Origin of the sequence: Acinetobacter bouvetii, from assembly GCF_902753875.1 — a bacterium.
Classification (GTDB): Bacteria; Pseudomonadota; Gammaproteobacteria; order Pseudomonadales; family Moraxellaceae; genus Acinetobacter; species Acinetobacter bouvetii_A.
In genome coordinates this window covers 115344-173014 of the sequence record NZ_CADDTS010000022.1, presented here as the reverse complement: position 1 = coordinate 173014, position 57671 = coordinate 115344, and the positions used below count along the sequence as shown (strand labels likewise).

Sequence of the window (57671 nt, the reverse complement as noted above, 5' to 3'; positions counted from 1 at the left end):
ACTCGCACAGCCTCTACTAAGGCTGTGTTGAAAAAACTAGGAGTTATTCAATATGTGGTATTTTGCTTGGATTCTCGGTATTTTAATGGCGTGCTTTGCAGGCGTATTAAGTGCCCTTTATATCGAACATCATCAAGATTTAGATGAGGAATAAACAATGACAGAAATCGCAATGACAACAGAAGGAAGCAAGCCAAATAAATTTGTAATGGCCATTTCATTTTTGATGGCATTGCCACTTGCTACGGTGTTACTCATTCACCCTAGCCTCATGCTAGATGCCAATGGTCACTATAACCATAGCGCATTGATGATGATCATGATTGGCATTTCAGGTGGATTTATTTACGGAGTAGGATTTCTGCCTAAGTTTTGGCTTTGGAAATGGCTGTTTAGCCCATTTGTCGCATGGCCTTTAATGCTCTGGGGTTACTATACCTGGTTCCTCGCTTGATCAGAATCATGTAAAAAAGCCCTCAATCGAGGGCTTTTTTTTGTCTGCTTTTTTGTATTTTTTACTTAACGATGGGTATGAATCGACATCACAATCCCCATACTGGCCAGTAGAGAAATCACCGCTGAGCCACCATAACTCATCAGCGGTAATGGATCACCGGTCACAGGTAATATGCCACTTGCCATCCCCGAGTTTAAAAACACAAAGAAAAAGAAAGTTAGTCCAATAGCACCGGCAAATAAACGTCCAAAATTATGAAAGCTATTCAAGCCAATCATTAAACAACGAATAATAATTGCCGCAAACAGACTGAAGATTAAAAATACTCCAATAAAGCCATATTCTTCAGCATAAGCCGACATAATAAAGTCTGTATGATGTTCCGGCAAATAGCCCAGATGTGACTGAGTTCCAGTTAAATACCCCTTACCGGTCAAACCGCCTGAACCAATCGCAATTTTGGACTGAATAATATTCCAGCCGGCCCCCAAAGCATCAGATTCGGGATCAAATAAAGTCAAAATCCGCTTTTTTTGATAGGTTTGCAGTACAAACATCCATAGCAGTGGTGCAGCCACCGCTAAAGCCGTCAGTGCGCCCAAAATTAAACGCCATGACATACCACACAGGAACAGCACAAAAACACCTGGAATAATCAGACCGATGTTCAAGTCCGGCTGTAACGCCACCAAAACAAAAGGCACCATCATTAACATCAGGCCCAATACAATCTGAACAAAGGTCGGTGGAAATGCACGACGTGAAAAAAACCAGGCCATCATCAATGGCATGGCAAATTTCATGATTTCACTGGGTTGCATACTGCCGATACCCGGAATGGTCAGCCAACGCTTAGCTCCCAGACGCGTATCACCAATCACCAAGACTAGCATCAAAAGCACCACACCGAAGATATAAAAATATGGACTTGCAGCCTGATAAACTTTTGGTGGAACTTGAGCGCACAAAAACAATAAAATAAAACCCACGCCAAAACTGGTCGCCTGACGAATCACCATAGTGCTATCTTGCATGGTCGCACTATATACCACCATTAAACCCAGTATTGAATTCAATACCAGAAAAGCCAGTAGCCATGGATCCAAATGTAATTTGGCCCATCTGGATGAGTCGTGCTTAATGCTTCTACCATCACGTAATGAGTGACGTAAAAAACGATACTGGGATGAAGGTATCATTTGAAATAATTAAAGGTGTCGATGAGGTGGGAAATTATAAAATTAAAGCTATGCAGATAACATAGCTACAGCAACTTTTATTTTATTTTTGCGACATTAAAATTAATTTGGCCAGTTCCAGATCATCGGCATAAGTAATTTTGATATTATCTGATCTGCCCTGAACCACTTTCACTGGTTCACCCATATATTCTAAAGCACTCGCTTCATCAGTAATGGTGATGCCATCTTGCAAAGCATTCTCTATCGCCTGCTTTAACACTGCCAATCTAGAAATTTGTGGTGTTTGTGCTTGCCATAAATGATCTCGACTAACCGTCTTATCAATCCGATGAGCACGCTCCACAAACTTGAGTGTATCACGCACAGGAATGGCTAAAATTGCACTGCAATTTTCATGAACAGCTGTATCAACCAAATGCTTCAGACATTCTAGGGTTACACAAGGACGCGCAGCATCATGTACAAAAACCAGATCTTCAGGTGCTGCAATTTGGCTTAAATATGTCAGGGCATTCAAGACAGAATGCACCCGTTCGGCACCACCTTCGCAAAAATGGGCTTTATCTGATTGGGTAAAATTCAAAGTTTTAGCAACGCTATCATCAGCACTGATAGCAAGCACATAACCTGATAGTGGTAGATCATTTACACGGGCGACTGTATGTTCTAATACAGTTTTTCCCTGAATGACTTGATATTGTTTTAGTTCAGTTTTCGAAAAACGACTTCCAGAACCCGCAGCAGGAATAACAGCCCAGATTTTATGGCTCATTGACTGATGAAGCTCCCGTGTCGTCTTCATTTGTTCTTAAATCAACTTTAGAATTTGGATCAATATAGATGGGTTTATAGTGAGTCCCGATGGTACTCATTTGAACAAACGTTTCATGCGGTTTGATGAGTCCCAAATCTAAACGAGCATGCTCTTCAATGGCTTCAATACCATTTTTCAGATCATAGACTTCGGCAGCAAGCACACGATTACGTTCTTTTAAATCGGTATTAATTTCTGTTTGCTGCTGAATTTTCTGGGCCAGTTTTTGGTGATCATGATAACCACCTTCACCAAACCAGAATAAGTACTGAAACCCTGCGATCAAAAAGATCGCAAGGCCCAATAATGCTTTACTCGCTTTGGAGTCAAATACATTTAACATAGATAGCATGTGCGCTTAGTTCAAACCTTTGAACTCAGCTTTACCGCGATATGCAGCTTTAGTCAATTCTTCAATACGAAGTAATTGGTTATATTTCGCTACACGGTCAGAACGACAAAGTGAACCAGTCTTGATTTGACCTGCTGCTGTACCCACTGCAAGATCCGCAATTGTTGAATCTTCAGTTTCACCAGAACGGTGTGAAATCACAGTAGTGTAACCATTTGCTTTCGCAAGATAGATCGCATCTAAAGTTTCAGTCAACGTACCAATCTGGTTGTATTTGATCAGAATCGAGTTACCCACTTTTTCGTTGATACCACGTTGAAGAATCTTCGGATTCGTAACGAATAGGTCATCACCAACCAATTGGATTTTGTCGCCTAGGATAGAAGTCAGATAAGACCAGCCTTCCCAGTCAGACTCATCCAAACCATCTTCAATCGAGATGATTGGGTATTGGTTTGCAAGGCCTGCAAGGTAGTCAGCAAACTGGTTGCTTGTGAATGCTTTGTTACCTTCACCTGCAAGGATGTATTGACCATCTTTGTAGAATTCTGAAGATGCGCAGTCAAGAGCCAACATGATGTCAGAACCAGCTTTGTAACCAGTTTGTTCAATTGCAGAAAGAATTACTGTAATTGCTTCTTCGTTTGAACGTAGGTTTGGAGCAAAACCACCTTCATCACCTACAGCAGTATTTAAACCTTGTTTCTTTAAAACTGATTTTAAAGAATGGAAGATTTCAGCACCCGCACGTAGTGCTTCAGCAAATGAAGTAAAACCTACTGGCTCAATCATGAATTCTTGAATATCAACAGTGTTGTCTGCGTGAGCACCACCGTTCAAGATGTTCATCATCGGAACAGGCATAGTTAAGATGCTGTTGTTGCGAAGGTCTGCGATGTATTGGAAAAGAGGAATTTTCTTTTCATCAGCAGCAGCACGTGCAGCAGCAAGAGAAACTGCAAGCGTTGCGTTAGCACCTAATTTTTCTTTGTTTTCAGTACCATCCAAAGCGATCATGGTGTTATCAATGTCTTTTTGTTCAAAGACTGATTTACCCAATAATGCATCACGAATGACTGTGTTAACGTTGTTAACTGCAGTTTTAACGCCTTTGCCTAAGTAACGTGATTTATCACCGTCACGAAGTTCTAAAGCTTCACGAGAACCAGTTGAAGCACCAGATGGTGCACATGCACGGCCAACTACGCCAGATGCCAAGATTACGTCTGCTTCGATGGTTGGGTTACCACGAGAGTCCAAAATTTCACGTGCACGAATGTCAACGATTTGACTCATGAACAATTCCTCAGTTGATTAATAACGAGATGCTTTAGAGGGCATCAATGTATCTATAATTTAGTGTGTATCTAACTTTGAAAAACCTTTGACCAAGGTATCCAATTCTTTCAGCTGCGCCAGGAACGGTTCTAATTGCGTCATACGCAGTGCGCAAGGACCATCACATTTGGCTTTTTCAGGATCTGGATGCGCTTCCAGGAATAAACCCGCCAAACCCGTTGCCATACCTGCACGTGCCAAAGTCGTGATTTGTGCACGACGACCGCCGGCAGAATCCGCACGACCGCCTGGAGTTTGTAGCGCATGCGTTACATCAAAGAATACAGGCACATTCATTTCTTTCATGATGTCGAAGCCCAACATGTCTACAACTAAGTTGTTGTAACCAAATGCCGAACCACGTTCACAAAGAATCAGTTTGTCATTGCCTGCTTCCAAACATTTATGCAGGATATGACGCATTTCATGCGGAGCAAGGAATTGTGCTTTTTTGATGTTGATGATGGCATCTGTTTTTGCCATCGCTTCAACCAGGTCAGTCTGACGACTTAAGAATGCTGGAAGCTGAATAATGTCAGCAACTTCCGCCACAGGAGCAGCCTGATACGGCTCATGCACATCGGTAATGATGGGTACATTAAAATGCTTTTTAATGTCCGCTAACCACTCGATCCCTTTTTCGAGGCCAGGGCCACGGAAAGAGTTCAAGCTTGAACGGTTGGCTTTATCAAAACTTGCCTTAAACACATAAGGAATATCCAGACGTTTGCAGATATCCACATAAGTTTCAGCAATTTCAAAAGCAAGGTCTTTTGATTCGAGTACGTTCATGCCGCCGAATAATACAAATGGCAAGTGATTTGCCATTTGTATATCGCCTAAACGTACAATTTCTTGTGGTTTTAATTGTGACATTTAAACTTCCTAGTTTATTCCTAGACCATCATTACTTGGTTTTTTGATACTGTTTTTTCGCAGCATCAATAAAGCTAGCAAATAATGGATGTCCATCACGTGGAGAACTTGTAAATTCCGGGTGGAATTGTACAGCAATAAACCAAGGATGTTGAGGGATTTCAACAGTTTCTACCAAACGTTGTACTGGTGAATAACCAGAAATCTTCATTCCTGCATCTTCAAGCGCCGGAATAAAACGGTTGTTCATTTCATAACGGTGACGATGACGTTCAATAATTTCTGCTGAACCATACACTTCACGTGTTTTAGTGCCTTCAACCAGTTCAGATTTTTGCGCACCTAAACGCATGGTACCGCCCAAGTCAGATTCAACACTACGTTGCTGAACTTCACCACGTTCATCTAGCCATTCAGTAATCAAACCAATCAAAGGTGATTTGGTTGAACGGTTAAACTCAGTTGAAGTCGCATCTGCAATACCCGCAACATTACGCGCATATTCGATCACAGCAAGCTGCATACCTAAACAGATACCCAAGAAAGGTACACCGTTTTCACGTGCGAAACGGATCGCTTTCATCTTGCCTTCTGTACCACGTTCACCGAAGCCACCAGGTACAAGAATCGCGTCAGCATCTTTCAATACTTCTGCTTCGTTTTGGCTTTCCAGTTCTTCAGCGTTTACGTAGTCGATTTGGACTTTGACACGGTTTTGAATACCGGCATGTAAAAGCGCTTCGTTTACAGATTTATAGGCATCTGGAAGTTCAACATATTTACCCACCATGGCTACACGTACAGTGTATTCAGGGTTAAGCAAAGCTTCTACAACATTATCCCAATCTGAAAGATCAGCTTCTGGAAGATCGTTATAACCAAAACGTTCACAGATGAGATCATCAACGTTTTGTTCATAGAAGGTACGTGGAATCTGATAAATAGAGCGTGCATCTTTACAGACCACAACTGCACGTGCTTCAACGTTGGTAAATAACGCAATTTTGCGAGTTGTGTCGGCATCAACATCATGCTCTGTACGGCAGATCAGGATGTCTGGCTGAATACCAATCGATAACAACTCTTTTACAGAGTGCTGAGTCGGTTTGGTTTTGAGTTCTGCTGCTGACTTAATATATGGGAGTAACGTTAAGTGCATAAGCATGGTGCGTTTATGACCAAGCTCTACCATTAACTGACGTACAGATTCCATGAATGGGAGAGATTCGATGTCACCTACTGTACCGCCAATTTCCACAATCGCCACGTCATAGCCTTCGCCAGCGCGAAGCACACGTTCTTTAATATTATCGGTAATATGTGGAATAACTTGAACTGTACCGCCAAGGTAATCACCGCGACGTTCTTTATTAAGTACGTCCTGATAAACACGACCTGAAGTAAAGTTATTCAGTTTGGTCATTTTCGCACGACGCAAGAAACGTTCGTAATAACCCAAATCTAGGTCAGTTTCAGCACCATCCTCTGTGACAAAAACTTCACCATGTTGGAAAGGACTCATTGTCCCTGGATCGACATTAATGTATGGATCCATTTTGACCATGGTTACTTTTAAACCACGGGCTTCTAAAAGTGCAGCAACTGAAGCAGCTGAAATACCTTTACCTAGTGATGAAACTACACCACCAGTCACGAAAATAAAATGGGTCATTGGGTTTCTCGTACAATCGAGCCTAAATCGGCCTGCAATGTTGCGCAATTTTACTTTACTCTGTACCAATAAAGCAAAGTCAATCCGCATCAATTCATAGAACAATAAACAATTGGTTATTCTATCAGCATTTCCGATAAAAAATTAGAGCAACTTGAGAGGATTTTTATATTCGTATTTGCTGTTATAATGGCGACATCCAATTAAAGCTTTATTTTGTGTAATTATGAATAAAAAACTTTTACTTTGTGGCGCTATTGCAACAGGTTTATTCTTAACAGCGTGTGTAAAAAAAGAAACACCGAAAGAAGACGAGCAGGAACAGATTGAAAAAACTGAACAATCAAATGCTCCTGTACAAGTAGAACCAGTTGAAACTGCTAATAGCAGCCAGACTGAATCCCCTGCTCAAGTAGAAATTGAACGTCAAGAAACAGCGAACACGACAACAGAGATTCGTCGTGAAGTACGTGAAGCGCCTCAACAGGCAACGACTGAAACACCAAAATCTGAAACAGAAAAGCCAGCAGCGCCTAAAGCAGAAGCGCCAAAGGCAGAAGATAAGCCAACTCAAGCATCAGTAAACAAATCAAATTCTGCAGCACAGTCTGAAGATGATGCCGTTGCTGCAGCAATTGCTGCTGCGACCCCTGCACTTGATAATTAATCTTAATTTTCTGATGCAAAAAACCCAGTGCAGTCACTGGGTTTTTATTTGCTTGAAATCTATGCTTTTAAATATTTAACTAACCAAATTGAGAGATGCTAATTTTATATATTTCACACTACCAATCAGACACTTACTTTCAAATTCTTAAACAGGATTAATGACATAGAAATAAACAACAATAAAAGCCAAAAGTAACAGAGAAATAATTAAATAAGTATTCACTGTATTAAAACTTTTAACGAATTTTACAATTTCCACTTCATCCAACCTAAAAAATACAACTTACACTGATCTATATTATTTTAACACCTGTTAAAAAACACAACAACAAAATACATTTAAACAACATGTTAACAACAACTATAAAACATTAAACGCCATTCACACAGAATCCATAACAATAATAATCACAAAAAACAATATCAATTAACTCAACATTCTGTAATGACACTGACAAAATCGAGTGAATTATCAAAGTTAAAATTCAGATGCTCTGTTTATTTTTTCATTACAATGTAGTGCAATTTCAGTTTAAATTATTTCAACAATGATAAAAAAATGCTGTGATTTGCTCGAAAGCAATCATTTAAAGATTGCCTTTATTGAAAGTGCCAGTTCAGGCTATCTTTCCAGTCAATTTTCTATTTGCAAGAACAGTGGAGCCGAAATTTTGCTGGGAGGACTGGTCAGTTATGATCCATCAATCAAAGTCGATATCTTGAATATTGATGCTGAGCTTATAGAAAAATATACTGCCGAATCTGCAGAAGTGACCGAGGCCATGGCAATTCATGGCAAAACCCTGTTTAGAGAAGCCAATCTGGTTGTGGCCTGCACCGGCTTACTTAAACCTGGCGGTAGCGCAACAGAAATTAAACCCGAAGGCACATTTTTCATCTCAATTTTATTTTTAAATACAACTCACAACTTTCATTATTTCATTGAAGGCAGCCCTTTAGAAAAACTCAACCAATTAACCCAACACATTGCAGAAGAAATGATCAGGCTTATACAAGGAGTTGACTAATGCTTAAACTCAAGACGTTCACATTCGGATTAATCCTGCTGCCCTGCACAAGTTTTGCAACCGTAGGTGGACCTCAAAATATAGAAGTACTGGGATATGAAAGCAAAGACCAAAAAGTCTATGTGTTAAAACACTATCAGGATGGACGTGGTCGCCTGCCGCAACTTTACTATTATCAGTTCAAGAATAATAAACAGCCTGAAAAACTGATTCAGGTTAATTCGCTGTATATTAACCCTAAAACCAAAACAATTGATTATGATCAAGACAATCGCCAGTTTGACAAAGAAGTGGCAAAAATTAAAAAACGACTGATACCATTAGTGGCAATACCAAAGCAATCAATTAAAATTCAGGTGTTAAAGAAAACCACCGCTAAAGAAAAGTCCTGGTATGACCCTAAAGTCTATATTCCTAAATATACTTACACATACCAACTTACAGCTAAAAGCCTGAAAAGTTCAGTCCAACAAGCTGTCGATTACCGTCAAGGCTTAAGTATTTCTCAGGCATATAGAGTCCCGAATCAGCAAAAAATCCTCGCCATGGTTAAATATCTGGGAATTCCTTTTGAAACCGGTTATAGCATTGAAGATCCGGTTTTACTGACTGCAAAAAAATAAAGCCTCATATGAGGCTTTATTTGTAATGTTTATTTAAGCAGCTGTACGCTCTGCAATTGGGACAACTTTACGCAGTTCAGGACCAGTATAATCCGCACTTGGACGAATAATACGGTTATCTGCACGTTGTTCCATCACATGCGCCGCCCAACCTGTCACACGTGACATCACAAAGATTGGTGTAAACAGTTTGGTTGCAATGCCCATAAAATGGTAAGCAGATGCATGGAAGAAGTCTGCATTACAGAACAATTTCTTCTCACGCCACATCACTTCTTCACAGCGTACCGACACTGGATAAAGTACGGTGTCACCGACATCTTTAGCCAAACGCTCAGACCAGATTTTGATGATGCCATTACGTGGGTCATTGTCTTTATAAATCGCATGACCAAAGCCCATGATTTTTTCTTTACGCTCCAATTTGCCTAGCATTTCACGCTCAGCTTCTTCTGGAGAGGTCCAGTTTTCAATCATTTCCATGGCCGCTTCATTGGCACCGCCATGCAATGGGCCACGTAGTGAACCAATCGCACCAGTAATACATGAATGCATATCCGACAAGGTTGATGCACATACACGCGCAGTAAACGTAGACGCGTTAAATTCATGCTCTGCATAAAGAATCAGTGATACGTTCATCACTTGCTCATGCAATTCATTCGGTTTTTCACCACGAAGTAAATGCAGGAATTGCGCACCGATTGAATCATCATCGGTATTTTCTTCAATACGAACGCCATCGTGGCTATAACGATACCAGTAGCAAATGATTGCAGGCAAAGTCGCCAAAATACGATCAGCAACATCTTGCTGTATATCGAAAGATTGTTCTGTTTCCAGATTACCCAACATGGAAACACCTGTACGCATCACATCCATTGGGTGTGAATCAGCAGGAATACGTTCCAGCACTTCTTTCAATGCCTGCGGCAAATGGCGAAGTGATTTCAATTTGGCTTTATACGCTGCAAGCTGTTCAGATGTCGGCAATTCACCAAAGAAAATCAGATAAGCCACTTCTTCAAATTGGCAGTTTTCCGCCAAATCTTGCACATCATAGCCACGATAAGTTAAGCCTGCACCACTCTTACCTACGGTTGATAGTGCTGTTTTACCGGCCACTTGTCCGCGCAAACCTGCGCCTGTCAGTACTTTTCCTTCAGCCATTTTCAATACTCCATTTTGAAAGTTTTATTTAAATAATTTATCCAGGGTGTTTTCAAAGGTATGATAATCAAGGAATTGGTAAAGCTCTTTACGCTGCTGCATTTTCTCGAGAACGTTGACTTGCGTACCATTTTCACGAATTGAGCGCATCACTTCCAAAGCTGCTTTTTGCATGGCGCGGGTTGCAGAGAGTGGATACAGCACCATACGGATACCCTGTTCCCCCAATTCATCGACCGTGTAATAAGGGGTATCACCAAATTCGGTAATGTTGGCTAAAACCGGCACACCAACTGCATCACATACAGTTTTATACATGGTGATGTCGGTCATTGCTTCAGCAAAGATGGCATCCGCACCCGCTTCCACGCAGGCACATGCACGATCAATCACCGCTTGCAAACCTTCTTTTTGCAAGGCATCAGTACGTGCCATCACCACAAAGTTTGAATCTGTTTTGGCATCTACCGCTGCTTTAATCCGGTCTACCATTTCCTGCTGAGTCACGATTTCTTTATTTGGACGGTGACCACAACGCTTTTGTGCGACCTGATCTTCAATATGTACTGCTGCTGCACCAGCTGCAATCATTTGTTTCACTGTACGGGCAATGTTAAATGCACCACCCCAGCCGGTATCGATATCGACCAATAAAGGAGTATCAACACGTTCGGTAATACGACGGACATCTTCAAGAACGTTATCTAAACTGGTCATACCCAAGTCAGGTAAGCCATAAGAATAATTGGCAACTCCTGCGCCTGATACATAAATAGCTTTATAACCGACTTCTTTCGCCATCATGGCTGCATAGGCATTCACTGTGCCGATAATTTGTAATGGCTTTTCCACTTCCAGTGCTTGTCTAAATCTTAAGCCTGCAGACATTTGTTCTGTCATCTTCCTTTCCACAGTTCACTTTACTTATCGAAGTTCGAGTATAGCTATAAACATCTGCATGGCTATGACTATTTAGAATCTTTACTCTATAACTTTAGTCAAATATTCACCAAACCTATAGTAATATTTCGATTCTGCATAATTGTTTCTAAATAAGACAATGCCTTTATTTCAAGAAATGTGTACATATTTTTGCTATCATTGCAAATGATTTCATTTCTTTGATTATTGATGTTATAGATCCTATGCAAGAACATGCTTCATTAGAACCATTAGCTCGTGATACCCCGCAAACCAAACGTGGTCATGAACGATGTCTGGCACTTTTACTCAGTGCCAATGAGCTATTTCTTGAACGTGGTTATGACGCAGTCTCGCTCGATGATATTGTGAATCATGCTGGCGGTTCAAAAGCTTCCATTTATAAATATTTTGGTAGTAAAGAAGGCCTGTTTAAAGCTATTTGTGATTATCGTCGCGATCAATTTTTTAAAGATATCTGCATGCCTTTTAATCCAGAGCTTTCAGATTTTAGAAATTATCTGATCCAGACTCTGATTAATTTCCAAACACATTTAAAGCAACCGGATAAAGCAGCTTTTATGCGTTTAGTGCTGGAGCAAAGCCAGCGCAACCCAGAATTGGCTCTCCACATTCATGAACAAGGTCCCAAGCACATACAGCTCGCGATTGCTTCCGCGCTTGAAAAAGGTCATCAAAAAGGTTTGCTGGTTTGCGATAATCCCATGTTTTCTGCACAGTTTTATTTTGGCATACTGCGCAATATAGAATGGAAAATTTTAATGGGAGTGCCCACAGAGGAATCTGATCAAGAAAGCATCAAATACATCAGTTATTGTGTAGATCGCTTTCTGGAAGGCCATCAACCGCGCTAGTTTCTTTTGCAATTCTGTCTGCTTATAGTATATTAATCGATTCCCTTTTTACTTAACCAACCAACAACTAATTGTTGTTTTGTTTTCTATTCAGCAATTATTGTGGAGTAACCATGGCTCTACGTCACTTTCTGACTTTACGCGATTTATCGACTTTAGAACTTAACCAAATTTTGCAGCGCGCGATTGAACTTAAGCGCAAACAGCATAGCAATGAAGTGTTCCAACCTTTCGTCGGTAAAGTTATGGGCATGATTTTTGAAAAATCGAGTACCCGCACACGTGTTTCGTTCGAAGCAGGCATGAGCCAATTTGGTGGTAGTGCAATTTTCTTATCCTCTCGTGACTCACAATTAGGTCGCGGTGAACCGGTTGAAGACTCTGCACGCGTGATTTCAAGCATGCTGGATATTGTGATGATCCGTACTTTTGGTCATGACATTGTGGAACGCTTTGCTTCTTATTCTAAAGTACCAGTGATCAATGCATTAACTGATGACCATCACCCTTGCCAGCTTTTGGCAGACATGCAAACTTTTATTGAACATCGTGGTTCAATTGAAGGTAAAACTGTTGCCTGGATTGGTGATGGCAATAACATGTGTAATTCTTATATTGAAGCGGCACATATGTGGGGCTTTAAATTAAAAATTGCAGCACCTAAAGGCTATGAGCCACAAGAAAAATTCTTGACTGAATTTGCTCACTGCGTAGAACTGGTTGACTCTGCTGAAGATGCTGCCGTAAATGCCGACCTGATTGTCACTGACGTTTGGGCAAGCATGGGCCAAGAAGAAGAACAAAAAATCCGTGAAAAAGCATTTGCAGATTACCAAGTCAATGAACGTTTGATGGATTTAGCTCATCCGGATTGCCTGTTCATGCACTGCCTACCCGCTCACCGTGGTGAAGAAATTTCTGAAAACATGCTGGATCACAAAAATGCCGTGGTTTGGGATGAAGCAGAGAATCGCCTTCATGCGCAAAAAGCGTTGGTTGAATTTTTAATTAATGAAAATTTAAAGAAAGACTAAGTATTGAGAGTGTTCAGACTAAAGTTTTCTAAAAAAGCACCTTCGGGTGCTTTTTTTATACTTATAAATTGTTTAATTTAAACCTTATACTTTATAAGTGATTATAACCATGCCTTTCAAAAAAACTTTACTCTGCTTAAGTAGCGTTATTATGTTTCAATCCGTTCAAGCTCAAGCCACTGAACTGGATCAATATTTTGTTAAAAAACAGATTCTGGATTCCTCTTATAAAATTAAAGACCGTAAAGCCCTAAATGAAATTTTAGATGTCATCAGTGATGAAGATTCGCGCACCCTGCCTTTTCAGATTGACCAAAACATGCTGATGGAAAAATACCAAATAAGTGCGACTGAAGTAAAAATTGAAGGCATTATCACCACCCCAGATTTTGCCCAGTTTACCCAAGACGTAGGTGATAAAGAAGTCAAAAAACTCCTGAGAAAAAATATTCTGCAAAGCTGCAGCCTATTATTCGAAAATGAATTTCAGCGGGTTAATCCCTATCATGTTGAATTAAAGCTATCATCTGAGAATAAAAATTATGACTTTAAAATTAAAAATAGAGAGTGTAAATTTCAACAAATAAAAAGCCCTACAAAATGAGGGCTCGGTATTTAATTAGAGAGCTTATCAATAATGGTATGCTTCTCTAACTGTTTAACATGTATCAGTAAAAGTTTGGCCTGAACAATAGCTTCCCAGTCAGTTTGTGCTGTCAAAAAAAGCCCAGCACAACTGCCACGATCATCATCACCAACTACTTCTGCAATATAACCATAATTAAGATCATTTAGGCCTTTTTGTTTGAGCTTGGAAACTACAATTGTTCTTTGTTGAAAGGCATTATTGTTGACGGACTTCACTGCTTTAACAAACTTGGAAATTTCTTCATTCTTTTTAATTAAATTGAAAATTTTCTCAACATAATCATTACCATGATGATCATTTCCATTATGTTTAGGTGCTGTATGATTTGATTTAATATTAAAGTTTGGATTTGCCAGTAAATAGCGTGCTATCCATTTTTTTAAGTCTTTTGTCATGAATGTATTTTGTGTCTGCTTTTCCTGATCAAGCTCATCCTGCACTACTTTTAATTTTTCCAGTAACTGTTTATTCTCGGTTTCCGTTGATTTCAATTTTTTATCAACTTCATCCATCAGTACTGTAGAAGCGTTTAAATCTTCCAGCAGTTTAGTGTTTCGTACTGCCAAGCTCTCTCTTGCATCTGTAAGATCTTGTAAATTATGCTCATAATTATCTATTTTAAGCTGACTATCTGCCTTCATTAAACTGATTTCATTTGCATAATACTGATTAATTTCAAGCATTTTTTCTTGCAAAATGTGGTTTACATCGTTGGCATATTTCCTCTCAGCATCATCTAGTGCTTTTATTTTTTCTGCTTTAATTTCTTGAATGTGTCCATTCAGTAGCTCTTTTTCTAGCTCAATTTTTGTATTGAGGTCTATGAGTTCCAAATCTAGCTGCTGTTTTTGCTGCGCAATTGCTAAATGCTGTTTTTCAAGCCCATTTACTACTACTTCCGCCTGATCCAGCTGTTTGTTCAAAGCCGTATTCTGTGATTTTAACTTTACTTTTTCATTGTGAAGCTGTTCGATTAGATCATTCTTAGCTACGATTGTCTGCTCTGAATTTTCCCACTTTCGCAGTAATGTTTTAAAGTATCCTTTAACCAAGAGCAGTAAAACAATAATCAGAAAGAAATAACATAATGCAGGGCTAGAGCGAGGGATTGCAATAAATTGCAAAAAGTTTGTTAAGTTAGCCCAATAACTTTCATTCTTTCCATTATGTGCAGCATAGTTCCATTCCATTATTGAAAAACTCATACTACGCAGTGTACTTTTCAATAACGATGGAGTAACCAGCTTTTCATAAGTTATTTCATAAACATGACCTTTATGAGGAATAGTTTGACTATACGAAGTCGCTTTACGGCTATCCTTATAGCCTTCCAAGTTCCTCAAATAATAAGGCTTAGAATCCAGTGTTAAAGAGACTTTACCCTTGATGCTGGAATTATTGATAAATGCTTTAATAAGACGATCGCATGCACCACCACCTAAATCACACTCTTGAATGAGTCCCTGAAGTTGCATTACTTCATATCTCATCTCTCGAATTGTAGACTTTTCTTCATTCTTATAGAAAAAATAGTTATTGATTGCCACCAAGACACAGACAATAAGTAAAATAATAAATGTATATACAGTCCTGATTAAGTATATGTTTTTCATAATTATTAACTCAATATAATTACTACAATTACATTTCATTACAAAACAAAAAACAAATACTTCTTAGAGATTTAAGTAGTTTAAAATTTATTAGCTCTGTTAAACAATGTGTTCACATTGCATGAAAATCAACATCCTTTTTATACTTTTCTGCATATATTCTATTAATCGTGATTAATAAATATATTTTATTAAGATAAAAAACTTATTATCGAATTAATCCTTGCGGTTGCAAAATAATAATCATTGCCCCAACAATCACCACCAGTCCACCCAATAGATCCCAACGGCTCAAGCTAACCTGATCAACAAAGCGCAACCACATCAGTGCCGTAAAAATATAAATTCCGCCATAGGCTGCATAAATTCGCCCAGATGCTGCAGGATGTAACGTGAGTAACCAGACAAATGCCGCCAGTGCCAAGACCGTTGGAACCCAGAACCACTGTGTCTTCCCATGATTTAAAATCAGATATGGAAAATAACAGCCCAGAATTTCCATGATTGCCGTGACAAAAAATAAAAAGAAGGTGGTTAACACTTTAGTTATCTGAATATCCATCAAGCGGGCTTCACCTCTGCTTTTTCTTTAGTCATTTTAAAACTTTACTAAAAAATAAAACATACAAAAGAAGTTAATATAAATCGTGATAAATAAAAAACCCGTGCTCACACGGGTTTTTTAACTTACTTGTTAATTAAGCTGGTTCTGCCGTTTGATCTTCAAACACTTCCAGTTTTAGACCAACAGCTTTACCGTCTTCTTTCTTCACAGACACTGCCACATTACCGCCATGTTCTGCCAATTCACCAAACAAAATCATTTCAGCCAATGGCTTCTTCAAGTGTTCCTGAATCAAACGCTGCATTGGACGCGCACCCATTAACCGGTCATAGCCATTTTCAGCCATCCATTCACGTGCACTCTGATCCACCTCAAGAATGACTTTTTTATCATCCAGCTGAGCTTGAAGTTCAGTCAGGAATTTATCTACTACATTTTCAATAATCGTCGTTGGTAATGCTTTGAATTGAATCACACCATCCAAACGGTTACGGAATTCAGGTGCGAAAGCTTTTTTCATTGCTTCCTGATTATCATTGCTATTGTCCTGTTCCCTAAAACCAATACTGACACGTGAAATACTTTCTGCGCCAATATTCGTGGTTAGAACCAGAATCACATTACGGAAATCTGACTTACGACCATTGTTATCAGTCAACGAGCCATGATCCATAATTTGCAATAAGAGATTAAATACATCTGGATGCGCTTTTTCAATTTCATCCAGAAGCAGCACGCAATGCGGGCTCTTATGAATCGCATCTGTAAGCAAACCACCTTGATCAAAGCCCACATAACCCGGAGGCGCACCAATCAGACGGGAAACTGCATGACGTTCCATGTACTCGGACATGTCAAAACGTACCAGTTCCACACCTAACAGTTTAGCCAGCTGCTTGGTGACTTCGGTTTTACCTACACCAGTCGGACCAGCAAAAACAAAGCTACCTACAGGTTTATCTGGCAGTTTCAAGCCTGCACGAGAAAGTTTAATGGCTGAACCCAGCGCCTCAATCGCTTCATCCTGACCAAAGACCACTCGCTTCAGATCACGCTCAAGATTAGCCAGTACAGTTTTATCATCTTTAGAAACTGTTTTCGGTGGAATACGGGCAATTTTTGAGATGATATCTTCAATATTTTCAACAGTAATTAAACTATCATCTTGCTCCGCTTTCAAACGGCGCTGAGCTCCAGCTTCATCAATTACATCAATGGCTTTGTCAGGCAAGTAACGGTCATTGATGAATTTTGCAGATAATTCCACAGCGGCCACCAAAGATTTATCGTCATATTGAACATGATGAAAATCTTCAAACTTCGATTTTAAACCACGTAAAATATCAATCGTTTCAGAAATAGACGGTTCATTGACATCAATTTTCTGGAAACGACGCGACAATGCATGATCTTTTTCAAAGACCTGACGATACTCCTGAAAAGTGGTTGAGCCGATGCAACGCAAGGTTCCATTCGACAGAGCCGGTTTGATCAGGTTCGATGCATCCATGGTGCTGCCCATGCTTGAACCCGCACCAATAATCATGTGAATTTCATCAATAAATAACACCGCTTCCGGTTTCTTTTTCAACGCATTCAACAACTGTTTCAAGCGTTTTTCAAAGTCACCACGGTATTTGGTTCCTGCTACCAAGGCACCGATGTCCAGACTGTAAATTTCAGCGTTGGCCAGCGGTTTAGGTGCTTTACCATTCACAATCAGCCAAGCCAGACCTTCGGCAATCGAGGTTTTACCTACGCCCGGATCACCCACCAGCAAAGGGTTATTTTTACGACGGCGACACAAGATTTGCGCTGCGCGTTCAATTTCTTTTTCACGACCAATCAGTGGATCGGTTTTACCCTTTTGCGCTTCCACATTTAAATTGGTGGTATATAAATCGAGTGGACCTGCATTTGAAGAACTTGATGTTTCACCATCCAATTCTTCAACTTCTTCTTCAGGCTGCACTTCTTCCTTGCGCGTACCGTGAGACAGATATTGAGTTAAAGTTAAACGGTTAATCTGATGACGTTTGAGCAAGTAAACCGCAAACGAATCGCGCTCTGAATACATTGCCACCAAAATGTCTGCACCTTCTACCGTACGATCACCACCGCTGGATTGCACATGGAAAATTGCACGTTGCAGAATACGGTCAAAGCTTTCAGTCGGATGTGGCGCCTGATCACTATGTTCGCCGAGTTTAGGGGTGTGTTGTTCAACGTATTCTTCGAGTTCTTTACGCAGAACGATAATATCTGCTCCACACGCCTTGAGCGCATTTACGGCAGAGTCATTATCAAGTAAAGCCAACAATAAATGTTCAACTGTGAGAAACTCATGTCTCTTTTGACGAGCCATGCTTACAGCCAAACGTAAGGATACTTCTAATTGACGACTGAGCATGTAATCCCCTTAATCTTTTGGCTCAATCTGACAAAGCAATGGATGACCTTGAGACCGAGCATAATTATTGACTTGGTTCGCTTTCGTTTCCGCAATGTCACGTGGATAAACGCCTGCAACACCTTTCCCTTCATAATGTACAGTTAGCATTACTTGCGTGGCTTGGTCAAGATTTAAAGCAAAGTATTGTTGTAAAATTTCAATTACAAAGTCCATTGGCGTGTAATCGTCATTCATGAGCACAACAGCGTATAGAGGAGGACGCTTTAATTCAGGCGGTGCAGTCTGAACTGCAACATCACCTTCAGATTCATCCTGTGAGTCATTACTTAAGCGTGGACTAACATGCCAATCGACATATCCCGATTGATGAAAAGAATTTTTGATGGCATTTAAACAATTTTGACGCTTATTCATTCTCATAGGATTTTAAATTCACATTTATTGGGCATTTGCTTCTGCTTGAGGAATTTCAGAAATAAATGCTGATTGACTCTCTATCGGTTTGCCACGTCCCCAACTGAACCGCTTGATGACTGGAGTACTTGTACCACCAGTTAAGCGAACTTCAATGAATTGTGGAGAAAAGCCTTTAGGCATGGTCCAACGTCCAGTTAAACGTTCATAATCTTGGAAATTAAAGTTCTTATCTTCCATAGGAACCACCAACACTTCTGTACCTTGAATTAAGCGTAATTCAACTGCACCGGAGATACTACGTCGGCCCGGGCTTACCTGCACCAGATCCAGCTGGTATTCATAAGCATTGTCAGGTAAAGCTTTAACACCAATATTTTGTACAGTCAGGCTTAAACCACCGCGCTGACGCAACACTTCACGATAGATCGCGCCCAAACCTTCGGACTGGACTTTATCTTCACGCGCCTGATTCAGTGCAGTATACAAATCATTAGAATTACTGACTGCAACATCACGCTCTTGCACAGCCAAATTCAGGTTTTTATTCAGGGTTTCCAAACTAGCCTTTTGCTTTTGCACAACTTCAACCAGTTGCTCTGCGTCGGCTTCAAAGCCAACCACAGTCAAACCTTGCCGATGCCCAACTGAATAGCCCAGTAAACCACTGCCCACAACCAGAATTGCAGCACCAATGGCCAGCGGTAAATTGCCCTTTAAAAAAGGCTTGTTACTTAGTAAAGACTGTTGTGACGGAGTATTTGAGTCAGTATTCTGCATCGGCATCTCGAGTTTGATTCATTCAAAACACACATTTAAATCCAAATCTAAATGTGTGTGAAGTCGTAAAACGTTTTTTATGGTAATAAACCAATCCCAGCAAGGCCAGCATTTTCAGCAAAGCCAAACATCAGGTTCATGTTTTGTACAGCTTGTCCTGCCGCGCCTTTCACCAAATTATCCTGTACTGATAATACAACCAGTTTTTTCGGCTGAGGTTTATACAGCGCAATACGAAGCTGGTTTGCACCACGTACAGAACGTGTTTCAGGTGAACTACCTGCTGGCATTACATCAACAAATTGTTCATTGGCATAGAAAGCTTCATATAAACTTTGCAAGTCAGCTTCAGCACCCGCATCAGTTAGATCAATATAAATCGTGCTGAGCATGCCACGAATCATTGGAACCAAATGCGGTACAAAAAGAATATGATTAAACACGCCTTTTTGACCCGAGATATTTTCCAAAGCTTCTACAATTTCAGGATGATGACGATGACCTGCAACGCCATATGCTTTGAAGTTGTCAGCATTTTCAGAATAGATCATGCCTAAACTTGCTTTACGGCCTGCACCTGACACACCTGATTTTGCATCAATAATAATACTTTCAGGTTTCACCAATGCTTCAGCTTGTTTAAATAACGGCGCAAGACCCAGTTGCACAGTCGTTGGATAGCAACCCGGATTACCAATCACATTGGCATTTTTAATTTTGTCACGGTTCAATTCTGACAGGCCGTAAACTGAATCTTTCAAGATATCTGGGCAGGCATGTTCAAGACCATACCATTTTTCAAACTGTTCCAGATCTTGTAAACGGAAGTCTGCTGCCAGATCAATCACTTTCGTATTGGCTGCAACCAGTTCTGCTGCATGTTTCATGGCCACACCATGAGGGGTTGCAAAAAACACGACATCGCATTTTTTGAGTTCATCGATGTTCAAATCTGAATATTGAAGATCGGTATGACCGCGTAAGCTTGGGAACATGTCATCTACACGGCGACCATTTTCGGTACGTGATGTCAGCACATTCACTTGCACATTTGGGTGTCGTAGTAAAAGACGCAACAATTCAACGCCTGTATAACCTGTACCACCGACAATACCAACAGTAATCACGATCACTACCTCAAATCAAAAGTTTCCATTTCGTAACTGCGTAGTATGACAGGAAGTTTGGGTTTTCTGAAATGTTTTGAATGGATTCCAAATAAATTGGTCAACAATCAAACCTAAATATTCAACTAATTTTGTCATGCAAAGGTTTTAAACACAGGACTTCATCAAAAAAGCACGCAAGATATTTCAAATATCTTATGGCCCATAGTTTCCTACTACCTACCCTTATTTTCTTTATTCTTCGATGAGGCTAAATATACAGATCTAGAATAATTATCTATAAATTTTAATTCTATCAACAATTAAACGTATCTTTTTACCATCCAAATAAGCAAAATCACTCAGTAAACATTCATCTTCAAAAGAAATATCACCTACAGTCAAAACTCCATTATCCAATCTTCCAATAATTTCATAAGCAAAAGACTGATCAATTTTTCTGAATTGGGGCAACGTTTCTGTTATATCAATTTGATATTCATCAAAAATTTCGTAGTCTAATTCAACTTGATACATACAACCGGTCTTAAAAATAAAATTATAATCACTACAAAACACATTTAAAATCAATCCATTGACTTCAATCCAAATTGATTCTTCCACGTGCTCATCTTGAGAAATTATTCTAATACTATAGTTCATTTATAAACCGCTATTTTTCTAGCCACCAATACGGCATCGGACTGCTTTTTAAAATTTTTCGATGCTGCTGATAATTGGCATCATGTTTTTGCACCTCTGCCCAAAACCTTGGACTATGATCAAAATGCCGGGTATGCGCCAGCTCATGTACACAGACATAACGTGCAATATGCCCCGGAAATAACACCAAGCCACTATTCAACATAATGTCATGTTTCGCTGAACAGCTGCCCCAGCGTGTTTTCGGCTGACGAATGGCACATTGACCAAAATCCAATTGGCATTGTTGACTCACCTGCTCTAAATAAAGCGGAAGATGATGCTTAGCATAAGCAATCACAAAAGCCTTTAAATAGCTTTCAGGATTGCGGTCACTAATCGACAGCACCACGGTATGTGCATCGTAAATAAAATTTTGTTTTTGTGTGGTACAGGTAATTTGTAAAGGATTTTCTAAATTAAACAGTTGTAATTCTTTGGGAAAAGAACGATCAATACTCTGTACTTTCTGCTGCTGGGCTTGCCACGTTTCAATCATCCATTTTTCTGATTGTTTTAGAAAATCCTGAACTTGGCGCTGTGAGCAAAACTGCGGCACAGTTAATTTAATTTGTGTAGGTTCGACACGCAGTCTTAATCGCGTTGCGCGTAATTTTCGGGTGATTTGAATTTCTGGAAGGTTTGGGGTCATTTTCTTCTTTTATAATTAATCTCCCCCAACCCCTCTTTTAAAAAGAGGGGCTTTTTCCCTCCTTTTGCAAAGGAGGGTCAGGGAGGATTTCTTAAACCGCAGTACGCTCTTCAATGCCATTATCAGTTGCAACCACAGCAATATCCGCTTTGTTTAAAGCAAAGATACCGTTACATACCACACCCGGAATGTTATTCAGGGTTTTTTCAAGTTCAAGGGCATTTAAAATATTTAAATTGTAAACATCTAAAATTACATTGCCGTTATCGGTTACTACACCTTCACGGTAAACAGGGTCACCACCTAAAGACACGATTTTACGGGCTACCGCAGAGCGTGCCATTGGAATGACTTCAACTGGAAGTGGGAATTCACGGCCCAACTGTTCAACCCATTTTGAATCATCCACGATACATACGAATTTTTTCGCAATAGACGCCACGATTTTTTCACGAGTCAGCGCAGCACCGCCACCTTTAATCATGTGCATATGACGGTCGATTTCATCTGCGCCATCTACATAGGCATCCAGGCCGCCTACAGAGTTCATATCTACCACTTCAATGCCTAATTTTTTTAGGCGTTCAGCAGTCGCTTCAGAACTGGCAACCGCAGCTTCCAATTGCAATTCTGGCAATAATTCAATGAGGAAGTTCACAGTACTTCCTGTACCTACACCCAAAATACCGCCTTTAGGCAAGTGTTTTAAAGCCGCTTTTGCAGCAGCTTGTTTCTTTTCATCTTGGGTAGCATACAGACTCATAACTTGGCTCAACTATTTTTGACATTTGTTGCTGATTATTCAGCCCAAATGTACAGGGGTTTGTTACAATAAAGGCTTATTTTAAACTGTTAGATGGAAAATTAACATGCTGTCTCGTTTGGTTCGACAAATATTACAGGCAACGGTCTATGACGTTGCAATCGAAACTCCACTCGAAGCAGCGCCACGAATTAGTGAAAAGCTAAATAATAACATTCGCTTTAAACGTGAAGATTTACAACCTGTCTTTTCCTTCAAGCTACGCGGTGCCTATAACCGTATTAGTCAATTACCGAAATCTCAGTTGGAACGTGGCGTTATTACGGCTTCAGCAGGTAACCATGCTCAAGGTGTGGCACTATCTGGTCAAAAACTGGGAATTCGCGCCATTATTGTGATGCCGAAAACCACACCGGATATTAAAGTTCAGGCCGTGAAACGCCTTGGCGGTGAAGTGGTCTTGCACGGTGACTCTTTTGATGTGGCCAATAAATATGCTATTCAACGTGCTATTGATGATGGCATGACCTTTATTCCACCCTATGACGATGAACTGGTCATGGCAGGTCAAGGCACGATTGCCAATGAAATTTTGCGTCAATGGCGTGATGTTGAATATGTCTTTGTTGCTGTTGGCGGTGGCGGTTTAATTGCAGGTGTAGCAGCTTACTTGGGCGATGTTGCCCCACATGTCAAAGTCATTCCTGTGGAATATGATGAATCGGCTTGTTTAAAAGCAGCCTTTGAGGCCAATGAACGTGTCATTTTGCCATCTGTGGGTTTGTTTGCTGACGGTACGGCAGTAGCGCAAATTGGTGAAAAACCATTTGATGTAATCCGCCTGCAAAAATCTGACAATTCAGGTCCGATTGTTGAACGTGATGTCGTTCTGGTAAATACCGATGAAATCTGTGCCGCGATTAAAGACACCTATGACGAATGCCGCAGTATTGTAGAGCCATCTGGTGCCATGGCTTTAGCGGGCATTAAAAAATATGTCGCTGAACATGGCATCGAAGGCAAAAATATGGTGTCGATTGTTTGCGGTGCCAACATGAACTTTGACCGCCTGCGTTATATTGCTGAACGTACAGAGCTGGGTGAACGTAAAGAAGCCATTTTTGCCGTGACCATTCCAGAAGAAAAGGGCTCATTCCTAAACTTCTGCCGCGCCCTGCAAGGTCGCAACATCACCGAATTTAACTACCGTGCCAGCAATGCCAGCGCTGCTCAGGTCTTTGTGGGTATTAGCTTGAAAGGCGGTGAAAAAGAACGTCACGACATTTATGAAACCTTAAAAGTTCAGTACGACGTGGATGACTTGTCTGATGATGAAGTGGCAAAACTGCATATTCGTTATCTGGTCGGTGGTCATGCAGACATTGAAAATGAACGTTTATTCCGTGTCGAGTTCCCGGAGCGTCCGGGTGCATTACTGACCTTCTTGGAACGACTTGGTCCTACACACAACATTACCCTATTCCACTACCGCAACCACGGCGCGGCTGAAGGTCGTGTACTGGTTGGTCTGGAAGCCACCGATGCCAAACAGAATCCGGATGGTTTAATTGAAACATTGGAAAATATCACTTATCCATATGCAGAGATTACCAACAACCTGGGTTATCAACGCTTCCTAAAATAAGCCTCATCCTTGAATAAAAAAGAGCCATTGATTGGCTCTTTTTTTATTGATTTTTATTCAAAGACTGATTAAGTCGATCTTAAGCAGTCCAGTTTGATATAGTGTTCTATACAAATCCCTTCTGCCTTAAATTGCTTGGCGAAGGCTTTACAGAATTTACGGATTTTGACTTCATCCTCCGGCACAGCCATCCAGTACGCGGTTTCTGCATAAATAATTAATAATTCAAAATGATGTGCTTTGAGCAGCTCATAAATTTCTTCAAAAACAATATCAAACACCTGAGCATCGACATTGTAGTACTTACCAATCACCTGTTTATGTTGCTCATAATGCTGATATAAAGGCATCGTTCTTTGACGAATGTCCTGCTGGGTCCGCGAAATATCAATCTGCGAATGCTGCAAAACTGCACATCTTTCCAAACCATTTTCATGAGGATTTTCAGCATCTACAGCCATTAAGTAAGCAGGCTCATGTTGAGTCACTTCTTCAGCGAAAAGCCATGCCTGAAATTGCTGAAATATGCAGCGCTGTTTTTTCTTCGGTATTTTTTTTAATTCAAGTGCCGGATACCATCGCTGCAACAGCTTAAATATTTTTTTATCATCCATTTCCATCACTAAAAACAGAAAATTTTATGACTCAATCATAAAACAAGTTTTTGACGCTTTTATGACCTGATTGCATTTAAAGAAAATCTTATATCACCAAATATCTCACCCAATAATAAATCAATAATTAATTGCCTCATGACTATCTATGTACCAGCAATAACATGCTGCTATTATTATAAATAAACCTTTGTTATATATAATTTTGTAAGCCTAATAGCTGAATAAAAAATAAAACGATAAAATCAGTCTATATTTGACATACATCTCATCAATCAAACCAGAGAAAAACGGATAAGGAATACTTTGCATGGCATTATTTGCAGTCATTGGTCTGGGTAGTTTTGGTGCCACCATTGCCACCCAACTGGTCAGTCTAAATCATGATGTGATTGGAATCGACAATAACAAAAGAAATGTGGAAAGCCTGTCAGATCAAATCACCCATGCTGTGATTGCAGATGCGACCGATGAACATGTACTCAAAGAACTGAATATTGAAAACTGTGAAGCGGTTGTAGTGGCCATTGGTGAAGACATTGAAGCCAGTATTTTATGTGTCTTGCATCTTAAAAATATGGGTATCAAAAAAATCTGGGCCAAAGCCAAATCCAAGGCCCACCACATGATTCTGACTCATCTGGGTGTAGATAAGATCATACATCCAGAAGAAGATATGGGCACGCGTGTTGCCCAGTCTTTGAGCTATCCAATGGTCAGTCGTTACATGGGCTTAGAGGACAATCACTTTATAGTTAAAATTGAGATCAAGGCCAAACAAAAAGGTGAACGTTTTAATCACTTAATGGACCATGGTTCAGAAATTAAAACCCTGCTGCATAAACGTGGCAAAGACATATTATTTAGTATAGACCCGAATTTAATTCTGCAAGAAGGTGATATTTTAGTGGTTGAAGGTGAACTTGAACCCTTACGCAAACTTTCTGCCCGGTTTAAATAAATGATGAAACCATTGCATAATAAAAAACACCAGACCATTAATCTCAGCCCACCCAGTCTGCTGGCGCTGGGATTTTTAAGTTTTATTGTCGCTGGTACTTTATTACTCAAGCTCCCAATTGCACATCATGGTGAATTAAGCTGGATTAATGCTCTATTTACCGCAACCTCTGCAGTGACCATTACCGGGCTTTCTGTGGTCAATGTCGGAGAAGCCTATACCACCTTTGGTCAAGTGATTATTATGCTGTTACTGCAATGCGGCGGCTTAGGTTTTATGACCTTTGCCATATTGGCGGCACTCAGCCTATCATCCAATATCCGGCTCAAACAGCAAATGATGGCACAGGAAACCATTGGGCAAACTAGCCTGACCAGAGTCTCATTCACCATTAAAGGCGTGCTGCTATATTCGCTGTTTTTTGAAGCTGTCGGTACAGTGATTCTGACCATTGCCTGGATGCAGGAATATAATTTTTCCCAAGCTTTTTTCTATGCTGCTTTTTATAGTGTTTCTGCCTTTAATAACGGCGGTTTTTCACTATTTCCTAAAAGCTTAATGAGCTTTGCGGATCATTATTTCATTACTTTTACCATTAGCATGCTCTACATTATTGGGGGTATTGGCTTCGTGGTGCTAATGGATATCAAACGTGCCCGACGCTGGAAAAAACTCAGCACCAATAGCAAATTAATCCTTTCGACTATTGCAGGCTTGAACCTGACAGCCTTTGTTGTGCTTTGGGCACTAGAAGCTAACAATCCTCTCACCCTGTCTAGTATGAGCCTAGGTGATCAAGCCCTGAATGCCTGGTTCCATGCCACCGTACCACGCTCATCTGGCTTTAACAGCCTGGATGTCGCCAGCATGACCGATGCTTCTACCCTCGTGACCATGGTCCTGATGTTTATTGGTGGCGGCTCTTTGAGTACTGCAGGCGGCATTAAAGTGGGTACTTTTATTATTGTGGTTTTAAGTGTCATCACCTTTTTACGCCGTTCTGAAGAATTACGTGTGTTTAACCACTCAGTTTCCAAGGCCACTTCCTTTAAGGCTTTGGCGGTACTTTCCATTACCTCAATTCTGATATTTTTAGGACTGTTCAGCCTGCTGATTTTAGAACCCAATAAAAACTTTCTGGATTTACTGTTTGAAGCGGTTTCTGCGGCGTGCACGGTCGGTTTATCACGCGGTGTCACCAGTGAACTGCAACCGGCAAGCTTGATGGCTTTAATCTTGCTGATGTTCGCCGGTCGTTTAGGACCGTTGACTTTGGCTTACCTCATTGCAACCCCGAAAAAGAGCCGTTTAAAACACCCTCCAGCAGATATTCAAATCGGTTAAGCTGGTTTCACTGGCTATAAAAAAACCACTCATTAAAAGTGGTTTTTTTATTGCATCAGTTTTTAGAACCAATTCATCAGGGACACACCTAAACCAACATAAGTCGCACGGTGGTTATAATCAATCAGGCTCTCACCATAGCCATCAAACAGCTGAAAATGACCACGTAATTTACCGCTAATTGGGAATGTCCAATCAAACTGCGCAGCACCATGGGCATCACTACCACCTTTCAGTGAGTGACGTAGCATGAGTGAAAAATCATTGTCATTCCAGCGATAGAAGGCCGTTAGATCGCCCCGACCGACATAGTCTTCAATATCCGGATTGTTATCATCTTTAGCATTTTCTTCTAAGCGATACCAAGGACGCAACATCAATGCAAAGTTATCACGCTCCAAGCCAATATTGAAAATAATCCGGTTCCAGCTACGTGATAAAGGATCTGCACGACCATTCGACTGATGATTAAAAGTCATACCGAGTAAACGTGCATTCAAGCCCAAAATTTCATAATTGGTACGAAATACCAAACTGGCTTCCGGTTCATAATTGGTTTCACGGAACGGACGCGATTCTTTTTCATTATATACTTGCCAACGTGATGACTGGGTATAGCCCAACCAAACATCGCCATTATCACCAAACAGGTTTTCCACAGCTTTGGTTTTTAATGACAGCTGGAACTTGGATTCCATCGATTTCAGGTTCTGGTCCTGAGCGACTGTATTATTCGGGTTCGGACTGTGCGGAAACTCATTTTTATCTGAAGTCCAAAATGCAGGAAGCAAATAAACCGGTTGATAGCTACGAATATTCCAAGTACCAAGTTTACTTTCCTGCGACAGCTCCCAACGACTATCCAGTAAAGATAGGTTTGGATTCAGCTTGGGTGCTTCAACTGCAAATAAACGATCTGTGAACGCATGGCCAACCTTTTCTTTAAATGTCTGCTTTTCTGTTTGCTCAGGTTGTATTTCCTGTGCAGCCTGACGCTCAGAGACCAAAGTAGGTTTAGCCACTTCAGGAATTTTGAACAATGCATCATAACAAGCCAAACGATCTGCATTTGAATCCAAGGCAACACAGGCTTCTGGGCTTGCTGGTGTAACCAAAGAGTCCGGAGTCTGCGCATTAATATTCGCCACATACAAAGAACTGAGCATGATCATGCTCAGTTGCAATGTTGTGCGTTCAATTGATTTGAACGCCATATAGTCATACCTCAAATGATGTATTAGTTCACTTGCTTAATATCAAAACCAAGTTCAAGCAGTGCCTCACGTTTAGCGACTGGAGCAACAACCGCTTTCACTGGTTTTTGCTGAACTAGATATTGTTCTGCTACCCGTTTTAGGTCATCCAGAGTGACAGCAAGCAAACGTGCTCGTAATTGCTTGCGTACTGCCGGTGTACGTGCGTGTAGTAATGCATAACAGGCACTGATGGCTTCACCAGCCGGAGAACCCGGTTTGTCCATGCTGGCAATCAAGCCCAAAATTGCTTCTTCAAGTTGATGCGGCTTGTGTTCTGAGTTCAGCAACCAGTCAATACTGGCCTCAAAATCTTTAAAAGTTTCTGCCAAACGCGGATCACGGTAGCTGTAGAAACGGAACGAGCAAGCATTGCCGTCATAGTTTGCACCACCACCGTAAGCACCACCTTTTTCACGAATTGCGCTGTGCAAGAAGCCATTACGCAAATATGCAGCCAAGACCATTAGTGGTGCAGCATCTGCATGCGACACTTCAACTGCAGCATAAGCTGCCGCACAGAATTGTACATTGGCCTGAATAAGCCAAGCTTCATCATTATTGCTATTTTCCGTGACAACTTGAGTTAATGCTACAGGGGTTGGGTCAATTGCCAGCTTATCCCAAACCTCTTGCACCTCTTCAATTAAACGTTCAGATTGGTGTTCTTCACACACCAGCAAGAATTGTTTCGGTGCTTGTAAAAGCAGACGATGAATCGCTTTTAATTCCGCAATTAAAGCATCATAAGCAGCTTCATCATTTTCAATTTTATTCACCAAGTCACCTAACCAGTTCAGTGCCCCCAAACCGGTATTTTGATAATCACGTTGTGCCAAAGCACTATGATTACGTCCGGCAATTTGCATGGCATAACTGTGGCCTGAACCTGAAATACGCGAATTCCAACGGGTTTTACGTTGTTGCAGTAACTCTATAATGCGATCTTTTTCATCAAAACGTAGCTGTTCAAAGGCCAGTTTCAACAAGCGAATGGCTTCAAAATTATTCACCAGCGACTTGGTGGTTAAAGTCAGCCATGCACTGATCTTGTTTTTATCATCGTATTTTGAACGCAGTGATGCACCCATCCCTACACCACCGCTCACCGCCGTTTGCAGCTGCTGTAGCGCAAGATAGTCATACTCGCCAGCACCCACTTCACCCAGCAAAATTGACAACAAGTTAAAGTATGGAGATTGCACCACCTGATCAGGAATCTTGATGGTTACTTGCTGATAATAAATACCGTTGGTACCGGCATGGTAGAGGTTCAAAGGTGTGTCGAGATTATTGCTGATAATTTCACGCAATTGACCTTGTACAATATGCAAATCTGCAGGAACATCCTCCAGACCTACTTTTGGCAACAAGTTCAAATCATCTGGCGTATCCTGACGTACTTTTAGGGCTTCAGTCTGTTTGATGATTTCCGATTTTTGTTCATCTGTCAGTTTGGCACCAATGTCCGCCAAACGGGCTTTTTCTGCTTCAGCTTCCTTGGCCGATTTGGTTGCATCCGGCACCAAGGTCATTTGTACACGATGCGGATTATCCAGCAAATATTCTTTAATCAGATTCGACAACCACATTGGGTCTTTCAGTTCTTCTTTCACTTGCTCAATGGCATTGTCCACGTCCCAAATATGCACTGGATCGCTATGATGAATCGCGCTGCTTAAACCGTTTAAAATCAGGCTTAAACCATAAGGCATGCCATCGCCATTGATTTCACGCTGATGCAATTCAATCTGATGCAGAATAGCATCCACCATCTGCTGATCTACTGGTTTAGATGCCACCTGTTCCAGAACCTTGAACACGCCGTTTTTAAATTCTTCAGCATGCTCAGGGTCTGAACCTTGTACACCACAGAAGAACGTCATTTCAAAGTTGGAGTCATCCACACCCATAATTGGACCGGTCGACTGCGCATAATCACAGGTTTCCAGGTAATGACGCAGCGGAGAAGCTGAATCTTCAAGCAGGATGCCTTCAACTAAACGCATCCCTAAACGCAATTTAATATCACTGGCTTCCGGCAATAGCCAAGCGATGACGTGATAAGTTTTATCACTTAAATCTTCAGCATCTACTGCATAAGTTTCAGTCACTTCAAGGGGTGCTGTCAGACGTGTTTCTGGGGTTGAATGAAGCGTTTGGCCTTTCACAAATTTAGCCAAGGCTAAAGTTTCAAATTGTTCTTGCAGATGATATGCCGACTCATTACCAAAAGTCATAAACACAGCATTACTTGGATGGTAATGTGATTTATAGAAATGAACCAACTCTGGGTAAGTCAAATCTGGAATATCTTTAGGATCACCACCTGAATTGTAATGATAGGTAGTATTCGGGAATAAATGATGTGCCAATTGATGATAGAGCTGGTCTGAAGGAGAACTCATCGCCCCTTTCATTTCATTGAAAACTACGCCTTTATAGACCGGCTGTCCATCTTCCAGCTCAATACGAATGCCTTCTTGCGCAAAATCAAGTTCATTTAAGTTGGCCGCAAAAGTGGCATCAAGATACACTTCAAGCAAGTTCTGAAAGTCTTTTTTATTTTGCGTTGCAAAAGGATAAGCTGTCCAGTCCGCAGAAGTAAACGCATTCATGAATGTGTTCAGTGAACGACGAATCATCAAGAAAAACGGGTCACGTACTGGAAATTTTTCAGAGCCACATAATGCCGTATGCTCAAGAATATGAGCCTCGCCCTTGGAATCCATCGGCTGGGTACGAAACGCCACGAGAAAGACATTTTCATCCAGATCACTGGCCAGATGATAATGAATTGCACCGGTGACTTTATGCTGATATTCAGACACTTGAATATCTAAGGCTTCTACATGGTGTTGACGTATCAGCTGAAACGCAGGATGAACAGTTTGAGAAATGGTTTCAGTGACATCTACAGTCATGTGATCTCCTCACGTATACATATTTATAAGATGGTTTAGATTATACCTGAATCTTAAAGTATTTGGATTTGTAGAATGAGGAATTTCCAAGCATTTTAGTCAAGTTTATGTTTGGTTCTTATTGAGCAAAATCAGCACGATATCCAAGGCAAAAAAAGATAGCAACGAATTGCTATCTTTTAAATTGAAGATAAAAAACACATTTAACTCTTTAATAGCTGTTTCTCAGGAATTTTATGGCTTAAATAAATACAGAATAAAATCACTATCAAAATCACTGCTGAAGCTGTGAAGCGGCTTAAATCCAGACCGCCAGAGGCAATCGGTTTGTCCAGAAAATCTCCCACAACTGCACCCAATGGACGGGTTAAGACAAATGCACTCCAGAACAACAAGGTTCGTGAAATATTAGTAAATAGATACAAAAGAAAAATCAATAAAATCAGCCCGACGAACAGTACAATTCCGCCACTATATCCCAGCCCCATGGTATCTGCTGACCAGTCACCTAAAGCCGTACCCAGGGTTTGAGAAAAAGTAATGGTGATCCAATAGAAAATTTCTGCACGTGGATAATTCACTGTATGTGGTGAAATACTGCCTTCAACTTTATACCAACTGAATAAAGACAAACACACCAAAGCCAGCAACAGACTACTTCCGCCTATGTAACCAATTCCCAATGAGCGATCGACAAAATCGGCCAGTGTGGTCCCTACGGTGGTACTGGCAATAATGGTAAACCAGTACAGATACGGATGATAAGCTTTAGCACGGATTTGAAAAAACAGCATCGCGATAAATAGGGCAGCAAAAATAAAGGTGCTGACTAAATATCCTAAATTCAGTGACATAGACAGCGCATCACCACCGGTTTCACCAAAGGTTGTGGCAAAAACTTTAGTAATCCAGAACAGTGCTGTGATTTGAGGCACTTTAGAAAGATGGTTTGTAATACTTAGTTGTTGATTCATCAGTCTGACTCAGAAGAGATCTAGACTGATATTTTCAAACGTATCTCTTAACGCAACATTAAAAATTCACTAAATTCAAATAAAATCAGCACCTAAAATCACACATACACATTGCAAAACTAAAAAAAGACTATAGCGCATGATGCTGATGAGCCTAAGCCATAGCATCATGAACGAAAAGAAATAAAAACTAGAGCAGATATTTGAAATAGCTATAATTTGGATGATTTTCAACAAATACATAATTTTGTTTTTGATAAAAACTTGCTGCAGATTTAGTGTCCGTATTCAAACAAAGGGCAGAAAAATTGGCACGGGCATTTTTTTCCAGATATTGTAACAACTGCTTACCTACACCATGCTTACGATATTTCGGTAATACATAAAAACGACGTACACGACCAATACGCACATCAATTTCATTTTCATTCCACTGCTGATTTAAACCGCCGCAAGCAATCAACTTCTCATCATCATAAACAAAAAGCAGAAATTCACCGGGTTGATCAAAGCAGTTTTTTCCACTCTCATACTCTTCAATCAATTGATCCACAATCTGAAAGCCTTCTTTACGAGCTTGTTTGGCCAATTCCTTGATTTGTTCAGGTAATTTTTCAGCTTTGGCAATCGTGATATTCATCTAACTTTCCTAATCCTTTTCTATAGTGCATTTTGAACGAATAAAATCAGCCACATCTTGAATTTTATTCATCAATCTACAGCAATCATGAGCATTGGTGTAAACTTAGCGCTTTAATTTAAAATGTGAACGAAAGACATGGCAACTGTTGATCTTTTTGCAATTGGTAATGCATTAATCGACCAAGAATTTAAAGTCTCTGACGATTTCCTAATTCAACAAAATTTGCAAAAAGGCACTATGCAGTTGACTGACGGTGAAACACAAGCAAATTTATATAATAACTTAAAAGAAACACAAGTATACAAAGGTCAAGCATCTGGTGGATCTGCTGCTAATACCACCGTTGCTTTCAGTGCACTGGGCAGCAAAGCCTTTTATGCATGCCGTGTAGGAAATGATGAGCTTGGTCGTATTTACTTAAGCGGTTTAAATGATGCCGGAATTCAAACCGCTGAACAATCTGTCAGTGAAGGTGTCACAGGTACCTGTATGGTACTGGTTAGCCCCGATTCTGAACGTACCATGCATACTTACCTTGGCATTACCGCTGAACTCAGTGAAACACAAATTAATTTTGAGCCCTTAAAAACAGCTAAATGGCTTTATATTGAAGGTTATTTATCTACCAGCGATTCTGCGCGACAAGCAGTAAAACAGGCACGTGAAATTGCCAAAGCACATGGCGTCAAAATTGCTTTAACCCTTTCTGATCCAGCTATGGTGCAATACGCACGTCAAGGTCTGGATGAGCTATTAGATGATGGCGTTGACCTATTGCTTTGTAATTATCATGAAGCTTTAATGTATACAGAAACTGATTCAATTGAAGCAGCATTGGCTAAATTGCAATTAAAAAGCAAATACACTGTCATTACATTATCAGCCGAAGGTGCATTAATTTCCGATTCTGAGCAAACCCTGAAAGTACCAGGTCGTAAAGTGACTGCGGTAGATGCCAATGGTGCCGGTGATGCCTTTGCCGGTGCGTTCTTATATGCACTAAATGCTGGTTTAAGCCTTAAATTGGCTGCTGAACTGTCAATCCTGATTTCAAGTGAAGTGGTTTCACAGTTTGGCCCTCGCTTGAGTGTAGAACATTACGCAGAATTATTTAATAACTTCCAAAAGGAATGTGCATAATGATCAAGATTGCCATGACGGAAGAGATTCCTGAACGTGAAGCACGTTCATATGAAACGCCGGATGGTGACACCATTTTCATTACCCAGCGCGATGGTTCATTCTATGCTTATCAAAATCTATGCCCGCATTTGCAGGTTGAGCTGGAATTTTTGGAAAACCAGTTTCTGGATCGTGATCAGGAATATATTGAATGCTCAACGCATGGCGCGCTGTTTCTAGTAGAAACTGGTGAATGTATATCTGGCCCCTGCCTAGGGCAATCACTTGAAAAAGTAGAAATTAATGTGCATTCTGATGGTGGAATTTACCTGAAAGAAGAATAAACCAAATGGAATTTACCATGCTTGAGTTTTTACAAGACTATAACTTAATCCCTTTTCATTTAAGTTTATTGGCTTTGGTTTTACTCAGCATGGTAGAAACCATTGGCTATTATTTTAATATACGCCCGACACAGTTTCTAAAAGGTCTTTCTCCAAAACGTCTAACTGAATCGCCTTTGCTGAATGTCAAATTTTCCAAAACACTGATTGTGGTGTTTTTACTGATGAACTTCAGTTTTTCAGGCTATTTTTTACAACTTTGTGTTTTTGCCAAACAACAACAATTTCTTCCTGCTTATTATTTAATTATCCCTGCATTGATCATTGCGATTTTTTTCACCGTGTTTATGATTCACTGTCTAGATCAGGTGATTAAACCGACGCAAACCAAACAACAAATCAATTTACTCGGACGTTTGGCCACAATTTCCAGCGGCAATGCCCGACCTGGATTTTCTGCGCAAGCACGTGTTCGGGACAGTTTTGGGCAATTACATTATGTGCAGGTCGAACCGGAATTTGGTGAACTTGAATTTCAATCACAGATTATTTTAATTCGGCTAAAAAAATCCCACTATATTGCTAAAAAAATTTCCAAATCTAATACTTTATTTAGTATGGAAAATCCGCAGTAATATGATCAGCCATATATATATAAATCAATATAGGCACAAAAAAACCAGTTAAGTCACAAACTCAACTGGCTTTCACATAAGAATATTAGCCTTAACGTTTCAAAAAACCTGAAACCAGATTCATCACTTGTTGGATATCAGCATTGGCTTCCTGTTTATTGGTTTGCTCACCTTGCGGGGTGAGTGAATCAATAATTTGTGGCAATACCGTAGAAATGGCACTGTATATATCCTGTTTCGGTACTTGAGCTTCTTGTGCCACCTGTTCGACGTCCTGATCATCAAACAAGCCTTGAACTTGTTGCTGATTAACACTGGCATTTTCACCTGGGCCTGTAGAGACCCAATCATCCACCTGGCTACTGAGTCCCGTGCCTTTTAATTTATCCAGTGCACCCTGAATCCCGCCTTGCTTTTGAATCCAGGCCAAGATCAAGGGCAATACTGCTATTAATAAAGTTTTGGTGCCACTGGCAGCTGCATTACTTTTGGGTTGGGATTGCTGAGTCTGCCCTGCACCACCCAACTGACTCAGTACCGATCCTAAAATTCCACCAAGTCCACCTTGTTGGGTTGGTGAATTTTGTTGCGACTGTTGAGGATTACTGCCACCCATTTGCCCAAGCACCGAACCTAAAATATCACCCAAACCGCCGGATTGTGATTGCTGTTGCTGTCCGCCTAAAGCTTGTTTCGCGAGTATTTCCACAATATTGCTCAAATTAGTCATTGTATTATCCTTTTATCGACCCAATAAAAGCATACGATGCTTTCTAAGCAATTCAGCCAAACAAATTGTTAAGATTTGCAAGACTTAAAATGGTGTTTTCCTTCTTACCAGCGAAATTTATCCCAGTTTTCAGGGTTAGCCCAAAACTTGGAATTGAACCAGTCCGGCACATGTTTGTAGGTTAAAATATTGAATTGCCACAAGGCAAAATCACTATCATGCAGGGTTTTATCAATGAGCTGGGTAAAACCCAATGCGCGCATTAATTTTTCATCCCGTAATTGACTCACCACTACAATCCGTTTTGCCATCAGGTCACGCAGTTTCACCAGCAGCTGAGACTTTTCAACATCTGAAAGCGAGCTAAGCTCTGCCGAGTCCAATAGCACAAAACCCAAATCATATCGCTGGGTAAAAGGCAGATTTAAAAACTCAGTTACGTTAAAATAGTGCCATTGAATTGATTGATTGTTATCGTATTGAGCAAGATTCTGGCCAATACATAATGCAGTTTGAATAGGCTGTTCTTTAGATAAATCGTCTAGCATTGAAGTGATGACATTTTGCTCAGCCATAACTGCATCCTTATTATTTAAGAGAGTATTTGTATGGAACTACAAGGCATTTGCCATAAAATGCATGCAGGTCTTAAGGACCTTAGTGTAACTGATCAACATACACACAAGGCAAATGTTGAATATAAATTTGTACTGGATCGTTCAGAAATTAGTCTTCCGTTCAGTTTAGGTCAAGAAATTGAAATTGAATGGACCGGCAATATTTATTGTGTGTCTTGTGGTAGCAAAACCAATAAATCTTTTTCCCAAGGTCATTGCTTTAAATGCTTTAAAACCAAGGCATCATGTGACATGTGTATTATGAAACCTGAGACCTGTCATTATCACCTCGGTACTTGCCGTGAAGACAGCTTTGCCCATGAAGTCTGCTTCCAGCCACATATTGTCTATCTGGCCAATTCCAGTGCCTTAAAAGTTGGCATTACTCGTCTTGGTCAGATGCCAACCCGCTGGCTCGACCAAGGCGCGACCCAAGCCCTACCAATTATGAAAGTCGGTTCCCGTCGCCTATCGGGTCAGCTTGAAATTATGTTTGGAACACAGGTGGCAGACAAAACCGATTGGCGCAAGCTACTGAAAGGTGAAGCTGAACCACTAGATTTAATTGAAGTACGCGAACAACTCATTGAAGAGTTTGCACCTAAAATTCAAACCATTCGTGACGAATTTAGTCAGAATCTTGAATTTAATGAAAGCATTGAAGTTCTGGAAGATGAACGTCCACGCGAATTTGTTTATCCGGTCGAGCAATATCCGGAGAAAATCAAGTCTCATAATCTGGACAAGACACCGATTATTCGCGGCAAATTATTCGGAATTAAAGGACAATATCTGATCTTGGATACCGGTGTAATTAATATTCGTAAATATTCAGGTTATGAATTAAAAATCCGTGCCGAATAAAACTTCATCCCGCTCATAAAAAAACCTGCATTAATGCAGGTTTTTTTATTTCAAAGGAACTTATTTAATTTTGGCATGTGCTTTGAGGTATTGAGTGTAATCATCCAATTCCTGCTGACCACGAAGCTGTTGATACAATTTGGACAATTCACCCAATTGCTCATTGGTCAAGGCACTTGAAGTGGTCTTATTCACATTCGATACAGCCACAACCACCAACTCATTTGGCAATGACGCAGTTGTTACTGACCACATTCCTGCTTTCGGTGCTGGCACACTGAATGCTGCTCGTTCAACTTCACGTTTTAAACCTTGTGAACGAGCGAAGACACCTGCTTGTTCAAAAGCGATTTTACTTTGGGCCACAACAGCTGCAGCAGGTTGTGATTTAAAGTTATTCAGTGCTGTTTGAATTTTAGCTTTCGCAGCATCAATAGCTTTCTGTTCAGTCAGTTTTACTTTCACACGAGGTGTCGCTTCAGCAAGAGTTTGCACACCAGCTGCATGATAGTTACGTACTTTTACCCAAACCGTATTGCCATTGGCCATTTGAATGCTGCTTGAAGCATTGCGGTCGCCATTTTTCACGTCATCATTAAACAGTTTAACTTTAACGTTTGCATCACTCAGTACAGGGTGCTGTGTAGACAATGTCATGCCTTTGACTGCCTGAACTGACACACCTTTCACTTCCTGAGAAACTACATCCAGTGCATCACTACCCACCACCAATTCATTCAGAGCATTAACTTTATCTGAAAAAGCATTAGAAGCTTTATTCTTTTGCAACTCTGCCATTAAACGTGGTTTTTCAGTTTCAAAAGAAGGTAATTTTACAGAAGCACCTTCAGTTTCAATTAAATGATAGCCATATTGGGTTTTAATTGGCGCTGAAACCTCAGTAGGTTTTAATGCCGCAACAGCTTGGTCAAATGAATCACCAAACACACCTTTGGCATAGGCATCAATCAAACCGCCTTTACTTTTCGACTCTGTATCATCTGAATATTGTGCTGCAGCCTGAGTAAAACTCAGTCCTGCTTTAATTTTTGCAGCAACATCATCGGCCAACTTTTTAGCTTCAGCATCAGAACGTGTATCTGCAGTAATCAGAATATGCTTGACTACAGGCTTGGCATTTTTCTTTTGAGCATCCACAAAGGTAGCATAAGCTTGCTGTAATTCAGCATCTGAAACTTGTGTATTTGTCGGTACAACATTGGCTGGCGTTAACACCACATAATCAACATCAACACTGGCCACTTGCTTAAATGAATTTGGATGCTTGTTGTAATAAGCAGCAATTTCTTGAGGTGTTACATTAATATTTTTCTTGTATTCGTCCAGCTTGATACTCGCCAAATGCAAAGTACGCTGTTCAGTTTGCAGATTGGCAATTTGCTCAATATCCAGCTTGCTGACCAATGCATAATCTATAAATGTTGAAGTTAACATTTTTAAAGCATGGTCTTTACGCAAATTGGCGATTAAAGCCTGACTGGTCATGCCCACTGAACGTAAATAATTTGAATACAGGTTTTCAGAAAATTTACCATTTTCCTGGAAGCTTGGCTGTTGAGCAATCATCTGCTCAATTTGAGAATCACTCAACGAAACACCCAATTTTTCCGCTTGCTGTAACAGCAAGGTCCGGGCAATCAGGCTCTCCATCGCTTTATTTTCAATAAAAGATTGATTTAATAAAGTTTCATCACCATTGGCATAAGCTAGGTATTGTTCTTTAAATGTTTTGGTCAGCGTTTCTAATTCTTTTTTAGAAATATCTTGGCCATTGACAACTTTTGCCGTGTCTTCTGACTTCCCACCACTAAAATATCCTTCAATACCTACAAGTGCTAAAGGGGTTAAAAACAAAATGAGCAATGCTTTGCCCAACCAACCCTTAATAACTTTACGAAAAGATTCCATAAGTATTCCAATATTTTATTTCTGGGGGATTTTACCCGAAAACCCACTACGAATGAATGTGTTCCAACTGTAAATCGGGATTTTTAATAAAAAAACGCGCCTTTAAGGGCGCGTTTATCGGATTTAAAAAAGATTAAGCTACAGAATCTTTTAAACCTTTACCTGCTTTGAAGCTTGGTACTTTGCTTGCTTTAATTTCTAAAGCTGCGCCAGTTTGTGGGTTACGACCTGTACGAGCCGCACGTTCTTTAACGTTGAATGTACCAAAACCAACAAGTGTAACAGTATCACCAGATTTAAGTGCTTCAGTAATTGAAGCAATTGTTGCATCTAAGGCTTTACCTGCATCAGTCTTAGACAATCCCCCTTTCTCTGCAATTGCATCGATTAATTCTGATTTATTCATGAAGATTACGTCCTCTTAATATCGTTTATTTAAGGTCTAAGGATTCCATAGCACCTTTATAGCAATGCTTTAGGGCAAAACGCAATACTCTGATTATGCTTTTCTGCAAAATAAATGCGAAAAAAATTGTTGAAAAATGCAGAAAAAGCAAAATTGTTTCATTTTTTTACAATTTGCGCTTTTAAAAGCTTATTTTCTTCAATTAAAAAATCAACCTTGCTATGTAGCTGTAATATGAGACTTTCTAAATGCTGGATATCCTTTACCGTGACCAGACCAATTCGATTTAAGGAATGGTTTACACTATGGTCTAACAATTTTTCAACTTTATCCTTGGTATCCGTTACCGACTCTTTGGCTTTTTCGGATACTTTCTCTACAGTCTGATCAGCGATCTCGGTGGTTTTAGATTCCAGCTCTTCACCAACTTTGACTAAAGAGTCAAACAATTTATTGCCTTCTTCCTCAGCACGTGAAAAAGCACCCAGGCCTGCCAGCCAGATTTGTTGGGTATATTTTCGAAAATCAAGCCCTGACTTACGTCCTGAGCGCAGCTTATTCTTGGTTTTATCAGTATTCTCGTTTTTTTGTTGATCTATCTCTTGATCTTTTACTTGCTTATCCATGTAACTTTTCTCCTGCCTATTTTACATACAACTTAATGCATTCACTCCAAAAATCTAGCTATAATAGCAAATTAAAGACTTGATCGATTTGCTAAACTGTTCTACAAAGCAAGATTAATATATTAGCTTAAAGTCCTTAAGCACATTTTGAGCATAGGATGCTCTATTTCAGGTAAGGATTAATTTTTATGAGTGAATCGCAACAAAGTCAAAAACAACCACATTTGTTGCTCACAATGACCATGATTGTTCTGGAAACAATTTTTACCTTCATCTTAAAACATGATCGGGTCGTTGGTTTGCAGGCTAAAAAATTTATCGACCAAAAAATTGCCATTAAAATTAATAGCTATTTACCTTATTTTGATTTTTACGTTCAATTTAGTGAACACGGTGTACTTTTTGATACCAAAGCACCAGAGCAAATGATCGCACTGGATGTACGCACTACTCTTATGGATTTAATTAAAGTCTTTGTTTTTGGTAACCGTCGCAGTATCAAAAAAATGCGCATTGATGGTGACATCACACTAAAAGATGAATTTCGTGATTTAGTCCTTTTGTTCAGCTTTCCAAAGGTTTTGTCTGACTGGAAACAGTGGCTCAGTGAACCTGTAGATGAACAAGATGTCATTGCATCAAAAAAACGTATTGCGCCGCTTTTAGAGAAAATTGATCAACAACGTTCAAAGATCAATACCTTACAGGTTGAAGTAAAACAATTTAAAAACCGCATTCGTCGCATGCAGCAAAAACAGAAAAAAATGAATATCGCTTTTAGTCTAACAATAGCACTATTGATTGCGTTATTAGTGTATAATTGGTGGTTCGCATAAATATATAATTTTCATATAAAACAAAATAATTTTCAGCTCAATAAAAAACTTGACTATTTTAGTCAGGATTCATAAAATCGACACATCTAGTCTTAACATGTGTATCGAATCATGCGTCTTACTACTCGCGGTCGCTACGCAGTGACTGCTCTACTTGATTTAGCTTTGCAGCCAACTGAACAAACGATCACGCTTGCTGAAATTGCAGCTCGTCAAACTATCTCTGTTGCTTATCTTGAGCAGTTATTTGCGAAATTAAAGCGTCACGGCTTAGTTTCTAGTGTTCGTGGTGCCAACGGTGGTTATCACCTAGCGCGTAACGCTGAAGAAATCACTGTGTTAGAAATTATTGAAGCTGTAAACGAAACAGTTGATGCGACTCGTTGTGACCATAAAGGTAACTGCCAAAATGGCGCGATGTGCTTGACTCATGATTTATGGCAAGAACTCTCCCACCACATTGCCGATTATCTCGCAAAAATCACTCTTGCTGACCTAGTAGCTCGCGACAACGTACAAACCGTTGCGATTCGCCAAAATACAGCAAATTTTGATTCAGCCCTTTTATCGGTTACAGGTATTTGACATGAAACGTCCGATTTATCTTGATTATGCAGCAACAACTCCTGTAGACCCTCAAGTTGCAGAACGTATGATGGAGTGCCTAACATTTGACGGTACTTTCGGTAATGCTGCATCTCGTTCACATGCTTACGGTTGGCAGGCTGAAGAAAAAGTAGAATATGCACGTGAACAGGTTGCTAATTTAGTTAAAGCAGATCCACGTGAGATCGTATGGACTTCAGGTGCAACAGAATCTGATAACCTTGCATTAAAAGGTGTTGCTCAATTCTATGCGTCTAAAGGCAAACACATCATTACAAGTAAAATTGAACATAAAGCAATTTTGGATACTTGCCGTGAACTAGAAGAAGAAGGCTTCGAAATTACTTATCTTGAACCACAACCACAAACAGGTTTAATTACCCCTGAGATGGTTCAAGCTGCGCTTCGTCCAGACACTATTCTTGTTTCCCTGATGATGGTAAACAATGAAATTGGTACCGTGACTGACGTTGCGGCAATTGGCGAATTAACTCGTGCCAACAAAACTTATTTCCACGTTGATGCTGCCCAGGCTGCGGGTAAAGTTGAAATTGATCTTTCAACTTTAAAAGTTGATTTGATGAGCTTCTCTGCCCACAAAATTTATGGCCCTAAAGGTATTGGTGCATTATTCGTTCGTCGTTCACCACGTGTCCGTCTTAAAGCTCAAATGCACGGTGGCGGTCATGAACGCGGTATGCGCTCAGGTACACTTGCAACTCACCAAATCGTTGGTATGGGTGAAGCATTTGAACTTGCAGGCAAAAACCTAGAATCTGAACAAAAGCGCATTCGTGTCCTGCGCGACAAATTATGGAATGGCCTACAAGGTTTGGAACAAGTGTTCCTAAACGGTCACCCAACTCAAAACGTTGCAAACTATCTCAATGTCAGCTTCAACTTTGTTGAAGGTGAATCTTTGATGATGGCATTGAAAGATGCTGCTGTATCTTCTGGTTCAGCATGTACTTCTGCAACACTTGAACCTTCTTACGTACTTCGTGCACTCGGTCTTTCTGACGAACTTGCACACAGTTCGATCCGTTTCAGCTTTGGTAAATACACCACTGAAGCAGATATCGATCACGTTCTTGAAGTGACTAAAGCTGCTGTTGAGAAGTTACGTGAACTTTCTCCGCTTTGGGATATGTATAAAGAAGGTATCGACCTTTCAACTGTTGAATGGGCTGAACACTAATTCAAGCTAGCGTGATGGCTTTAAATTAAAGCCATCTCGTTGATAAACGTAATTTCACCCCCATATTAATCTTAAGGCTGACCCCGAGGTTTGGAGAAGCATCATGGCTTATAGCGAAAAAGTAATTGATCATTACGAAAACCCTCGTAATGTTGGTGTTTTAGATAAAAATGCTGAAAATGTTGGTACAGGTATGGTCGGTGCACCAGCTTGTGGCGATGTAATGCGTCTTCAAATTCAAGTGAATGATGAAGGTGTGATTGAAGAAGCACGTTTTAAAACTTATGGTTGCGGCTCTGCAATTGCATCCAGTTCACTTGTTACTGAATGGTTAAAAGGTAAAACCCTAGACCAAGCTCAAGCGATCAAGAACATCGACATTGCAACTGAATTGGCTTTACCTCCAGTAAAAGTACACTGCTCTGTACTGGCTGAAGATGCAATTAAAGCAGCTGTTGAAGACTATCGCAGCAAGAAAACTAAAGCTTAATAGTTTTCAGGTTTTTAAAGAAAGATTAACGGAGTTTTCATGATCCATTTAACTGAAAATGCAGCAACTCATATCAGCAATTACCTGAAAAATCGCGGTAAGGGTGAAGGCATTCGCGTTGGTGTGAAAACTTCAGGCTGTTCTGGTTTGGCCTACGTGCTCGAATTCGTCGATGAAGTCGATACACACGACCAAGCATTTGAGCAGTTTGGTGTTAAAGTTTTCGTTGATCCCAAAAGTCTGGTTTATCTTGAAGGTATGGAGATGGACTACGTTAAAAATGGTCTAAACGAAGGCTTCGAATTTAACAACCCGAATAAAAAAGGCGAATGTGGCTGTGGTGAATCTTTCACCGTTTAAACACCCTATTCCCTCTCTTTTGGTGATTAAAACAGTGTAAAATGCACTGTTTTAATTGCATTTATAGCAGTCACTTTTTGCATATCTATCGCGGATCCAATCTCCCATGAATCATTTTGAGCTGTTCAACCTCCCTGTAGCACTCGATATTGATTTAGCAGCATTAAAAACTGAATTTTTGAAGTTGCAGCAACAATATCATCCAGATAAAGCCGAAGACAAAGATCAGGCCCTAATTAAATCCAGCGAGATTAATCAGGCATTCAAGGCTTTATCCAATGTTGATAGCCGCGCTGCTTATCTCTTGAGTCTTAAAAAACAAGACTATCATCTGGATCAATCCATTGGGGATTTCGAGTTTTTACAGTCTGCACTAGAAATTCGTGAACAGCTAGATGAAGCTGCATCGGCTGATGAACTCACTTCATTAAAGCATGAGGTTCAGCAATGGATTGACGGTTTAGTACGTGAATTCAAAATTGATTATGACGATGAAGACTGGGGCGAAGCACGCGATACCGTACGTAAATTACGTTTCTTTGTAAAAGTGATGGCTGATATCGACAAAGCTGAGGATCGTTTCCTGGATGACGACAGCTTTGATTTAGATGATGATTTTTAATTCGTTTTAATTTTATTTTTTAATTTTTAGTTCTAAGGATGTAACACAATGGCTCTCTTGCAAATTGCAGAACCCGGTCAATCAAGTGCACCGCATGAACACCGCATTGCAATTGGTATCGACTTGGGTACTACGCATTCATTGGTTGCCACGGTACTTTCAGGTAAAGCCAAAGTACTCAATGACGAACAAGGTCGTGTGTTACTTCCGTCTATTGTTCACTATAGCCATAATAATAGCCATTATGGTGATGAAGCCAAGCCTTTTATTACCACAGACCCGAAAAACACCATTGTTTCAGTAAAACGTTTTATGGGGCGCTCCAAAGCAGACATCAAATTTCAACACCCCTACACTTTAGTGGGTGAAGACAATCAGATGCCTGCTTTTGAAACTGCACAAGGCCGTAAAACGCCTGTCGAGATTTCAGCAGAAATTTTAAAACAACTCAAAGACCGTGCTGAAGAAAGTTTAAAAAATGAAGTGAATGGTGCAGTCATTACTGTTCCGGCTTATTTTGATGAAGCACAACGTCAGGCAACTCGTGATGCCGCGCAACTCGCGGGTTTAAATGTGCTTCGCTTGTTGAACGAACCGACTGCAGCCGCTGTGGCTTATGGTCTAGATCAGGAAACCAATCTGGCGCATGATCAAAACTATGTGATCTATGATCTGGGTGGCGGTACTTTTGACGTATCTATTCTACGTTTCTCACAAGGTGTATTCGAAGTTTTAGCGACCGGTGGCCACACTGCACTGGGTGGTGATGATCTGGATCGCCTGATCGTAAAATGGGCTAAAAAACAGCTCAATATTGAAACTTTAGATGATGCCGAATATGCACATTTCATTGTTTCTGCACGTAAAGCCAAAGAAGCTCTGTCAGATGCTGAATCGGTCGAACTGAAAGTTTTAGATCAGGTTTTAACTTTAGACCGTGCTACTTTTGAAGACATCATTAAAGTTGCTTTAGATAAAACCATCAGCGTATGCAAACGTGTGATGCGTGATGCCAAACTTGAACTGAATGACATTAAAAATGTCGTACTTGTCGGTGGTTCTACCCGTTCTTATGCAGTGCAAAAAGCTGTACGCGACGTCTTTAATCAAGAACCCCTATGCACGATTAACCCAGATGAAGTGGTTGCTATTGGCGCATCCATTACAGCGAATCAGTTAATTGGTAACTCTAAAGATGGCTCACTATTACTAGACGTAACTCCACTGTCTTTAGGTTTAGAAACCATGGGGGGGCTGGTTGAGCGTTTAATCTCGCGCAATACTGCCATTCCTGTGGCGCGTCGCCAAGAATTCACCACTTATCAAGATGGCCAAACCGCCATGCTGATTCATGTGGTGCAAGGTGAACGTGATCTGGTTGAACATTGCCGTAGTTTGGGTCGCTTTGTCTTGCATGGCATTCCGCCAATGACTGCCGGTCAGGCACGTATTGAAGTCACTTTTCAGGTTGATGCCGATGGCCTGTTAACTGTTGCTGCCAAGGAAACCACGTCTGGTGTACATGCTCAAATCGACATTAAACCTTCTTATGGTTTATCTGATGCCGATACCGAACGCTTACTGATTGATGGCTTCAAATATGCGGAAGAAGATAAACATCTTCGTCATTTGCAAGAAACCAAGGTTGAAGCAAAACGTGAGCTGGAAGCACTGGAACAAGCCCTAAAAGTGGATGCCCAGCTATTAACTGCTGAACAGTTAGTATCGTTAAATCAAGCCAAAGCTCAACTTGAGGCTCAACTCGAAACCACCGATATTAAAGCGATTGAACAAGCTGTAGAACAGCTTAAAATACACAGTGATGCTTTTGCTGCTGCACGCATGAACCAACATATTGATGCAGCTTTGAAAGGCACTAAACTTGATGACTGGTCAAACTCGGACCAATAAACAGGAAAAAATTATGCCACGTATTAAAGTTCTTCCACATGCGCAAATTTGCCCTAATGGTGCCGAGTTCGAAGTTGAACAGGATGCCAACCTGTGCGAAAGCCTGTTAAAAAATGGTATCAAGATTGAACATGCATGTGATATGTCTTGTGCTTGTACCACCTGTCATGTCGTAGTTCGCAAAGGTTTTGACAGCCTCGAAGAAATGACAGATGTAGAAGCAGATTTACTAGATCGTGCCTGGGGTCTGGAACCGGATTCACGCCTTTCATGCCAAGTGAAAATTGTCGATGAAGATTTGGAAGTCGAAATTCCCAAATATACCATCAATCACGCCTCAGAAAATCATTAAGATTTTCGCTCATAAAAAACCACGCAATCGCGTGGTTTTTTTATCTGTAAACATCATCTCAATCATGATTTTTAGTGGTATTGCTCGTCCTTCTCATCTTCAATCACATCTTCCAGATTCAGCCGAACAATCCCCTCTGAATTGGTCATTTTCTGTTGTTTCTGAATCCGCTTAATCATCTTTTCCAAAACTTGGATCAACTCTGGATATTCATAATTTTGAACCTCATCCAGATTCAGCAACAAATGGAAACCCTTGTACTCATAATCAAACCAGCGCTGATAATCCAATTTACGCGAGGTATATTTTTCCATAACTTGCCAGGTCTTTACCGGACCGTGAATCCCTTTAAGCGTAATAGGTTTTTTCGGCGCACATAAATAGTCATTTTTAATTAAATTATAGGTTTCATCTGAAATCAGGATTTCATCGACTGCTGCTGCACTTTGCAGCCGTGCTGCCAGATTGGCATCACGTCCAACAATGGTATATGCCATACGATGTGCTGCGCCATAGTTCCCTACGTGACAATAACCAGTACTAATCCCCATACGGATATGCAAAGCCGGATAGCCCATCTTGATCCAGCGTTCACGCAGCAGTTTCATTTGTTGACGCATATCAATTGCCATGTCTAGACAAGTTTTGGCATCTTGCTCCACCCCTTGCGAGATTGGATCACCAAAGAAAATCAGGATGGCATCCCCCATAAACTTGTCGACAGTCGCTTCATACTGCTTGGCAATTTCAGTCATATGACTTAAATAGTCATTGAGCAGGAATGCCAAATCATCTGGAATAAGCGTTTCTGAAAGTTCGGTAAAACCTTGAATATCTGAAAAGAAAATGGTCATTTTCTTACGTTTGTATTCAATTTTGGCTTCCGACTCACCTTTCATGATCGATTGCCACAACTGCACAGGTGCATATCGGCTCAGCTGATTTGCGAACTCCATATAACGATTCATTTGATCGTAATAATAGGTTCGACGATTACTGATATGTTGAATCTGGCTGCTTTGATAAAAACTACCCACACCAAAAAAAGTAATCAGACAGATGAAACCAAGAACGGTCAATTCACCAGTGGTTTGCTCAAAATACTCACCAAAACCGAAAACCAGAATATTACACAGATAAAAATTTGCGATACCAATTAAACTGGCTAACGACACCACTAAAAAGGAAATTTTATTACTGATGGCAGTATATAAAATGGCAAACAGTGCAATAAAGGTCAGCACCAGATTTAAGTGAATAGCAGATAAAATAGCTGAAATAACAACAACATCTGTAATAAACAAGACACTGCGTTTCATCTTGGCATTATAACGATACTGTAGCCAGTTCGATAATTTCGGTATGATCAGTAAAATGAAAAGCAGAAAGAATGGAATATAAATCTGGTAATGAGTGTCAGAAGCCGTGTAATGATAGACAATAATAAGTAAAGACAACATCATATATCCCATCAAGCGATGAAAATATTCAAATTGTCTGGGTTCTTTTCTAATCCAGTCGTCTAATGACACTCAATCACTCCTGATCCGAGTCTTTACGCCATACATTCCTACTATGGCTTTCAATGGCTAGGAATCAATCCATACGCCAGTCAAAAGGCATATCACCTTGACCACGTAGAGCTAGCATTAAAGTTTGACGCATGTGTGCAAGTACTTCATTAGTATAAGGGACTGCAGGTGTTCCCCAAACCGGTTTCGGCCAAGCAACATCATTTTGGTAACGCACCACATGATGAAAATGTAATTGTGGGACCATGTTTCCAAGTGCTGCCACGTTCATTTTGTCGGCACGAAAAACACGTGAAAGTTGGCTGGATAACCAGCTAGATTCACGAAGGAATTGTTCCTGATCAGCCTGACTTAATTCATATAATTCGCTCACGCCAGGTACGCGCGGAATCAATATGAGCCACGGAAATTGCATATCATTCATTAAACGACATGTTGACAGTGGAAAGTCGCCTACAAAAAAAGTATCTTGAGCAAGTTGGGGATGCAAACTAAACATATCTTTATAAATTATGCAAAATTAGAATGATGGCTAATACTATCACATCCAATGGGACGTGAATATTCTATGCAATGTGTTTCATTACAAATAAACCACTATTTGCAATGAACGCATGAACATTCACGAATTTAATAAATTTCTTTAAAAAATCAAGCGCTTCATCTCACGATTTTTTAAAATCTGCACAAATTGCAAAGCGAGTGCATAAATCTTATGCACTCCCTGTCAAATCAATGAATTTCTTTCAATAAACTGTCCAATAAATCGATAATAAATTGGATACGTTTTTGATAATCTTCCAGCATGACCATGACTTTCAGGCGTTGCCCGCCATCCATGCGGAAAAAGGTCGGATGTTTTTGCATCATTTGAATAATACTGATGGCCTGTACTGGTGTTTCTGGTGAAAATTCAATATGACCACCGTTAGCACTGATATCAATTTTGGTAATGCCCAACTGCTCTGCTTTTAAGCGGATTTGATGCACGGCAAATAACTGCTTCACTGGCTGAGGTGGTACACCAAAACGATCAATCAGTTCCATACGAATATTGTCGAGTTTTTCTTGCGTATCGGTATTACTGATCCGTTTATAGAACAATAAGCGCTGGTGTACATCACCCAGATATTCGTCCGGAATCAGCGCTGGCATATGCAGATTAATCTCTGCAATTAAAGACAATGGCGCATCAAAATTCGGGGTTTTGCCTTTTTGAATGGCTTTCGTGGCTTTTTCCAGCATTTCCATATATAGGCTATAACCAATCGCCTGCATGGAACCGCTTTGTTGTTCACCCAGCAATTCACCGGCACCACGAATTTCCAGATCTTCGGTTGCCAGCATGAAGCCAGCACCCAGATTGGAGGCACGCTGAATGGCATCCAGACGTTTTTCCGCATCCCCTTTGAGACCTTTAATGGACGGGACCAGTAAATAGGCATAGGCCTGATGGTGCGAACGACCAACACGACCGCGTAACTGATGTAACTGTGCCAAGCCTAGCTTGTCTGCCCGCTCGATCAGAATGGTATTGGCATTCGGCACGTCAATCCCGGTTTCAATAATGGTTGAACAGACCAGCACATTGTATTCTTTATGATAGAACTGCTGCATCACCTGCTCCAGTTCCCGTTCCCGCATTTGCCCATGTGCCACAGCCACGCGTGCCTCTGGTACCAATTCACGGATATTTTCAGCGGTACGTTCAATGGTATCCACTTCATTATGCAGGAAATATACCTGTCCACCACGCAGTAATTCACGCAAAATGGCTTCTTTGATAGATTCGCCAGTGTGTTCTTGCACAAAGGTTTTGACAGCCAAACGACGGGCTGGCGGTGTGGCAATAATCGATAAATCACGCATGCCGCTAAAGGCCATATTCAGGGTGCGCGGAATAGGAGTCGCCGTCAGGGTCAGCATGTCGACATCGGCCCGCATGGCTTTAATACGCTCTTTATCACGTACCCCAAAGCGGTGTTCTTCATCGACAATCATCAGCCCTAAATTTTTAAACTGAATACTTTCCTGCAGGATTTTATGCGTACCAATCACAATATCCACTTTACCTTCAGCAAGGTCTTCTATGGTTTTCGTATGGGACTTGCTTGAACCAAAACGGGAAAGTACTTCAATGCGAATCGGCCAATCCGCAAAACGGTCTTTAAACGATTCATAATGCTGCTGTGCCAATAAAGTAGTCGGCACCAGAACCGCGACTTGCTTGTTGTTCTGTACCGCTAAAAATGCAGCACGCATTGCCACTTCTGTCTTACCAAAACCAACATCACCACAGACCAGCCGATCCATCGGTTTCGCCAGTTGCATGTCGTGCAAAGTCGCTTCAATTGCATTGGCCTGATCCAGCGTTTCTTCATAAGCAAAGCCACTGGCAAACTGCATATAGGGACTTTGTTCCAGTTCAAAACTAAAGCCGGGTTTGGCATGACGACGGGCCTGAATATGCAGCAACTCGGCTGCCACATCATGGATTTGTTCCAAGGCTTTACGTTTGGCCTTGTTCCAGGCATCTGTACCGAGTTTATGTAAAGGCGCAAGATCCGGATCACCACCACTATAGCGGCTGATCAGATGCAAATTGGTGACGGGAACATAGACTTTGGCCGCGTCGGCATAATCCAGCTGTAAAAATTCATGCTCCTGATCATCAATATCCAGCGTGATTAAACCGGCATAACGCCCGACACCATAGTCAATATGTACCACTGGTGCACCAATACTGAGTTCGGTTAGGCTGCGAATCAGGAATTCTTCAGAAACCTCTTGCTGGCGTTTGCGACGGCGCTGGACCACACGATGTTCATAAAGTTGATTTTCTGAAATAACCGTCAAATGATCAGGAATAACCAGACCACGATCTAAGGGCGCGCTGGTAATGGCGATAGCATGTAATGATTTTCTAAAATCAGAAAAATTTTCAACATTAGGAATATCACCCAAAGTGGGGCGCAGCGCATCTTTTAAGGTTTCACGGCGACCGGCACTTTCTGCCACCAACAGCACCGGATGATTCACTGCATCAATATATTTTTTAACCGCAGAAAAAGGTTTTTCTTTTTTCGGATCTACCGGCAAGCGTGGTGGGATGTCGGTATTGAAATTGATCACCCCGGCTTTTTCAACAAACTCTTCCGCAGAAGCAATGATTCTGGCGAACTGATTCAGCTGTTCCAGCACCTGATTCGGCTGCAAGAAAATCTCTTCCGGTGGCAAAATCGGATGATCAACATTATGACGGCGATCTTCATAGCGACGCACCACATCTTTCCAGAAACTGCTTAAGCCTTCATCCAAATGCTTATCTGTAATGACAATGCCATTCTTCGGTAAGTATGCCATCAGTGTACTTTGGGTTTGCATGGCTGCTTGACTAAAGAATAAGGGGAAATAAAACTCCAATCCCGGAGAGGCAATACCTTCTAAAACATCCTGATAGATTGGGTTTTTCTTGGGATTGGCATTGGGGAAACTTTCTGCATAACGGTCACGGAAAGTCGCACGCCCTTCTTTGAGCGGAAATTCTTTGGCAGGCAAAACAGAAAACTGTTGTAGGGTTTGCGTGGTTCTTTGTGTTTCTGGATCAAAAAACTTCAAGCTTTCAATTTCATCATCGAACAGATCTATACGGATAGGTGCATTTTGCCCGGAAGCATAAATATCCATAATGCTGCCGCGTACCGCAAATTCACCGTGATCATAAACCGTATCGACCAGATGATAGCCTGCCTGAATCAGTCGCAGTTTCTGATGTTCTAATTCAAATTTTTGTCCTACTTTAATATCGAAATGTTCACCCAATACCCAAGAGGTCGGTGCAACACGCTGCACTAAAGTTGAAGCTGAAAGCAGCAATACGCCCTGCTTGGGCATATTGGATAAAATCGAAAGCCGTTCTGACACGATATCCTGATGAGGCGACAATCTGTCATAGGGTAAAATTTCCCAATCAGGGAAAATGGTCGGCTTGATCCCGTAAAATTCCAGCTCACTTTCCAACTGTCCCAAATGCTGGTTATTTCTGGCCACCACAATAAACAACTGCTTACTTTGTGCTGCAATTTCTTTGAACAATAAAGAAGCAGATGAGCCTTGTAAATTACCGACCCAGCGTTTTTCACCTGCCTTTAACTGTGGCAGATTTAATTGGGAAATTTCTTGTTGGAACATGTAGATAGCTTTTGGTCTAAATGACATGAGCAGTATATTAACATGGGTTTTTTCCCGGTTGAGTTATTTTTATATTCAGCCTCTCATGACCCTTAAATCCTTTTAAAAGTCATGTCCTCATAAAGGATGAGGTCACTATTTTTCGCGTTTAAAGTTGCGATAATAGTCATTCAGCTTTTTGACCACTTGCTTCAACTGCAACAGATTTTCTTCGGTATTACCTAAACGTGTGACAAAACGCTGATTGGCAATTTCCAGATCAATTTTTTCATTGATAATCATGGCGGTGAAATACAAGGCTTTTAAATCATCAAACGTGGTTAATTTGCGATTAGAGAAATAACTTAAACGCTCTGACCATTCATTGACCACGATGTCATCGACGATATACCCCTGCTCCGGATCGAACTGGATATTATTTTCTTGTAGAAACAGCTGTTCGGGAGAAGGTTTGGAACTTTTAAACAGCCCTGAGCCTGTAATTAGTCCAGAAAGTTTATTCAACATAAGCATTACAACTATCTAAGATTGCCTGCTATTTTAACCCTGTACAGCTTGATCCAGAGATTATTTTTTATAAAAAAGTTGCAGTTTAAACAGCTACTTTTTATGTGAGTCATATTTAAATTCTTGTAACAAGCAATTCCTCCAGCCAAAGGTTCATGCTGTAGGCTTACTTCTGAAACCAATTGTTAAACCAAGATGCCATCTAGCTGTGCTCAGGTCATTAATTACTGTTCCAAAACAACTTATTACAATGCTGCTCAACGTTATTCTGTCTTAAGTATTTTATGTGTACAAGAAGACAATGCTGATGAAGATGCACTATGTGAAAAATTTAAATAGCATGTCTAACATGCTAATCAATCAATTCAGAATTCCTTCCATTAAGATCATCTTCTCACTCCTGATCTCTCTTGATTTTCAGCACGAATAATCACAATTAATTTAGTCTTATGAAGTGATTTTTGCTAACATGACTTTTTTTAATATGTTTGCGATTTTTTACTGCATATGACTTCAACTTATCAGCAACAACTTGATGCCAAAGTTGCGCGTATTACGGCTCAATTTTCAGAATACAATCCTCCCTCTTTAGAAGTTTTCCCTTCTGCTGAACAGAACTTTCGTATGCGGGCTGAATTCCGTATTTGGCATACAGAAAATGATATGTTCTATGCAATGTTTGAACGTAATGCAGAAAATCAAAAAACTGTCGTTGAAATTAAAGATTTTCCAATTGCAGATCAAAGCATTAATGTTCTAATGCCTGTATTACTAAATGAACTTAAGGCACAGGACATTTTATCAAAACGCTTATTTGAAGTTCATTTCTTAGCAACACTTAAAGGTGAAATGCTGGTTTCACTGGTTTACCGTTGCCCGCTCAACACAGAATGGGAAGTTGCGGCAAAAGCACTTTCTGATAAGCTGAATATTAAAATTTATGGCCGTAGCCGTGGTCAGCGCGTCATTTTGACAGATGATTATGTTGTGGAAGAACTACAAGTCTTTGATCGTACATATCAATACAAACAAATTGAAAGCAGTTTTACCCAACCAAATGCACATGTTTGCCAAAAAATGCTGGAATGGGCATGCAATGCAGCTGACCATTCAGACAAAGACTTGTTAGAACTGTATTGCGGTAATGGTAATTTCACACTTCCACTCTCTACGCGCTTTAATCGTGTACTTGCAACTGAACTGGCTAAATCATCAGTCTATGCTGCACAGTGGAATATTGAAAAAAATAACATCAATAATATTCAAGTGGCACGTTTATCTGCGGAAGAGTTTACCCAAGCCTATAATGGCGAGCGTGAATTCCGTCGTTTAGAAGAAGCAGAAATTAATATTGCCAGCTACGACTTCGACACGGTATTTGTCGATCCGCCTCGTGCAGGTATTGATGATGAAACACTCAAACTGTTACAACGGTTTGAACGTATTATCTATATTTCATGCAATCCAGACACTTTACACGACAACCTCAAACAATTGTCTCAAACGCATAAAGTGACTCAATTCGCTCTCTTCGATCAGTTCCCCTATACCCATCATGTCGAATCTGGTGTGTTACTGGAAAAATTTTAAACAATTTATTTCTGTTGATGCTGTTCAGGTATTGTGACCAAAATGAGGCTCCATTGAGCTTCATTTTTTTATGATCTTAAAAATGAATTACTTATCATTGTTCTATAAATGTCACTTGTCATAATACCGTTAAATTATTCTGCTACTATCGGAAAATTCGTGATTATTTGTGACCAAGTGCTGCTTTTATCACTACCGTAGACTTGTATTCCTCAAAAATTTGGATATATTTCGATCTATGTTAGGTTGCATATGAAGGCTCTATGAGTTTTTGGCAAAAGCTGTTTTCTGCAAATCAACAGCAAAACGAACACAAGAATCAAATCTCCTGTGTCGAAAATGATTGCTCTTGTAAATCAAATGAAGAACTGATCCATGCTTTGGCAAAAGCTACAGATGAGGATGTCATCATTGGTATTAAAAAGGTTCTAGCTTCAAGAGGTTATAGCCGTAAAGAGTTAAATGCATTACAGCATCTACCACTTCAACAGTAGAGTCTGAATCCTCTACACAAAGGCATTTAGTTAACTAAATGCCTTTTTATTTGCCTGTCAAAATTATAGATAGTCTAATTTTAATACTTCGATACACACTTCTGCGCATTCATGCTGAAATAACTATGTTCTGCGATTCAAAAGTGCTCTACTGATTAAATGCAATATGAATTATCAGCATTATAAAAATATCAAAAATAAATAGAACATGAGCCAATAAGAAAAATTAAAGAAAAAACAAAAAATAGAAAATAAGTCTATAAAAGGAAAATATATGAAAGCGTATTATCCTAGACTGGCAATATTATGCAGCCTTATTTCGAGTCATAGCATGGCGGCGGCAATGGATCAATCAGGACAGTCCGTGCTGCCATTTCTGGAACCTGGGCATTATTTTGAAGCCACCATTACAGCAGCAGATCCTGAAATTTCCGGTCATACCTTAGACTCTCGCCCAGATTTGGCCACCCCCAATAGTGATGATCATTCAACAGACAATATTGCCAAGAATTTTCAATACTATAGCGCAGCGCTCAAGCTTCAACTCTCACCTCAATTGTCTTTCGGTCTGCTCTATGATCAACCTTTTGGATCAGATTTACAGTATCCAGTGAAGTCGAATGCCAGTTTTTCCGATCCGCTACTAAGCCAACAAGGCACCCACGTTGAAGTAGACACCCAAAACCTGAGCGTTATTTTTGGTTATCAACCTATCAAAAATTTTAACTTGTATGCCGGACCTGCTTATCAAACTGTTAAGGGGGACGTTTCACTTCGTGGACTGGTATATGCAGAATTTGATGGTTATAACGGCAAGTTTGCAGAAGATGGTGCTTTGGGCTGGATCGCTGGTTTTGCTTATCAAATTCCTCATTTGGCACTCAAAACCGCATTGACCTATCATTCTCAAATTGATCATAAAATTCAGGTTTCAGAAGATATTTTGGGTACTTCACTTTCACTGGTGGAAAACGCTAAAACCAAGATTTCAACACCACAATCGGTCAATTTCGATTTTCAGGCCGGTGTTACCACGAGTACTTTACTATACTCTACGATTCGCTGGGTCAACTGGAAAGATTTCGTGATCCGTCCTACCCAATTCGGAGCATTATCCGAACTCGCTACGACCACTCTCAGCAGTGGCAGTTATACTGCCGGCTTTAACCTGGATGACTATCATAAGGATCAATGGAGTGCGACTTTAGGTGTGGCTAGACAATGGACAACACAATGGTCAAGCGCTTTTGATATCGGTTGGGATTCAGGCACAGGTAATCCAGCATCCATTTTAAATCCCACCAAAGGCTATTGGAATTTAGGCCTAAGCTTACAATTCCATCCAGCTCCCAACTATTTTATTACTGGCGGGATTAAATATTACTGGTTAGGTGATGCAACAGCCCAAGATGGAACCTATTACTTACCTCTGCCGGGTGCTTCTTCAACAGCAACTGTTGGTGAATTCAATGATAATGATGCCATCGGTTATGGTTTAAAAATTGGCTATACTTTTTAAGCAATATGATCTTTTTTTCAGTTCGAAGGACAGTATTGCTGATCAATATAGGCAATCATCGGTCCCAAATTGAAGTGTGAATCTGCGCGCTTCAATTGAGGGATATAGGCACTTGAGATAGTGCCATCCAAGTACAAAGCATTTTGTACTTGGAGTTTTTTTTGGAAAAATAGTGCAAACTGATAAAAACTCACCGCCGTATTACTAATCACAAAATAAAGGGTTTGATCTTTAATCCCCACCCCATTTCGTCTCTTTAACGAATCGGAATCCTTTAAAAAATTCGGATTAATCTGCTTATTAATGACCAGCATTGGGCCAGATTGGGTAGCATATTCTGCATCAAACTTACGTTTTTGATAATCTTCTGTAGTGGCAATCATCATTTCCTGTTGATTCCAGGCCAGCACCCCATTTGGCTGCATGTGAAAATTGCCATAGCCTTGTTTAACGGTACTTAATTTTTGCTTTTGCTGGGCTGCTTCCACATATAATCCAACGGGTGAATAATCTGCGTGAAACATGCCTGCATTCATGGCAAAGCTGAGCTTTTCACAAGACTTCAGTTGCTGCTGAATAGCACTGAATTTACGCAAAGGCTGGTGAGTTTGGCTATGCATTAAAAATAGGCGTAAGTTCTGTGGCTGATCAACCTTGATCACATCTACATCCAGCACCTCACCTTGCCAGTGCTGAGGATAAACAGCTGCATGGACTATACCGCTAAAACCGAGCAAAGCCACAACTGCACATTTAATCAACAATTTTCTCTTCATAAAGCACTTACTCATGGTTTATGCTTAGGTATTCCATCTTAAACTGTGATGTAGTTTCTCTATAAAAAGCCCTTCAACTCAGTGAAATAGTCGATTCTTTTATTAAGAAGCAGTAAACTACATCAATAAAATACATTTGTAACTTTATTGGCTAAACGTCATCATGCAACAGCAGAAAATACGGTTTCCTCTAGGGGCACATCTTATCGTTAAACACCTTGGATACTCCCACCACGGCATTTATGCAGGTCGTGGGCGGGTGATTCATTATTCAGGTTTTGCTCATTTATTCAAGAAACGTCCCATTGAAATTACCTCACTGGAAAAATTCAGTTTTGGTAAAAGCATTATTATCCAGCAATATCACA

The 57671-nt window shown here is 40.4% G+C and carries 61 protein-coding genes (2 of these 61 cut by a window edge); 28 read left to right on the top strand and 33 right to left on the bottom strand.

What is annotated here, in order from left to right:
- The 3 genes in view from cydB to FB6_RS05920 are tightly spaced (at most 32 nt apart) and all read left to right on the top strand, a layout consistent with a single transcriptional unit that may run on beyond the window.
- A protein-coding gene (gene cydB / locus FB6_RS05930) for a cytochrome d ubiquinol oxidase subunit II (protein ID WP_174559111.1) crosses the window boundary here: on the top strand, window positions 1-20 show its 3' end. Its footprint begins 1126 nt before the window's first position; 20 of the gene's 1146 nt are visible here — the last part of the coding sequence; its start codon lies beyond the left edge, outside the window; the stop codon is at window positions 18-20.
- 32 nt (window positions 21-52) lie between these two features.
- Window positions 53-154, top strand: a complete 102-nt coding sequence (gene cydX, locus FB6_RS05925; protein ID WP_002120988.1) for a cytochrome bd-I oxidase subunit CydX — start codon at window positions 53-55, stop codon at window positions 152-154.
- 3 nt (window positions 155-157) lie between these two features.
- On the top strand, window positions 158-454 hold the full coding sequence (locus FB6_RS05920; protein WP_174559110.1) for a cyd operon YbgE family protein: 297 nt from the start codon (window positions 158-160) through the stop codon (window positions 452-454).
- A 65-nt stretch (window positions 455-519) separates the two neighbouring features.
- Here the strand turns inward: FB6_RS05920 and rodA are convergent, their stop codons facing one another.
- From rodA to FB6_RS05890, 6 genes are all read right to left on the bottom strand, one after another.
- Window positions 520-1656 (bottom strand): rod shape-determining protein RodA, encoded by a 1137-nt coding sequence (rodA, locus tag FB6_RS05915; protein WP_174559109.1) that lies wholly within the window; start codon window positions 1654-1656, stop codon window positions 520-522.
- 82 nt (window positions 1657-1738) lie between these two features.
- Window positions 1739-2461: a 2-C-methyl-D-erythritol 4-phosphate cytidylyltransferase gene (gene ispD, locus FB6_RS05910; RefSeq protein ID WP_174559108.1), complete on the bottom strand. Its 723-nt coding sequence runs from the start codon at window positions 2459-2461 to the stop codon at window positions 1739-1741.
- Window positions 2421-2816: a septum formation initiator family protein gene (locus tag FB6_RS05905; RefSeq protein ID WP_174559140.1), complete on the bottom strand. Its 396-nt coding sequence runs from the start codon at window positions 2814-2816 to the stop codon at window positions 2421-2423. The genes ispD and FB6_RS05905 overlap by 41 nt, the downstream gene beginning before the upstream one ends.
- A 15-nt stretch (window positions 2817-2831) precedes the next feature.
- Window positions 2832-4121 carry a phosphopyruvate hydratase gene (gene eno, locus FB6_RS05900; RefSeq protein ID WP_174559107.1) on the bottom strand — a complete coding sequence of 430 codons (1290 nt, stop codon included), beginning with the start codon at window positions 4119-4121 and terminating at the stop codon, window positions 2832-2834.
- Window positions 4122-4181: 60 nt separating this feature from the next.
- Complete coding sequence (kdsA, locus tag FB6_RS05895; RefSeq protein WP_174559106.1) at window positions 4182-5039, bottom strand: 3-deoxy-8-phosphooctulonate synthase; 858 nt, start codon at window positions 5037-5039, stop codon at window positions 4182-4184.
- 31 nt (window positions 5040-5070) lie between these two features.
- On the bottom strand, window positions 5071-6711 hold the full coding sequence (locus FB6_RS05890) for a CTP synthase (protein ID WP_174559105.1): 1641 nt from the start codon (window positions 6709-6711) through the stop codon (window positions 5071-5073).
- Between the two features lie 226 nt (window positions 6712-6937).
- Between FB6_RS05890 and FB6_RS05885 the strand changes: the two genes are divergently transcribed.
- Window positions 6938-7378, top strand: coding sequence for an internalin (locus tag FB6_RS05885; protein WP_174559104.1), 441 nt, complete (start codon window positions 6938-6940; stop codon window positions 7376-7378).
- Between the two features lie 147 nt (window positions 7379-7525).
- Here the strand turns inward: FB6_RS05885 and FB6_RS16720 are convergent, their stop codons facing one another.
- Window positions 7526-7639 (bottom strand): hypothetical protein, encoded by a 114-nt coding sequence (locus FB6_RS16720; RefSeq protein ID WP_438819956.1) that lies wholly within the window; start codon window positions 7637-7639, stop codon window positions 7526-7528.
- Between the two features lie 289 nt (window positions 7640-7928).
- Between FB6_RS16720 and FB6_RS05880 the strand changes: the two genes are divergently transcribed.
- Together FB6_RS05880 and FB6_RS05875 are read left to right on the top strand one after the other, a co-directional pair.
- Entirely contained in the window at window positions 7929-8408 is a 480-nt protein-coding gene (locus FB6_RS05880; protein ID WP_174559103.1) for a CinA family protein, read from the top strand.
- Entirely contained in the window at window positions 8408-9031 is a 624-nt protein-coding gene (locus tag FB6_RS05875; protein ID WP_174559102.1) for an aminotransferase, read from the top strand. The genes FB6_RS05880 and FB6_RS05875 overlap by 1 nt, the downstream gene beginning before the upstream one ends.
- Before the next feature lie 33 nt (window positions 9032-9064).
- Here the strand turns inward: FB6_RS05875 and prpC are convergent, their stop codons facing one another.
- On the bottom strand, window positions 9065-10201 hold the full coding sequence (gene prpC, locus FB6_RS05870; RefSeq protein ID WP_174559101.1) for a bifunctional 2-methylcitrate synthase/citrate synthase: 1137 nt from the start codon (window positions 10199-10201) through the stop codon (window positions 9065-9067).
- 24 nt (window positions 10202-10225) lie between these two features.
- Window positions 10226-11101, bottom strand: coding sequence for a methylisocitrate lyase (gene prpB, locus FB6_RS05865; protein WP_174559100.1), 876 nt, complete (start codon window positions 11099-11101; stop codon window positions 10226-10228).
- A gap of 245 nt (window positions 11102-11346) precedes the next feature.
- On the opposite strand from prpB, the gene FB6_RS05860 reads away from it, so the two are divergent.
- The 3 genes from FB6_RS05860 to FB6_RS05850 all read left to right on the top strand — a co-directional run bounded on the left by FB6_RS05860 (window position 11347) and on the right by FB6_RS05850 (window position 13635).
- Entirely contained in the window at window positions 11347-11997 is a 651-nt protein-coding gene (locus tag FB6_RS05860; RefSeq protein WP_174559099.1) for a TetR/AcrR family transcriptional regulator, read from the top strand.
- Between the two features lie 113 nt (window positions 11998-12110).
- Window positions 12111-13031, top strand: coding sequence for an ornithine carbamoyltransferase (gene argF / locus FB6_RS05855; RefSeq protein ID WP_174559098.1), 921 nt, complete (start codon window positions 12111-12113; stop codon window positions 13029-13031).
- 151 nt (window positions 13032-13182) lie between these two features.
- Window positions 13183-13635: a hypothetical protein gene (locus FB6_RS05850; protein WP_254592199.1), complete on the top strand. Its 453-nt coding sequence runs from the start codon at window positions 13183-13185 to the stop codon at window positions 13633-13635.
- Window positions 13636-13646: 11 nt separating this feature from the next.
- On the opposite strand, the gene FB6_RS05845 is transcribed toward FB6_RS05850, so the two are convergent.
- The 9 genes from FB6_RS05845 to rpiA form a co-directional block, all read right to left on the bottom strand.
- Window positions 13647-15155 (bottom strand): hypothetical protein, encoded by a 1509-nt coding sequence (locus FB6_RS05845; protein ID WP_174559096.1) that lies wholly within the window; start codon window positions 15153-15155, stop codon window positions 13647-13649.
- 346 nt (window positions 15156-15501) lie between these two features.
- Window positions 15502-15855: a YnfA family protein gene (locus tag FB6_RS05840; RefSeq protein ID WP_174559095.1), complete on the bottom strand. Its 354-nt coding sequence runs from the start codon at window positions 15853-15855 to the stop codon at window positions 15502-15504.
- A 136-nt stretch (window positions 15856-15991) separates the two neighbouring features.
- Complete coding sequence (gene clpA, locus FB6_RS05835) at window positions 15992-18268, bottom strand: ATP-dependent Clp protease ATP-binding subunit ClpA (protein WP_174559094.1); 2277 nt, start codon at window positions 18266-18268, stop codon at window positions 15992-15994.
- A gap of 9 nt (window positions 18269-18277) precedes the next feature.
- Complete coding sequence (gene clpS, locus FB6_RS05830) at window positions 18278-18691, bottom strand: ATP-dependent Clp protease adapter ClpS (protein ID WP_174559093.1); 414 nt, start codon at window positions 18689-18691, stop codon at window positions 18278-18280.
- Window positions 18692-18709: 18 nt separating this feature from the next.
- Entirely contained in the window at window positions 18710-19465 is a 756-nt protein-coding gene (locus tag FB6_RS05825; protein WP_174559092.1) for a DUF6776 family protein, read from the bottom strand.
- Between the two features lie 77 nt (window positions 19466-19542).
- Window positions 19543-20598 (bottom strand): N-acetyl-gamma-glutamyl-phosphate reductase, encoded by a 1056-nt coding sequence (gene argC / locus FB6_RS05820; RefSeq protein ID WP_174559091.1) that lies wholly within the window; start codon window positions 20596-20598, stop codon window positions 19543-19545.
- Between the two features lie 267 nt (window positions 20599-20865).
- Entirely contained in the window at window positions 20866-21234 is a 369-nt protein-coding gene (locus FB6_RS05815; protein ID WP_174559090.1) for a hypothetical protein, read from the bottom strand.
- A gap of 10 nt (window positions 21235-21244) precedes the next feature.
- Window positions 21245-21925, bottom strand: coding sequence for a M48 family metallopeptidase (locus FB6_RS05810; RefSeq protein ID WP_174559089.1), 681 nt, complete (start codon window positions 21923-21925; stop codon window positions 21245-21247).
- Between the two features lie 91 nt (window positions 21926-22016).
- Window positions 22017-22688, bottom strand: a complete 672-nt coding sequence (gene rpiA / locus FB6_RS05805; protein ID WP_174559088.1) for a ribose-5-phosphate isomerase RpiA — start codon at window positions 22686-22688, stop codon at window positions 22017-22019.
- 106 nt (window positions 22689-22794) lie between these two features.
- Between rpiA and ilvA the strand changes: the two genes are divergently transcribed.
- The gene (gene ilvA, locus FB6_RS05800; RefSeq protein WP_174559087.1) at window positions 22795-24333 is read left to right on the top strand and encodes a threonine ammonia-lyase, biosynthetic; all 1539 of its coding nucleotides are present in this window, start codon (window positions 22795-22797) and stop codon (window positions 24331-24333) included.
- Between the two features lie 68 nt (window positions 24334-24401).
- Here the strand turns inward: ilvA and FB6_RS05795 are convergent, their stop codons facing one another.
- Window positions 24402-24947 (bottom strand): hypothetical protein, encoded by a 546-nt coding sequence (locus tag FB6_RS05795; protein ID WP_174559086.1) that lies wholly within the window; start codon window positions 24945-24947, stop codon window positions 24402-24404.
- Between the two features lie 310 nt (window positions 24948-25257).
- Between FB6_RS05795 and FB6_RS05790 the strand changes: the two genes are divergently transcribed.
- A complete protein-coding gene (locus FB6_RS05790; RefSeq protein WP_174559085.1) occupies window positions 25258-25908 on the top strand; it encodes a potassium channel family protein in 651 nt (216 codons plus the stop codon).
- A gap of 3 nt (window positions 25909-25911) precedes the next feature.
- Window positions 25912-27252 (top strand): TrkH family potassium uptake protein, encoded by a 1341-nt coding sequence (locus tag FB6_RS05785; protein ID WP_174559139.1) that lies wholly within the window; start codon window positions 25912-25914, stop codon window positions 27250-27252.
- 62 nt (window positions 27253-27314) lie between these two features.
- On the opposite strand, the gene FB6_RS05780 is transcribed toward FB6_RS05785, so the two are convergent.
- From FB6_RS05780 to FB6_RS05765, 4 genes are all read right to left on the bottom strand, one after another.
- A complete protein-coding gene (locus tag FB6_RS05780) occupies window positions 27315-28466 on the bottom strand; it encodes a phospholipase A (protein WP_174559084.1) in 1152 nt (383 codons plus the stop codon).
- 23 nt (window positions 28467-28489) lie between these two features.
- The gene (locus tag FB6_RS05775) at window positions 28490-31429 is read right to left on the bottom strand and encodes an insulinase family protein (RefSeq protein WP_174559083.1); all 2940 of its coding nucleotides are present in this window, start codon (window positions 31427-31429) and stop codon (window positions 28490-28492) included.
- A 203-nt stretch (window positions 31430-31632) separates the two neighbouring features.
- Window positions 31633-32403, bottom strand: a complete 771-nt coding sequence (locus tag FB6_RS05770; RefSeq protein ID WP_174559082.1) for a COG4705 family protein — start codon at window positions 32401-32403, stop codon at window positions 31633-31635.
- Window positions 32404-32593: 190 nt separating this feature from the next.
- Window positions 32594-33043, bottom strand: coding sequence for a GNAT family N-acetyltransferase (locus FB6_RS05765; protein WP_174559081.1), 450 nt, complete (start codon window positions 33041-33043; stop codon window positions 32594-32596).
- A gap of 138 nt (window positions 33044-33181) precedes the next feature.
- Between FB6_RS05765 and FB6_RS05760 the strand changes: the two genes are divergently transcribed.
- Genes FB6_RS05760 through FB6_RS05750 form a run of 3 tightly spaced genes read left to right on the top strand, consistent with a single transcriptional unit; the run spans window position 33182 to window position 35147 of the window.
- Window positions 33182-34186, top strand: coding sequence for an adenosine kinase (locus FB6_RS05760; RefSeq protein ID WP_174559080.1), 1005 nt, complete (start codon window positions 33182-33184; stop codon window positions 34184-34186).
- Window positions 34187-34200: 14 nt separating this feature from the next.
- The gene (locus tag FB6_RS05755; protein WP_174559138.1) at window positions 34201-34512 is read left to right on the top strand and encodes a Rieske (2Fe-2S) protein; all 312 of its coding nucleotides are present in this window, start codon (window positions 34201-34203) and stop codon (window positions 34510-34512) included.
- A 17-nt stretch (window positions 34513-34529) separates the two neighbouring features.
- The gene (locus tag FB6_RS05750) at window positions 34530-35147 is read left to right on the top strand and encodes an OB-fold-containig protein (protein ID WP_174559079.1); all 618 of its coding nucleotides are present in this window, start codon (window positions 34530-34532) and stop codon (window positions 35145-35147) included.
- A gap of 91 nt (window positions 35148-35238) precedes the next feature.
- Here the strand turns inward: FB6_RS05750 and FB6_RS05745 are convergent, their stop codons facing one another.
- Window positions 35239-35877, bottom strand: a complete 639-nt coding sequence (locus FB6_RS05745; protein WP_174559078.1) for a YidB family protein — start codon at window positions 35875-35877, stop codon at window positions 35239-35241.
- 104 nt (window positions 35878-35981) lie between these two features.
- Window positions 35982-36452: a DUF6231 family protein gene (locus FB6_RS05740; RefSeq protein ID WP_174559077.1), complete on the bottom strand. Its 471-nt coding sequence runs from the start codon at window positions 36450-36452 to the stop codon at window positions 35982-35984.
- 33 nt (window positions 36453-36485) lie between these two features.
- On the opposite strand from FB6_RS05740, the gene FB6_RS05735 reads away from it, so the two are divergent.
- Entirely contained in the window at window positions 36486-37358 is an 873-nt protein-coding gene (locus FB6_RS05735; protein ID WP_174559076.1) for a DUF2797 domain-containing protein, read from the top strand.
- Between the two features lie 60 nt (window positions 37359-37418).
- Here FB6_RS05735 and FB6_RS05730 read toward each other — a convergent pair whose 3' ends face one another.
- The 3 genes from FB6_RS05730 to FB6_RS05720 form a co-directional block, all read right to left on the bottom strand.
- Window positions 37419-39287 carry a SurA N-terminal domain-containing protein gene (locus FB6_RS05730; protein WP_174559075.1) on the bottom strand — a complete coding sequence of 623 codons (1869 nt, stop codon included), beginning with the start codon at window positions 39285-39287 and terminating at the stop codon, window positions 37419-37421.
- Between the two features lie 133 nt (window positions 39288-39420).
- Window positions 39421-39693, bottom strand: coding sequence for an HU family DNA-binding protein (locus FB6_RS05725; protein WP_004651791.1), 273 nt, complete (start codon window positions 39691-39693; stop codon window positions 39421-39423).
- Between the two features lie 158 nt (window positions 39694-39851).
- Window positions 39852-40319 carry a phasin family protein gene (locus tag FB6_RS05720; RefSeq protein ID WP_174559074.1) on the bottom strand — a complete coding sequence of 156 codons (468 nt, stop codon included), beginning with the start codon at window positions 40317-40319 and terminating at the stop codon, window positions 39852-39854.
- Window positions 40320-40507: 188 nt separating this feature from the next.
- On the opposite strand from FB6_RS05720, the gene FB6_RS05715 reads away from it, so the two are divergent.
- The 8 genes from FB6_RS05715 to fdx all read left to right on the top strand — a co-directional run bounded on the left by FB6_RS05715 (window position 40508) and on the right by fdx (window position 46694).
- Window positions 40508-41155, top strand: coding sequence for a hypothetical protein (locus tag FB6_RS05715; protein ID WP_174559073.1), 648 nt, complete (start codon window positions 40508-40510; stop codon window positions 41153-41155).
- A gap of 111 nt (window positions 41156-41266) precedes the next feature.
- The gene (locus tag FB6_RS05710; protein WP_174559072.1) at window positions 41267-41740 is read left to right on the top strand and encodes an Rrf2 family transcriptional regulator; all 474 of its coding nucleotides are present in this window, start codon (window positions 41267-41269) and stop codon (window positions 41738-41740) included.
- 1 nt (window position 41741) lies between these two features.
- Window positions 41742-42959 (top strand): IscS subfamily cysteine desulfurase, encoded by a 1218-nt coding sequence (locus FB6_RS05705; protein ID WP_174559071.1) that lies wholly within the window; start codon window positions 41742-41744, stop codon window positions 42957-42959.
- 103 nt (window positions 42960-43062) lie between these two features.
- Complete coding sequence (gene iscU / locus FB6_RS05700) at window positions 43063-43449, top strand: Fe-S cluster assembly scaffold IscU (RefSeq protein ID WP_086197845.1); 387 nt, start codon at window positions 43063-43065, stop codon at window positions 43447-43449.
- 39 nt (window positions 43450-43488) lie between these two features.
- The gene (iscA, locus tag FB6_RS05695) at window positions 43489-43809 is read left to right on the top strand and encodes an iron-sulfur cluster assembly protein IscA (protein ID WP_004279817.1); all 321 of its coding nucleotides are present in this window, start codon (window positions 43489-43491) and stop codon (window positions 43807-43809) included.
- Between the two features lie 106 nt (window positions 43810-43915).
- On the top strand, window positions 43916-44431 hold the full coding sequence (hscB, locus tag FB6_RS05690; RefSeq protein ID WP_174559070.1) for a Fe-S protein assembly co-chaperone HscB: 516 nt from the start codon (window positions 43916-43918) through the stop codon (window positions 44429-44431).
- A 48-nt stretch (window positions 44432-44479) separates the two neighbouring features.
- Window positions 44480-46342 (top strand): Fe-S protein assembly chaperone HscA, encoded by a 1863-nt coding sequence (gene hscA, locus FB6_RS05685; protein WP_174559069.1) that lies wholly within the window; start codon window positions 44480-44482, stop codon window positions 46340-46342.
- 13 nt (window positions 46343-46355) lie between these two features.
- Complete coding sequence (fdx, locus tag FB6_RS05680) at window positions 46356-46694, top strand: ISC system 2Fe-2S type ferredoxin (protein ID WP_086174266.1); 339 nt, start codon at window positions 46356-46358, stop codon at window positions 46692-46694.
- 71 nt (window positions 46695-46765) lie between these two features.
- Here the strand turns inward: fdx and FB6_RS05675 are convergent, their stop codons facing one another.
- The 4 genes from FB6_RS05675 to FB6_RS05660 all read right to left on the bottom strand — a co-directional run bounded on the left by FB6_RS05675 (window position 46766) and on the right by FB6_RS05660 (window position 52924).
- Window positions 46766-48226, bottom strand: a complete 1461-nt coding sequence (locus tag FB6_RS05675) for an adenylate/guanylate cyclase domain-containing protein (RefSeq protein ID WP_174559068.1) — start codon at window positions 48224-48226, stop codon at window positions 46766-46768.
- Between the two features lie 64 nt (window positions 48227-48290).
- Window positions 48291-48725 carry an HIT domain-containing protein gene (locus FB6_RS05670; RefSeq protein WP_092819429.1) on the bottom strand — a complete coding sequence of 145 codons (435 nt, stop codon included), beginning with the start codon at window positions 48723-48725 and terminating at the stop codon, window positions 48291-48293.
- A gap of 233 nt (window positions 48726-48958) precedes the next feature.
- Window positions 48959-52417 (bottom strand): transcription-repair coupling factor, encoded by a 3459-nt coding sequence (gene mfd / locus FB6_RS05665; protein ID WP_174559067.1) that lies wholly within the window; start codon window positions 52415-52417, stop codon window positions 48959-48961.
- Window positions 52418-52552: 135 nt separating this feature from the next.
- On the bottom strand, window positions 52553-52924 hold the full coding sequence (locus FB6_RS05660) for a hypothetical protein (RefSeq protein ID WP_174559066.1): 372 nt from the start codon (window positions 52922-52924) through the stop codon (window positions 52553-52555).
- Window positions 52925-53431: 507 nt separating this feature from the next.
- Here FB6_RS05660 and trmA point away from each other — a divergent pair.
- From trmA to FB6_RS05645, 3 genes are all read left to right on the top strand, one after another.
- Complete coding sequence (gene trmA / locus FB6_RS05655) at window positions 53432-54514, top strand: tRNA (uridine(54)-C5)-methyltransferase TrmA (RefSeq protein ID WP_174559065.1); 1083 nt, start codon at window positions 53432-53434, stop codon at window positions 54512-54514.
- Between the two features lie 263 nt (window positions 54515-54777).
- Window positions 54778-55008 (top strand): hypothetical protein, encoded by a 231-nt coding sequence (locus tag FB6_RS16715; protein ID WP_174559064.1) that lies wholly within the window; start codon window positions 54778-54780, stop codon window positions 55006-55008.
- Window positions 55009-55282: 274 nt separating this feature from the next.
- The gene (locus FB6_RS05645) at window positions 55283-56527 is read left to right on the top strand and encodes an outer membrane protein transport protein (protein ID WP_174559063.1); all 1245 of its coding nucleotides are present in this window, start codon (window positions 55283-55285) and stop codon (window positions 56525-56527) included.
- Between the two features lie 17 nt (window positions 56528-56544).
- On the opposite strand, the gene FB6_RS05640 is transcribed toward FB6_RS05645, so the two are convergent.
- Window positions 56545-57303 (bottom strand): phosphodiester glycosidase family protein, encoded by a 759-nt coding sequence (locus FB6_RS05640; protein WP_174559062.1) that lies wholly within the window; start codon window positions 57301-57303, stop codon window positions 56545-56547.
- Window positions 57304-57466: 163 nt separating this feature from the next.
- Between FB6_RS05640 and FB6_RS05635 the strand changes: the two genes are divergently transcribed.
- A protein-coding gene (locus tag FB6_RS05635) for a lecithin retinol acyltransferase family protein (protein ID WP_174559061.1) crosses the window boundary here: on the top strand, window positions 57467-57671 show its 5' end (the start). 332 nt of this gene lie beyond the right edge of the window; 205 of the gene's 537 nt are visible here — the first part of the coding sequence; its start codon is at window positions 57467-57469; its stop codon lies beyond the right edge, outside the window.

Coding starts and splice junctions, on each gene's coding strand:
- cydX (WP_002120988.1), top strand. CDS start 53: ATGTGGTATTTTGCTTGGATTCTCGGTATTTTAATGGCGTGCTTTGCA.
- FB6_RS05920 (WP_174559110.1), top strand. CDS start 158: ATGACAGAAATCGCAATGACAACAGAAGGAAGCAAGCCAAATAAATTT.
- rodA (WP_174559109.1), bottom strand. CDS start 1,656: ATGATACCTTCATCCCAGTATCGTTTTTTACGTCACTCATTACGTGAT.
- ispD (WP_174559108.1), bottom strand. CDS start 2,461: ATGAAGACGACACGGGAGCTTCATCAGTCAATGAGCCATAAAATCTGG.
- FB6_RS05905 (WP_174559140.1), bottom strand. CDS start 2,816: ATGTTAAATGTATTTGACTCCAAAGCGAGTAAAGCATTATTGGGCCTT.
- eno (WP_174559107.1), bottom strand. CDS start 4,121: ATGAGTCAAATCGTTGACATTCGTGCACGTGAAATTTTGGACTCTCGT.
- kdsA (WP_174559106.1), bottom strand. CDS start 5,039: ATGTCACAATTAAAACCACAAGAAATTGTACGTTTAGGCGATATACAA.
- FB6_RS05890 (WP_174559105.1), bottom strand. CDS start 6,711: ATGACCCATTTTATTTTCGTGACTGGTGGTGTAGTTTCATCACTAGGT.
- FB6_RS05885 (WP_174559104.1), top strand. CDS start 6,938: ATGAATAAAAAACTTTTACTTTGTGGCGCTATTGCAACAGGTTTATTC.
- FB6_RS05880 (WP_174559103.1), top strand. CDS start 7,929: ATGATAAAAAAATGCTGTGATTTGCTCGAAAGCAATCATTTAAAGATT.
- FB6_RS05875 (WP_174559102.1), top strand. CDS start 8,408: ATGCTTAAACTCAAGACGTTCACATTCGGATTAATCCTGCTGCCCTGC.
- prpC (WP_174559101.1), bottom strand. CDS start 10,201: ATGGCTGAAGGAAAAGTACTGACAGGCGCAGGTTTGCGCGGACAAGTG.
- prpB (WP_174559100.1), bottom strand. CDS start 11,101: ATGACAGAACAAATGTCTGCAGGCTTAAGATTTAGACAAGCACTGGAA.
- FB6_RS05860 (WP_174559099.1), top strand. CDS start 11,347: ATGCAAGAACATGCTTCATTAGAACCATTAGCTCGTGATACCCCGCAA.
- argF (WP_174559098.1), top strand. CDS start 12,111: ATGGCTCTACGTCACTTTCTGACTTTACGCGATTTATCGACTTTAGAA.
- FB6_RS05850 (WP_254592199.1), top strand. CDS start 13,183: ATGTTTCAATCCGTTCAAGCTCAAGCCACTGAACTGGATCAATATTTT.
- FB6_RS05845 (WP_174559096.1), bottom strand. CDS start 15,155: ATGCAACTTCAGGGACTCATTCAAGAGTGTGATTTAGGTGGTGGTGCA.
- FB6_RS05840 (WP_174559095.1), bottom strand. CDS start 15,855: ATGGATATTCAGATAACTAAAGTGTTAACCACCTTCTTTTTATTTTTT.
- clpA (WP_174559094.1), bottom strand. CDS start 18,268: ATGCTCAGTCGTCAATTAGAAGTATCCTTACGTTTGGCTGTAAGCATG.
- clpS (WP_174559093.1), bottom strand. CDS start 18,691: ATGAGAATGAATAAGCGTCAAAATTGTTTAAATGCCATCAAAAATTCT.
- FB6_RS05825 (WP_174559092.1), bottom strand. CDS start 19,465: ATGCAGAATACTGACTCAAATACTCCGTCACAACAGTCTTTACTAAGT.
- FB6_RS05815 (WP_174559090.1), bottom strand. CDS start 21,234: ATGAACTATAGTATTAGAATAATTTCTCAAGATGAGCACGTGGAAGAA.
- FB6_RS05810 (WP_174559089.1), bottom strand. CDS start 21,925: ATGACCCCAAACCTTCCAGAAATTCAAATCACCCGAAAATTACGCGCA.
- rpiA (WP_174559088.1), bottom strand. CDS start 22,688: ATGAGTCTGTATGCTACCCAAGATGAAAAGAAACAAGCTGCTGCAAAA.
- ilvA (WP_174559087.1), top strand. CDS start 22,795: ATGCTGTCTCGTTTGGTTCGACAAATATTACAGGCAACGGTCTATGAC.
- FB6_RS05795 (WP_174559086.1), bottom strand. CDS start 24,947: ATGGATGATAAAAAAATATTTAAGCTGTTGCAGCGATGGTATCCGGCA.
- FB6_RS05790 (WP_174559085.1), top strand. CDS start 25,258: ATGGCATTATTTGCAGTCATTGGTCTGGGTAGTTTTGGTGCCACCATT.
- FB6_RS05785 (WP_174559139.1), top strand. CDS start 25,912: ATGAAACCATTGCATAATAAAAAACACCAGACCATTAATCTCAGCCCA.
- FB6_RS05780 (WP_174559084.1), bottom strand. CDS start 28,466: ATGGCGTTCAAATCAATTGAACGCACAACATTGCAACTGAGCATGATC.
- FB6_RS05775 (WP_174559083.1), bottom strand. CDS start 31,429: ATGACTGTAGATGTCACTGAAACCATTTCTCAAACTGTTCATCCTGCG.
- FB6_RS05770 (WP_174559082.1), bottom strand. CDS start 32,403: ATGAATCAACAACTAAGTATTACAAACCATCTTTCTAAAGTGCCTCAA.
- FB6_RS05765 (WP_174559081.1), bottom strand. CDS start 33,043: ATGAATATCACGATTGCCAAAGCTGAAAAATTACCTGAACAAATCAAG.
- FB6_RS05760 (WP_174559080.1), top strand. CDS start 33,182: ATGGCAACTGTTGATCTTTTTGCAATTGGTAATGCATTAATCGACCAA.
- FB6_RS05755 (WP_174559138.1), top strand. CDS start 34,201: ATGACGGAAGAGATTCCTGAACGTGAAGCACGTTCATATGAAACGCCG.
- FB6_RS05750 (WP_174559079.1), top strand. CDS start 34,530: ATGCTTGAGTTTTTACAAGACTATAACTTAATCCCTTTTCATTTAAGT.
- FB6_RS05745 (WP_174559078.1), bottom strand. CDS start 35,877: ATGACTAATTTGAGCAATATTGTGGAAATACTCGCGAAACAAGCTTTA.
- FB6_RS05740 (WP_174559077.1), bottom strand. CDS start 36,452: ATGGCTGAGCAAAATGTCATCACTTCAATGCTAGACGATTTATCTAAA.
- FB6_RS05735 (WP_174559076.1), top strand. CDS start 36,486: ATGGAACTACAAGGCATTTGCCATAAAATGCATGCAGGTCTTAAGGAC.
- FB6_RS05730 (WP_174559075.1), bottom strand. CDS start 39,287: ATGGAATCTTTTCGTAAAGTTATTAAGGGTTGGTTGGGCAAAGCATTG.
- FB6_RS05725 (WP_004651791.1), bottom strand. CDS start 39,693: ATGAATAAATCAGAATTAATCGATGCAATTGCAGAGAAAGGGGGATTG.
- FB6_RS05720 (WP_174559074.1), bottom strand. CDS start 40,319: ATGGATAAGCAAGTAAAAGATCAAGAGATAGATCAACAAAAAAACGAG.
- FB6_RS05715 (WP_174559073.1), top strand. CDS start 40,508: ATGAGTGAATCGCAACAAAGTCAAAAACAACCACATTTGTTGCTCACA.
- FB6_RS05710 (WP_174559072.1), top strand. CDS start 41,267: ATGCGTCTTACTACTCGCGGTCGCTACGCAGTGACTGCTCTACTTGAT.
- FB6_RS05705 (WP_174559071.1), top strand. CDS start 41,742: ATGAAACGTCCGATTTATCTTGATTATGCAGCAACAACTCCTGTAGAC.
- iscU (WP_086197845.1), top strand. CDS start 43,063: ATGGCTTATAGCGAAAAAGTAATTGATCATTACGAAAACCCTCGTAAT.
- iscA (WP_004279817.1), top strand. CDS start 43,489: ATGATCCATTTAACTGAAAATGCAGCAACTCATATCAGCAATTACCTG.
- hscB (WP_174559070.1), top strand. CDS start 43,916: ATGAATCATTTTGAGCTGTTCAACCTCCCTGTAGCACTCGATATTGAT.
- hscA (WP_174559069.1), top strand. CDS start 44,480: ATGGCTCTCTTGCAAATTGCAGAACCCGGTCAATCAAGTGCACCGCAT.
- fdx (WP_086174266.1), top strand. CDS start 46,356: ATGCCACGTATTAAAGTTCTTCCACATGCGCAAATTTGCCCTAATGGT.
- FB6_RS05670 (WP_092819429.1), bottom strand. CDS start 48,725: ATGTTTAGTTTGCATCCCCAACTTGCTCAAGATACTTTTTTTGTAGGC.
- mfd (WP_174559067.1), bottom strand. CDS start 52,417: ATGTTCCAACAAGAAATTTCCCAATTAAATCTGCCACAGTTAAAGGCA.
- FB6_RS05660 (WP_174559066.1), bottom strand. CDS start 52,924: ATGTTGAATAAACTTTCTGGACTAATTACAGGCTCAGGGCTGTTTAAA.
- trmA (WP_174559065.1), top strand. CDS start 53,432: ATGACTTCAACTTATCAGCAACAACTTGATGCCAAAGTTGCGCGTATT.
- FB6_RS16715 (WP_174559064.1), top strand. CDS start 54,778: ATGAGTTTTTGGCAAAAGCTGTTTTCTGCAAATCAACAGCAAAACGAA.
- FB6_RS05645 (WP_174559063.1), top strand. CDS start 55,283: ATGAAAGCGTATTATCCTAGACTGGCAATATTATGCAGCCTTATTTCG.
- FB6_RS05640 (WP_174559062.1), bottom strand. CDS start 57,303: ATGAAGAGAAAATTGTTGATTAAATGTGCAGTTGTGGCTTTGCTCGGT.